Source organism: Dysgonomonas sp. 511 (genome assembly GCF_010501105.1).
Lineage (GTDB): Bacteria > Bacteroidota > Bacteroidia > Bacteroidales > Dysgonomonadaceae > Dysgonomonas.
This window is the reverse complement of the sequence record NZ_QVMQ01000009.1, coordinates 1-57,671: the sequence shown is the minus strand read 5'-3', so window position 1 is coordinate 57,671 and position 57,671 is coordinate 1. Positions and strand designations below refer to the sequence as shown.

At 43.4% G+C, this 57,671-nt stretch carries 45 protein-coding genes and 2 pseudogenes (1 of these 47 running past the window's edge); 17 read left to right on the top strand and 30 right to left on the bottom strand.

Annotated features, from left to right (window positions below; translation table 11 throughout):
* Window positions 1-948, top strand: a pseudogene (locus D0T57_RS05265) (DNA polymerase III subunit gamma/tau) (it extends 796 nt beyond the left edge of the window).
* A gap of 287 nt (window positions 949-1,235) precedes the next feature.
* Here the strand turns inward: D0T57_RS05265 and D0T57_RS05260 are convergent.
* From D0T57_RS05260 to D0T57_RS05250, 3 genes are all read right to left on the bottom strand, one after another.
* Window positions 1,236-3,134 (bottom strand): amidophosphoribosyltransferase, encoded by a 1,899-nt coding sequence (locus D0T57_RS05260; RefSeq protein WP_163271600.1) that lies wholly within the window; start codon window positions 3,132-3,134, stop codon window positions 1,236-1,238.
* A 366-nt stretch (window positions 3,135-3,500) separates the two neighbouring features.
* The gene (locus D0T57_RS05255; RefSeq protein WP_163271598.1) at window positions 3,501-4,073 is read right to left on the bottom strand and encodes a phBC6A51 family helix-turn-helix protein; all 573 of its coding nucleotides are present in this window, start codon (window positions 4,071-4,073) and stop codon (window positions 3,501-3,503) included.
* Window positions 4,074-4,421: 348 nt separating this feature from the next.
* Complete coding sequence (locus D0T57_RS05250) at window positions 4,422-4,604, bottom strand: hypothetical protein (RefSeq protein WP_185154638.1); 183 nt, start codon at window positions 4,602-4,604, stop codon at window positions 4,422-4,424.
* Between the two features lie 266 nt (window positions 4,605-4,870).
* Here D0T57_RS05250 and D0T57_RS05245 point away from each other — a divergent pair, with 266 nt between their 5' ends.
* The 6 genes from D0T57_RS05245 to D0T57_RS05220 all read left to right on the top strand — a co-directional run bounded on the left by D0T57_RS05245 (window position 4,871) and on the right by D0T57_RS05220 (window position 9,218).
* The gene (locus D0T57_RS05245) at window positions 4,871-5,743 is read left to right on the top strand and encodes a YicC/YloC family endoribonuclease (RefSeq protein WP_163271596.1); all 873 of its coding nucleotides are present in this window, start codon (window positions 4,871-4,873) and stop codon (window positions 5,741-5,743) included.
* The gene (gene gmk / locus D0T57_RS05240; protein WP_163271594.1) at window positions 5,733-6,320 is read left to right on the top strand and encodes a guanylate kinase; all 588 of its coding nucleotides are present in this window, start codon (window positions 5,733-5,735) and stop codon (window positions 6,318-6,320) included. The genes D0T57_RS05245 and gmk overlap by 11 nt, the downstream gene beginning before the upstream one ends.
* The gene (nadD, locus tag D0T57_RS05235) at window positions 6,317-6,892 is read left to right on the top strand and encodes a nicotinate (nicotinamide) nucleotide adenylyltransferase (protein WP_163271592.1); all 576 of its coding nucleotides are present in this window, start codon (window positions 6,317-6,319) and stop codon (window positions 6,890-6,892) included. The genes gmk and nadD overlap by 4 nt, the downstream gene beginning before the upstream one ends.
* Window positions 6,893-6,902: 10 nt before the next feature.
* Window positions 6,903-8,078, top strand: coding sequence for a Xaa-Pro peptidase family protein (locus D0T57_RS05230; protein ID WP_163271590.1), 1,176 nt, complete (start codon window positions 6,903-6,905; stop codon window positions 8,076-8,078).
* Window positions 8,079-8,086: 8 nt separating this feature from the next.
* Entirely contained in the window at window positions 8,087-8,932 is an 846-nt protein-coding gene (gene folP, locus D0T57_RS05225; protein WP_163271588.1) for a dihydropteroate synthase, read from the top strand.
* A gap of 115 nt (window positions 8,933-9,047) precedes the next feature.
* Complete coding sequence (locus tag D0T57_RS05220; RefSeq protein ID WP_185154632.1) at window positions 9,048-9,218, top strand: hypothetical protein; 171 nt, start codon at window positions 9,048-9,050, stop codon at window positions 9,216-9,218.
* A 116-nt stretch (window positions 9,219-9,334) separates the two neighbouring features.
* Here the strand turns inward: D0T57_RS05220 and D0T57_RS05215 are convergent, their stop codons facing one another.
* Window positions 9,335-10,321: a tyrosine-protein phosphatase gene (locus D0T57_RS05215; protein ID WP_255490504.1), complete on the bottom strand. Its 987-nt coding sequence runs from the start codon at window positions 10,319-10,321 to the stop codon at window positions 9,335-9,337.
* A gap of 401 nt (window positions 10,322-10,722) precedes the next feature.
* Between D0T57_RS05215 and D0T57_RS05210 the strand changes: the two genes are divergently transcribed.
* Window positions 10,723-11,682, top strand: coding sequence for a tyrosine-protein phosphatase (locus D0T57_RS05210; RefSeq protein WP_163271584.1), 960 nt, complete (start codon window positions 10,723-10,725; stop codon window positions 11,680-11,682).
* Window positions 11,683-11,961: 279 nt separating this feature from the next.
* Here the strand turns inward: D0T57_RS05210 and D0T57_RS05205 are convergent, their stop codons facing one another.
* The 4 genes from D0T57_RS05205 to D0T57_RS05190 form a co-directional block, all read right to left on the bottom strand.
* A complete protein-coding gene (locus D0T57_RS05205) occupies window positions 11,962-12,816 on the bottom strand; it encodes a hypothetical protein (protein ID WP_163271582.1) in 855 nt (284 codons plus the stop codon).
* Window positions 12,817-12,941: 125 nt separating this feature from the next.
* The gene (locus D0T57_RS05200) at window positions 12,942-13,646 is read right to left on the bottom strand and encodes a 16S rRNA (uracil(1498)-N(3))-methyltransferase (protein WP_163271580.1); all 705 of its coding nucleotides are present in this window, start codon (window positions 13,644-13,646) and stop codon (window positions 12,942-12,944) included.
* Window position 13,647: 1 nt separating this feature from the next.
* Window positions 13,648-14,736: a hypothetical protein gene (locus D0T57_RS05195; protein ID WP_163271578.1), complete on the bottom strand. Its 1,089-nt coding sequence runs from the start codon at window positions 14,734-14,736 to the stop codon at window positions 13,648-13,650.
* A gap of 62 nt (window positions 14,737-14,798) precedes the next feature.
* Window positions 14,799-15,464: a DUF2625 domain-containing protein gene (locus D0T57_RS05190; protein ID WP_163271576.1), complete on the bottom strand. Its 666-nt coding sequence runs from the start codon at window positions 15,462-15,464 to the stop codon at window positions 14,799-14,801.
* Window positions 15,465-15,945: 481 nt separating this feature from the next.
* Here D0T57_RS05190 and D0T57_RS05185 point away from each other — a divergent pair, with 481 nt between their 5' ends.
* Window positions 15,946-17,037 (top strand): acyltransferase, encoded by a 1,092-nt coding sequence (locus D0T57_RS05185; protein ID WP_163271574.1) that lies wholly within the window; start codon window positions 15,946-15,948, stop codon window positions 17,035-17,037.
* A 148-nt stretch (window positions 17,038-17,185) separates the two neighbouring features.
* Here D0T57_RS05185 and D0T57_RS05180 read toward each other — a convergent pair whose 3' ends face one another.
* From D0T57_RS05180 to D0T57_RS05150, 7 genes are all read right to left on the bottom strand, one after another.
* Window positions 17,186-18,862, bottom strand: a complete 1,677-nt coding sequence (locus D0T57_RS05180; RefSeq protein WP_163271572.1) for a YfhO family protein — start codon at window positions 18,860-18,862, stop codon at window positions 17,186-17,188.
* The gene (locus D0T57_RS05175; protein WP_163271570.1) at window positions 18,852-20,540 is read right to left on the bottom strand and encodes a hypothetical protein; all 1,689 of its coding nucleotides are present in this window, start codon (window positions 20,538-20,540) and stop codon (window positions 18,852-18,854) included. The genes D0T57_RS05180 and D0T57_RS05175 overlap by 11 nt, the downstream gene beginning before the upstream one ends.
* A 3-nt stretch (window positions 20,541-20,543) precedes the next feature.
* Window positions 20,544-22,226, bottom strand: coding sequence for a YfhO family protein (locus D0T57_RS05170; protein WP_163271752.1), 1,683 nt, complete (start codon window positions 22,224-22,226; stop codon window positions 20,544-20,546).
* Window positions 22,207-23,934, bottom strand: a complete 1,728-nt coding sequence (locus D0T57_RS05165; protein WP_221412288.1) for a hypothetical protein — start codon at window positions 23,932-23,934, stop codon at window positions 22,207-22,209. Before D0T57_RS05165 ends, D0T57_RS05170 begins: the two co-directional genes overlap by 20 nt.
* 109 nt (window positions 23,935-24,043) lie before the next feature.
* Window positions 24,044-24,334 carry a hypothetical protein gene (locus D0T57_RS05160; RefSeq protein WP_163271566.1) on the bottom strand — a complete coding sequence of 97 codons (291 nt, stop codon included), beginning with the start codon at window positions 24,332-24,334 and terminating at the stop codon, window positions 24,044-24,046.
* A gap of 10 nt (window positions 24,335-24,344) precedes the next feature.
* Window positions 24,345-27,146 (bottom strand): DNA polymerase I, encoded by a 2,802-nt coding sequence (gene polA, locus D0T57_RS05155; protein ID WP_163271564.1) that lies wholly within the window; start codon window positions 27,144-27,146, stop codon window positions 24,345-24,347.
* Between the two features lie 147 nt (window positions 27,147-27,293).
* Window positions 27,294-28,190, bottom strand: coding sequence for a DUF2156 domain-containing protein (locus D0T57_RS05150; protein WP_163271562.1), 897 nt, complete (start codon window positions 28,188-28,190; stop codon window positions 27,294-27,296).
* Between the two features lie 403 nt (window positions 28,191-28,593).
* Here D0T57_RS05150 and D0T57_RS05145 point away from each other — a divergent pair, with 403 nt between their 5' ends.
* Together D0T57_RS05145 and D0T57_RS05140 are read left to right on the top strand one after the other, a co-directional pair.
* Window positions 28,594-29,202, top strand: coding sequence for a helix-turn-helix transcriptional regulator (locus D0T57_RS05145; protein ID WP_163271560.1), 609 nt, complete (start codon window positions 28,594-28,596; stop codon window positions 29,200-29,202).
* A gap of 12 nt (window positions 29,203-29,214) precedes the next feature.
* Window positions 29,215-29,919: a hemerythrin domain-containing protein gene (locus tag D0T57_RS05140; protein ID WP_163271559.1), complete on the top strand. Its 705-nt coding sequence runs from the start codon at window positions 29,215-29,217 to the stop codon at window positions 29,917-29,919.
* A gap of 17 nt (window positions 29,920-29,936) precedes the next feature.
* Here the strand turns inward: D0T57_RS05140 and D0T57_RS05135 are convergent, their stop codons facing one another.
* Window positions 29,937-31,409 carry an O-antigen translocase gene (locus tag D0T57_RS05135; RefSeq protein WP_163271557.1) on the bottom strand — a complete coding sequence of 491 codons (1,473 nt, stop codon included), beginning with the start codon at window positions 31,407-31,409 and terminating at the stop codon, window positions 29,937-29,939.
* 157 nt (window positions 31,410-31,566) lie between these two features.
* Between D0T57_RS05135 and D0T57_RS05130 the strand changes: the two genes are divergently transcribed.
* The gene (locus D0T57_RS05130; protein ID WP_163271556.1) at window positions 31,567-32,172 is read left to right on the top strand and encodes an SIS domain-containing protein; all 606 of its coding nucleotides are present in this window, start codon (window positions 31,567-31,569) and stop codon (window positions 32,170-32,172) included.
* Between the two features lies 1 nt (window position 32,173).
* Here D0T57_RS05130 and D0T57_RS05125 read toward each other — a convergent pair whose 3' ends face one another.
* The 3 genes from D0T57_RS05125 to D0T57_RS05115 all read right to left on the bottom strand — a co-directional run bounded on the left by D0T57_RS05125 (window position 32,174) and on the right by D0T57_RS05115 (window position 38,296).
* Window positions 32,174-33,304, bottom strand: a complete 1,131-nt coding sequence (locus D0T57_RS05125; RefSeq protein ID WP_163271554.1) for an acyltransferase — start codon at window positions 33,302-33,304, stop codon at window positions 32,174-32,176.
* A gap of 66 nt (window positions 33,305-33,370) precedes the next feature.
* Entirely contained in the window at window positions 33,371-37,924 is a 4,554-nt protein-coding gene (locus tag D0T57_RS05120; RefSeq protein WP_163271552.1) for a translocation/assembly module TamB domain-containing protein, read from the bottom strand.
* 12 nt (window positions 37,925-37,936) lie between these two features.
* The gene (locus tag D0T57_RS05115; RefSeq protein ID WP_163271550.1) at window positions 37,937-38,296 is read right to left on the bottom strand and encodes an arsenate reductase family protein; all 360 of its coding nucleotides are present in this window, start codon (window positions 38,294-38,296) and stop codon (window positions 37,937-37,939) included.
* 413 nt (window positions 38,297-38,709) lie between these two features.
* On the opposite strand from D0T57_RS05115, the gene D0T57_RS05110 reads away from it, so the two are divergent.
* Both D0T57_RS05110 and D0T57_RS05105 read left to right on the top strand, forming a co-directional pair.
* On the top strand, window positions 38,710-39,747 hold the full coding sequence (locus D0T57_RS05110; protein WP_255490503.1) for a DUF4831 family protein: 1,038 nt from the start codon (window positions 38,710-38,712) through the stop codon (window positions 39,745-39,747).
* Between the two features lie 80 nt (window positions 39,748-39,827).
* Complete coding sequence (locus tag D0T57_RS05105; protein ID WP_163271548.1) at window positions 39,828-40,295, top strand: CYTH domain-containing protein; 468 nt, start codon at window positions 39,828-39,830, stop codon at window positions 40,293-40,295.
* An 8-nt stretch (window positions 40,296-40,303) separates the two neighbouring features.
* On the opposite strand, the gene D0T57_RS05100 is transcribed toward D0T57_RS05105, so the two are convergent.
* The 8 genes from D0T57_RS05100 to rsfS all read right to left on the bottom strand — a co-directional run bounded on the left by D0T57_RS05100 (window position 40,304) and on the right by rsfS (window position 52,958).
* Window positions 40,304-41,641, bottom strand: coding sequence for a dihydroorotase (locus tag D0T57_RS05100; RefSeq protein ID WP_163271546.1), 1,338 nt, complete (start codon window positions 41,639-41,641; stop codon window positions 40,304-40,306).
* Window positions 41,642-41,769: 128 nt separating this feature from the next.
* A complete protein-coding gene (locus D0T57_RS05095) occupies window positions 41,770-42,285 on the bottom strand; it encodes a DUF1573 domain-containing protein (RefSeq protein WP_221412287.1) in 516 nt (171 codons plus the stop codon).
* 11 nt (window positions 42,286-42,296) lie between these two features.
* Window positions 42,297-44,408, bottom strand: a complete 2,112-nt coding sequence (locus D0T57_RS05090) for a DUF4838 domain-containing protein (protein ID WP_221412286.1) — start codon at window positions 44,406-44,408, stop codon at window positions 42,297-42,299.
* A gap of 7 nt (window positions 44,409-44,415) precedes the next feature.
* Window positions 44,416-47,250, bottom strand: coding sequence for a tetratricopeptide repeat protein (locus D0T57_RS05085; RefSeq protein WP_163271542.1), 2,835 nt, complete (start codon window positions 47,248-47,250; stop codon window positions 44,416-44,418).
* A gap of 87 nt (window positions 47,251-47,337) precedes the next feature.
* Window positions 47,338-48,801 (bottom strand): glycosyltransferase, encoded by a 1,464-nt coding sequence (locus D0T57_RS05080; protein WP_185154631.1) that lies wholly within the window; start codon window positions 48,799-48,801, stop codon window positions 47,338-47,340.
* A gap of 64 nt (window positions 48,802-48,865) precedes the next feature.
* Window positions 48,866-50,017 carry a HEAT repeat domain-containing protein gene (locus tag D0T57_RS05075; RefSeq protein ID WP_221412285.1) on the bottom strand — a complete coding sequence of 384 codons (1,152 nt, stop codon included), beginning with the start codon at window positions 50,015-50,017 and terminating at the stop codon, window positions 48,866-48,868.
* A gap of 482 nt (window positions 50,018-50,499) precedes the next feature.
* Window positions 50,500-52,527 (bottom strand): ATP-dependent zinc metalloprotease FtsH, encoded by a 2,028-nt coding sequence (gene ftsH / locus D0T57_RS05070; RefSeq protein WP_163271538.1) that lies wholly within the window; start codon window positions 52,525-52,527, stop codon window positions 50,500-50,502.
* A gap of 74 nt (window positions 52,528-52,601) precedes the next feature.
* Window positions 52,602-52,958, bottom strand: a complete 357-nt coding sequence (rsfS, locus tag D0T57_RS05065; protein ID WP_163271536.1) for a ribosome silencing factor — start codon at window positions 52,956-52,958, stop codon at window positions 52,602-52,604.
* A gap of 164 nt (window positions 52,959-53,122) precedes the next feature.
* Between rsfS and D0T57_RS05060 the strand changes: the two genes are divergently transcribed.
* From D0T57_RS05060 to D0T57_RS05050, 3 genes are all read left to right on the top strand, one after another.
* On the top strand, window positions 53,123-53,995 hold the full coding sequence (locus tag D0T57_RS05060; RefSeq protein ID WP_163271534.1) for a hypothetical protein: 873 nt from the start codon (window positions 53,123-53,125) through the stop codon (window positions 53,993-53,995).
* 8 nt (window positions 53,996-54,003) lie between these two features.
* Window positions 54,004-54,918 (top strand): tRNA (adenosine(37)-N6)-dimethylallyltransferase MiaA, encoded by a 915-nt coding sequence (miaA, locus tag D0T57_RS05055; protein ID WP_163271532.1) that lies wholly within the window; start codon window positions 54,004-54,006, stop codon window positions 54,916-54,918.
* A gap of 228 nt (window positions 54,919-55,146) precedes the next feature.
* A complete protein-coding gene (locus tag D0T57_RS05050; RefSeq protein WP_163271530.1) occupies window positions 55,147-55,548 on the top strand; it encodes a DUF5856 family protein in 402 nt (133 codons plus the stop codon).
* Window positions 55,549-55,649: 101 nt separating this feature from the next.
* Here the strand turns inward: D0T57_RS05050 and D0T57_RS05045 are convergent, their stop codons facing one another.
* The 3 genes and pseudogenes from D0T57_RS05045 to D0T57_RS05040 all read right to left on the bottom strand — a co-directional run bounded on the left by D0T57_RS05045 (window position 55,650) and on the right by D0T57_RS05040 (window position 57,420).
* A complete protein-coding gene (locus tag D0T57_RS05045) occupies window positions 55,650-56,072 on the bottom strand; it encodes an HAD family hydrolase (protein ID WP_163271528.1) in 423 nt (140 codons plus the stop codon).
* A 153-nt stretch (window positions 56,073-56,225) separates the two neighbouring features.
* Window positions 56,226-56,312 (bottom strand): annotated as a pseudogene (locus D0T57_RS15795) (Arm DNA-binding domain-containing protein); the annotation flags it as partial.
* Between the two features lie 598 nt (window positions 56,313-56,910).
* On the bottom strand, window positions 56,911-57,420 hold the full coding sequence (locus tag D0T57_RS05040) for an RteC domain-containing protein (RefSeq protein ID WP_163271526.1): 510 nt from the start codon (window positions 57,418-57,420) through the stop codon (window positions 56,911-56,913).
* Between the last annotated feature and the right edge of the window lie 251 nt (window positions 57,421-57,671).

The following is a 57,671-nucleotide window of genomic DNA, read 5'->3' as shown; positions in this document are numbered from 1 at the left end:
CTTTACTTATACTGAATGAGATACTAAGCAAAGGCTTCGACGGAAACAATATCATTACCGGCATTGCATCCCATTTCAGAGACTTGCTGCTTTGTAAAGACCCGCGAACAGCTGAACTGTTTGAGGTAGGGGCATCTATCCGCGACAGGTATATAGCAACAGCCCAGAAATGCAGCAACGAGTTCCTCTATAAAGCCATCGAGCTGATAAACGAAAGCGACCTCAATTACCGCTATAGCCGGAATAAGCGGCTGCTCTCGGATCTCACCATTATCAGGCTGTGCCAGTTATCGTCTCCGCAAGGATTAGACGATCAAAAAAAAAAAGCCGGTAATTGATCCCATATTCACCAATACTCAAGGTGATAAGACTGCTGCTCCGCAACAACAGAGCCCTTCCTCTACAGTGGTAAATAATACGCAGCCTACAGAAGCAAGGAGGCCTGCTCCTCCGGCTTCGCAAAAACCGGCTGGCGGTTCGTCTTCCATTCCTGCCAGTATGGGCAAGATGGGAATCTCCATTTCATCCCTCAGTCAAAAGAAGGAAGAAGAGATAGCTCAGGCCAGTGTAAATACCGTAGTGCTCAAAGAAAGCTTCACCCCGTTGCAACTGATAAACGAGTGGAAGGCTTATGCCGAAACTTTGGTTGAGGAACACCATCTCAAAAATACGATGCTTAGCTGCCTGCCCGATCTTATCGACAGTACTACCTTCGAGATCGTAGTGAACAATGCGATTCAGGCACAGAGGCTTTTGGAGTACAAAATGGACATCCTTAATTCACTGAGAGGCAAACTGCGTAACACTGCTATCGAAATGCAACTTCGCATCAATCAGGACAATGAAAAGAAACAAGCCTTTACCCCTGCCGAAAAGTTCAACCTGATGATGGAGGAGAACGAAAGCCTGCGCAAGCTCAAAGACGAGTTTGGGCTGGAATTATCGTAAAGAAGACCTCCTCCGACTTCCCCAAAGGGTAGGGCTGTTAAGTTCTAATTTCTTATTACACTGAGAAACATTGAGCATAACATTGAGGTTCACTGAGATTTTTTTTCCCTCAGTGTTTCTCAGTGGCTTCTTCGTGTATCTCAGTGTCATATTTTATTCTTTTAAGTATTATTTCGTTTAGAACTTAACAGTCTTGCCCCAAAGGGAGGCTTTTGCAAAGCCGCGTAAATATCCATTTATATACTCTCTCTGTAAGTCCTCCCTAGGAGGATTGAGGGGGCTCGGCACTACCTATACGACCTGTTATCCACTCCTTCGATATAATTGATAAACGCCCTGTTCACCATGCGGTTTCCGCCCGGAGTAGGGTAGTCGCCCGAAAAGTACCAGTCGCCCCTGTGGTTTGGGGTAGCCCTATGCAGGTTTTCTATGCTTTGGAATACCAGTTCTATTTTGGCCTCAGTTCCCTTTGGTGTTAGCATCTGCGCCATCTTGGCCGAAATTTCATCGTCGGTAAATGGCGCGTATATTTCCTTCACATAGTTTACTATCTCTTCTTTCGGTTTGTCTTGCTGTGTCACCGACTTCTGATATACTTCGTCGATAACAGACTGCATGCCCCGTTCTTTGAGCAACTCTATTGCTGCCCTGAAAGCTGCAAATTCACTCATCCGCGACATATCTATACCGTAACAATCGGGGTAACGGATTTGCGGCGAAGACGAAACCACCACTATCTTTTTAGGGTGAAGTTTATCCAGCATCTTTATAATGCTTTGCTTAAGGGTTGTACCCCGTACAATGCTGTCGTCTATAACCACAAGGTTGTCGGTATAGGGGCGAACCGAGTCGTAAGTGATATCGTAAACGTGTGCTGCAAGGTCGTCGCGGTTATTATCCTGTGCAATAAATGTGCGGAGTTTTATATCTTTGATAACTACTTTTTCGGTACGGATGCGCATCGACAACACTTTATCGAGCTCTTCCTCTGTTATAGATAAACCTTTCCCGGAAATCTTGCGGAGTTTAACATTATTCAGATACCTGTTCAACTCTTCCGACATGCCGAAGAAGGCCACTTCTGCCGTATTGGGGATAAATGAGAACACAGTGTTCTCTACATCGTTGTCTATGGCTTTTAGTATCTGGGGAATCAGTAGTTCGCCCAAAGCTTTACGCTCCTTGTAGATATCGGCGTCGGAACCACGCGAAAAGTAAATGCGTTCGAAAGAACAAGGCTTTACGTTCTTTGGTTCTTGTATTTGCGAGAACATCACCGAACCATCCTTTTTCACAATGATAGCTTGCCCCGGATTCAGTTCTTTTACGGCATCCACATCCAGTCCGAGTGCAGTTTGTATTACAGGGCGTTCCGAAGCCACTACCACTATCTCGTCGTCGTTGTAGTAGAATGCCGGGCGTATGCCCCACGGGTCGCGGAAGACAAACCCATCGCCGCAGCCGATGATGCCGCCAATGGCGAATCCCCCGTCCCAGTTCTTACTGGCTGCGTTGAGCATGAAGTGCAGGTCGAGGTTCTTCTCTATCAGGTCGTTCAGTTCTTCGCCCTTCGCTCCTTGTTCTTTTCCAAATTTGTCGAATTGGAACTGGATTTCCCTGTCGAGGTGATGCCCCAGGGTTTCGAGCAATACGAATGTATCGGCATAGTCGCGCGGGTGTTGTCCTTGTTCTACCAGGTTGTTAAACAATTCATCTACATTTGTCATATTGAAATTGCCGGCAAGGGCAAGGTTGCGCGAGCGCCAGTTGTTGCGCCTGAGGAACGGGTGTACGTACGAAATGCCGCTTTTGCCTGTTGTGCTGTATCTCAGGTGTCCCAGAAACAATTCTCCGGCAAATGGCAGGTATTGGCTTGCATACGCAGGGTCGTTGAACATATGGGCAGGTACTTTCTCATAGTTGCGGTACACATTGCCGAATATCTCGGATATTGCGCCCGAACCTGTTGCCCGTTCGCGGAAAATAAATTCACTTCCGGGAGGAGAGTCCAGTTTTACGACAGCCAGTCCGGCTCCTTCCTGTCCGCGGTTGTGCTGTTTTTCCATCAGCAGGTAGAGTTTATTCAACCCATACTGCCATGTCCCGTACTTTTGTTGATAGTATTCCAATGGCTTAAGCAAGCGTATCATCACAATACCGCATTCGTGCTTCAAAGGCTCTGTCATAGAATTGTTCCTTTATTGACAATAAGAATTTATTTGTGGCTACAAAGATAGCATGAATTTGGTAGAAAAGATACATATAGTGGCAAAAGGATAGCTGCTTTAACCATAGGTAACAATATGTATTTTCAGTTAACAGTATCTTTAGATACAAGTAGACAAGATACAACCTACAACACTACTGAGACAAGAGATCCTTCCTAACGTCAGGATGACAGAGAGAATATTCGTTACCTTTTCCCTCTCTTGTCGTGGCTTGCGGCTCTCTCTCCCTTTGGAGAGAGCGGGGAGTGAGGTGACAAAAAGTAACACATGTAACACCTTTTCATCACTTTTCCATTGTTACTTTCCACTGTCTTTCAGCCTCATTTAATAGTGGCTTTGCTCTAAGCCTCCCTTTGGGGCGGTTGGAGGGGCTTGGGAATCGAGAGGACTTTTCCCTCTCGAAACCACCCTGTATGTACTCACAGCCTTTTCTCCCAGAAAATCTTCCAACATAACTTTTGTCTCATCATCCACCACGCCTATCTCTATCAGTTTGTTCTCCACAGGGCTTTCTTCAACCTGCTTCCTGCCATCCCTCTCCAATACCATCTTTATGGCGCGGTGGTCGGGTGCAACCTCCTTTTTCTTCACCACTTTCTTTTTGAGCACCATCTCCTGCGGATTGCCTTTGGCCGGTTCGTAGTAATATTTTTCTTCGGTGATGGTATAGCCTTCCAGTTTCTTCTTTAGCGACATGCGCGCCAGCATCACCAACGCTTCGTTGCGCCGCTCGATGGCTTCCTCTATAGCATCGCAAAATTCGGGTTTGGTATTTTTCCATTCGTAAAAGGTCTTGCGGTTGATACCCACAGCGCGGCATATTTCGGCTACGGTGTACATATCGTGTTCTATCATTTGAAGGATGCGTGTTGCCAGTTCGGTTGTAAATTTTGCCATAATCGTTTTCTTATATAGATAAAGAAAAAAGAAATTGATTGGGGATTGTAAAATATTCTTTTTAATACTGCGCGCAATCAACGATCGGCTCCGCTTCGCTCTGCCGAACGGTGTTTGCTTGCGTTCCTTTTGGCCTAAGCCCCAAAAGGAACCAAAAACTCTTTTGCGCCTCGCTTCGCCGTACGACCCACTTTGCGCTTTGCCGGCTGAATGAAGTGAACTAACAGCAATCCTTTTGTTGGCTTAGCAAAGTTGCATAACAGCACCCCCACTTCATTCTACGCCGCCTGCATCGCGTGGGTACCCCGTACGCAAAGCTAATGGCGCGGGCTGACGCCAGACAAGAGTTTACGACAATTCTAGTCGTGCGTCAGCTTTCCGTGCATCAGTTCCGAAGGCGGGAACCTGTCCGGTGAAGGCGGCGGAGAAAGGGATGGGGCGTAGCCCGTTTATCCCTTTCAGCCGGCAAACCGTTGACAGGTCGCCGAGGGACGAAGCACTAGCCTTTTGCTTCCTTTTGGGCAATGCCAAAAGGGAGGACAAGCCCGGGAGGGCGCGGCAGCATGAGCTAAAGATTAAATGTTTAACACAAGATTGCTTTTATGCAGTATAAAAATGAACATACAATTTAACTACAGATTGGTATTATTTCTGTAAATTGTTCATTATATGCAAAAAACGCCTGTCAAAGTATCATTTTATCATAAGCTTGACTATTAACTACATATAAGATGCCATATATAAAAAATTAACAAATAAATTGCGTACTTTTGCAGCCAATATAAAAAAACAAAGATATGATTCAATCAATGACGGGTTTCGGTAAAGCTACCGCCGAACTGCAAAAGAGGAAGATAACGGTGGAGGTGAAATCCCTGAACAGTAAACAACTTGACCTCACCGTGCGTGTAGCCAATCTGTACAAGGAGCACGAAATGGAGATACGCAACCAGCTTTCGCGGCAGGTAGAAAGGGGCAAGGTCGATTTCCTTATCTATGTAGAAAACATCGGTAACGAGACATCGTCGCAGATAAATCATAATCAGATAGAAGGGTATTATAAGCAGATAAAAGATTCGGCAATGAAGCTTGGTGTAGACGAGCCGTCCGACTGGTTTCAGGTTCTCCTGCGCCTACCCGATGTGCTGAAATACGAAGTGCAGGAAGTAGACGAAGCCGAATGGAAATTGCTGCACGAGACTGTAGACAAGGCTATACATCAGTTGCAGGCATTCCGCAAACAGGAAGGCGAAATGCTGGAAAAACTTTTCGAAGAAAAAATAGCCAATATATCGGCATTGCTATCGGAAATAAGCCTTTACGAAGCCGAACGCGTAGAGAAAGTAAAAACGCGCATAAGCGAGGCACTGCAAAAGATAGAAGACTTCGACTACGATAAAAACCGTTTCGAACAAGAGATGATATACTACATCGAAAAACTCGATATAAATGAAGAAAAGACAAGGCTGTCGAACCATCTCAGCTATTTCCTCGAAACCATGAAAGCCGGTTCGGGACAAGGCAAGAAATTAGGCTTCATCGCTCAGGAAATGGGCAGGGAGATCAATACTATGGGTTCTAAATCGAACCATGCAGATATGCAGCAGATAGTAGTGCGTATGAAAGATGAACTGGAACAAATAAAGGAGCAAGTGCTTAATGTGCTGTGATAAAGATAAAAAAGGAAAGGTCATAATTTTCTCAGCCCCTTCGGGCTCAGGAAAGACTACATTGGTCAACTACCTGCTGGAATACAAAGCACTGAATCTGGAATTTTCCGTTTCGGCTACCAGCCGTGCCCCACGCGGAACAGAGCAGCATGGAGTCGAATATTATTTCTTTACGCCCGATGAATTCAGGCAAAAAATTGCCGAAGACGGATTCCTCGAATACGAAGAAGTTTATGAAGACCGTTTTTACGGTACTTTGAAAACGGAAGTAGACCGCATCTTAAATAGCGGGGCAAACGCCATATTCGATGTAGATGTAGTCGGAGGGTGCAATATCAAGCAATTTTATGGCGATAAGGCATTGGCCGTTTTTATAATGCCTCCGTCGATAGAAGAACTTCGCCGCAGGCTTGTAGGGCGCAATACCGATTCGCCGGAAGTGATAGAGAGCAGGATAGCCAAAGCAGAATATGAACTGACCTTTGCGCCCCGGTTCGATGTAGTCATTGTCAACGATGATCTGGATAAGGCATTCGGCGAATTATTGGAAGTAGTAAGCGATTTTGTATCAAAATGAATATAGGCATCTTTTCGGGTTCGTTCAATCCTATCCATATAGGACATATTATTTTGGGCAACTATATCACCGAGTTTACCGATGTAGACGAAGTGTGGTTCCTGGTAACTCCTCAAAGCCCGTTCAAAAAAAACGCTGAACTTCTGGACGAACAGGTACGGCTGGAAATGGTGCAGCTGGCTTTGCAGAAATACGATAAACTGAAGGCCTCCGATTTCGAATTTTCCATGCCGCGCCCTTCCTACACTGTCGATACCCTAGACCGGCTGCAAGAGGAATACCCCCAGCATTGTTTCACGCTGATAATAGGGGGCGACAATTGGGAGGTATTTGAAAAATGGTTCGAGTACGAACGTATATTGCACAATTACAAGCTCAAGGTATATCCACGGCTGGGCTACCGCATAACCATTCCGGCAAAGCAGAGAGGCAAAGTGGAAGCATTGGATTCGCCTATCGTAGAGATATCCTCCACCTTTGTCAGGGATGGGATAAAGGCGGGGAAGAATATGCATCCGTTCCTGAGCGAGGCTGTATCTGAATATATTATAGAGAAAGGATTGTATAAATAACGAGATTGAAATGAACTACCAGAACGCATTATCGGAAGACCTGAAACTGCGCAGGCAACGCCTTCAGAAAGAAATGGCGGCGATGAATATAGAAGCATGTATATTAACTACTGCCGTAAACGTATTTTATATGACGGGAAAAGTCTACAACGGCTACTATTACCTGCCCGCAGAAGGCGATCCGGTTCACTTCGTCAAGCGTCCCGAAGGAATTGCCTTCGACAATACGATTTATATCCGCAAACCCGAGCAAATAGCAGAAGAACTGCAATCGCGCGGTATTGCTTTGCCCAAAACCGTATTGCTCGAAACAGATGTGATGTCTTATACCGAATGTTCGCGACTGATGAGCACCTTCGGTATATCGAATGCCGCTAATGCCTCCGTATTATTGCGCAGGATACGCAGCGTGAAAAGCTCCTTCGAAATAGAGCAGGTAAGGATTTGTGCCCGCCGGCACGAAGCTGTATATAAGCTGATACCGGATATCTATAAGCCGGGAATGACAGACATTGAGCTGCAAATAGAAATAGAAAAGCTTATGCGCCAGCATGGCTCTATGGGTATATTCCGCAGCTATGGCGAAAACATGGATATCTATATGGGGAGCCTTCTGGTTGGCGAAAACGCCGAAGCCCCTTCTCCTTTCGACTTTGCCCTCGGCGGAGCAGGTGCAACACCGACATTGCCCATTGGCGCATCGGGCGAAAAGATAAAAAGCGGGCAAACCATCATGGTAGACATGGCAGGAAACTATACTCCGTGGATGACCGATATGACAAGGGTTTTCTCTGCCGGCCGCACCTTAGATATCGCCTATCGTGCCCATCAGGTTTCCATCGATATACACAATCGTGTAATGGATATGACCAAACCGGGAACGGGTTGTGCCGATGTATATAATGTTGCGATGGAGATGGTGAAGCAAAACAACCTTGAGCCATACTTTATGGGAACCAGGCAGCAGGCCAAATTTGTCGGCCACGGCGTAGGGCTCGAAATAAACGAACCTCCTGTAATGACTCCACGTTCGCGCGAAGTATTCGAACCGAATGTGATTTTTGCGCTAGAGCCTAAATTCGTTATACCCGAAGTGGGTGCGGTAGGTATTGAAAATACGTATCTGGTAACGGAAGACGGCATCGAAAAACTAACTGTACTGGACGAAGGAATAATAGAATTGTAAACCGCCATATGTCATCAAAAGCAATCAATATAAAAGGCGACCTGCTCGACCTGTCCACGCCCCTTGTAATGGGGATATTGAATATAACACCCGATTCGTTCTATGCCGGTAGCCGCAAGGCATCCGAGCATCAGATAATAGAAAGGGTAGGGGAGATACTGTCGCAGGGAGGGACTATTGTCGATATCGGCGCACAGTCTACACGTCCTACTTCTACATTGCTCTCGGCAAAGGAAGAGGTCGAACGCCTCCAGTTTGCCTTGCCTGTTATCAACAGGGAGTTTCCCGGAGTCATCATGTCTGTCGATACTTTTTATGGCGATGTTGCCCGTTTTTGTGTCGAAGAGCATGGAGTGGCTATTATCAATGATATTTCGGGCGGGGAGATGGACAAAACAATGTTTACGGTAGCTGCCGGCCTCAATGTGCCGTATATACTGATGCACATGAGGGGAACTCCTCAGACAATGACTGCACTGACCGATTACAACGACTTGATACAAGATATCTTTTTATATTTCTCGCGGAAGGTGGAAGAGCTGCATATGCTGGGGATAAACGATGTTATTCTCGATCCAGGCTTCGGGTTCAGCAAGACATTGGACCAGAACTATGAGTTGATGGCTGCATTACGCGGATTCTCCGTATTCAATCTTCCCTTGCTTGTGGGTATCTCCCGCAAGAGAATGATAGCCAACCTGCTGAGCACTACTCCCGAAGAAAGCCTCAATGGTACGACTGTATTAAATACCTTCGCCCTGCAAAACGGTGCTGATATCTTGCGCGTACACGATGTAAAAGAAGCTGTGGAAGCGGTGAAGATAGTAGGGAAATTGCGGGAGTTTGAATTTTAGCTACCAATCGGTAGTAGAATTATACATTCTTCTATATACTACATAAAAGCCATCTTGAGTTAAATGTCTTATCTTTAACTCATCCTGCCGCGCCCTCCCGGGCTTGGCCTCCCTTTTGGCATTGCCCAAAAGGAAGCAAAAGGCTAGTGCTTCGTCCCTCGGCGACCTGTCAACGGTTTGCCGGCAGAAAGGGATAAACGGGCTATGCCCCATCCCTTTCTACGCCGTCTTCACCGGACAGGTTCCCGCCTGCGGAACTAATGCACGTCCGCTGACGCACGACTAGAATTGTAGCAAACTCTTGTTGGGCAGAGCGAAGCGGAGCCAATCTGTGATTGCGCGCAGTATATAAAGGATTGTTTTGTAGCTAGATTCTAACTGCTATAAAATTTAAACAGACTCTTAATACAATAGTATCTTTTTCAGCTTGTTCCGTTTCTCAGGAGTCAGCCCAAGCTCGTTGACAAGGTAATTCTCTATCGAACCGCTTTTTTCCCTGATGCACGATATGCCATATTTGAGGTAGGCAAGGTCTGTCTTGGTCAGCATGGTGAAAGCCTCCTGCCTCGATTCCGAAAGGCTGTCGGCGTTCTTTACCAGTTTGGTGCGGTCTATCCCTATTGCCGACCCCATATAATCCATCTCGATATCATCCATAGGTACATCGAGGGCTTTCAGCAGGAAATACGCCGCCATCCCCGACTGGTCTTTTCCCAGATAGCAATGGAGCATTACAGGGTAATTTTTTTCGTTGCACAAGTAGTCGAAAAGCTTTGTATATTGCTGTGTATAGTTGTAAACCATATCGCGGTATGTACTCTGCATATACATGATAGCATCGTCGCGCAGGAATTTCCCCTCCAGCACCTTTTTTGTTATCGAATTATATCCGTCTATTGCAATAGGCAGCCGTACGTAGTTCACATTGTGGTAGCGGTCTATGCTTTGTATCTTTGCATCTTCCGACCTTAAATCTATCACCGTTTTTATATCAAGGCTGTTTAGTTCGAGGCTGTCGCCTGTGGTCATATGCCTTATGCTGCCCGAACGGAATACCTTGCCCCATTTTACCCGCCGGTTGTCGTTTGTGATGTAGCCACCTATATCCCTGAAGTTCTGTACGCTGTCCAGTTCGAAGAACCGGTTGCTTATTATGTCGGATACTATGCCGGCTATTTTCACCTTGAAGAATTTGCGATGCCTCAGGGGCCTGTTTTGCAGCGAATCTTTGATAATCGCTATATAATCGTTCGAACTTGCAACCAGAGTCGGGGTAGATGGGAATACGCTGTCGTTGTCCGATTCGAATATTTCTACGCTCGCATTGTCTATTTCCGGATAAGTTTCCCATTTCAGTATATAGTTACCTTTATAGTCTTTTTCGCACAAAACGGTTATTATTGGTCTTGTGGAACAACTGTAAAGCGCAAGTAAAAAAGCCAGGGGAATAATACTGTTAAGCCTCATGCAGATTCTTTAATGTTCAGATATTACAATTGTCTTGATTTTTTAATTTACCGGTTACCGGAATTGATAGTCAGATTTTTGTGAATAGGGTAAAAACCCCCATTACCGTTTGTAACAAAGATAAACAAGTCGGTAAATAATAACAATATATCCGCCTTTTTTTGCGAAGTTTTACCTTTTTTTTGCAGTTGGCTACTATTTAGGTGTTTAACACCGGATATACAAACTAATTCTATATCTTTGCTATCTAAATTAAAAAGCCTTTTAAATCAATACCAGCGTGTACCGGCAATAAAACTTCGTGTGTAAGATAATCTATCTATATGGATAAACAGATCCGCAAAGCTCAGATAATAAGAAACAAACTCAGCAAAGAAGCCAGCCTTGAGATTGATGCTCAGGGAGAATGGGCTTTGTATGCGGGGCATACTGTGGAATCTATCAACCGTTTGATACCTGTCTTGCGCGGCACGGGCAGCGGTACTTTCCATCTTGCCGTCAGCACGTCTTGCCGCATTTACTTCGAGCTGGTTGCGGGCGATGATGAGCGGTTCGTATTGTCGGAGCGTCACTTGCCGATGGCAGGTGGTTACAACTTTCGCGATCTGGGTGGCTTTGTTACCAAAGAAGGACGCAGGGTGAAATGGGGGAAACTATTCAGGGGCGATGAATTGTCGAACCTTACGAACGAAGATATTAAATACCTGTCGAGCCTGCCCCTCACTTCTGTTATTGATTTCAGGGCACAAGGCGAAACCCGCCGTTCGCCCGATAGGCTGCCTTCTACAGTGCACTTTACATACCCCATAGCCATCACTCCGGGCAACCTTAGTACTGAGGGTATCCAGGCTAATCTGCTCAAGACAAATATAGATGCCCACATGAAGCATATGAACCGCCTGTTGGTTAGCGACCCTGCTTGTGTAAGGGCTTTCCGTATATTTTTTGCCATTGTGCAAAACCATCTGAGTGCGCCTATCCTATTTCATTGTTCGGCAGGAAAAGACCGTGCAGGCATGGCGGCGGCTTTAGTGCTTTTCTCGCTGGGTGTCGACGAAGAGACGGTAATGGAAGATTACCTGTCGTCGAAAATATACCTGAGCGACAAGTATGATGCTTTCATTGCCAAATATCCGCGTGCGGAGTCTATATTCACTGTAAAGCGAATGTTCCTGCAAGCGGGAATAAACCAGATAAAGAGGGATCACGGCACTATTATGAATTTCCTGACCAATACGCTCAAGGTAGATATTGTAAGGATGAGGCGGCTTTATCTCGAATAAAATATTCCACCCTCTTGGTCTCTATAAAAGAAGGAATATTATGCTTTGTCTTTATATCCGGCTTTTTTGCTATCCTGACGATTTCCTATTCTGTTGTCGGCTAATTTTTTCATTCACTCAGCTCAAGTAGCCCGCTACTATCGCTTCGCGGATGAAAAAATTATCTCTAAAACAATTCTGAAAATGGGAACGAGATATTTCCTAACAGTTACTAAGAGCCTGTTTAAATTTTAGCGAAATTTAAACAGGCTCTTAGTGAAAATGTTGGTGGTGCTGAACCTATTTGGCTTTTTTTATATCATAAACTACTTTTCCATTGTAAATTTTTATATTATCAGGTGCATCATTTTTCTCCATTTTCAATTCAAATTCGTAAGGAAAATTTTCCGAATCATACTTATAAGCAATTGTTATGGTAGTAGTTTGGATAGTTCCATCCGGCATTTTTTCATTTCTTACTGCCTTAGTTACATTATTTACAAGTGTACCTCGGTTAAGTACGGCAATAGGGAGACAGTCTACATTATCAGAAAAAAAGAAAGGAGCAACCCATTTCTGGAATTTTATATCACTAAAGATTCCACTCTTATCATCGTATTCGAATTTGAACTCTTCCTTCGACCATTCAAATGAAACGAGATTGCCTTTGGCATCGTATTTAAGGTTAGAGAAGTTGTCGAAACGGATTTTCGATGATAATAACTCGCTATTTTCGTTTATCTTCATATCCCCTTCAAAATTATCTTTCTGGTATTTCAGCGATATAAGTACCTTGTCGGCATCGTAAGTAAATTTATAGTTTGAGAGAATATGGTCGAGTTTAACAGATTCTCCTACAAAAGTGCAAGTCGTCTCCAAAATGTTACCTTCTATAATAGCATCGCTGTTTTTTTCATATTTCAAATTGACATCTCTTGATACAGGTGCATATACGAGAGCGTCTTTGCATTCATAACTGCTGGATTGGAAACGAAACATTTTGTCAAATTTATACTTTTCTCTAGGGCTATCTTCAGCGTCTTCGGGATTGGCCAATATTATTGATTTCGGAACATGCACTTTTCTTTTTTGTGAAAATACGGAGACGGAGAAAAGTAATAAAAGGATTGGAAGTAAATACTTTAAGGTTTTCATTTTTCTTGGTTATTAAGTTTTATCTTACTAAGGATATAAATTTATATATTCCGCTCAAAATACGAAAGTAATGTTTGTATCGGAGGATTCCTATTTTCTTTCGCTATATTGTTCGGTCTGGCTGCCTATTGGTTGAGTACATGTATCGTATGGCAGGCTACCAACGCCGCTGTTTCGGTGCGCAGGCGGCTTTCGCCCAACGAAACCGGCCGGAACCCGTTTGCTATTGCTTCTGCTACTTCCTGTTCCGAAAAATCGCCTTCGGGACCTATCAGTATCAGTGCATCTTCACCTTTGCTATATACTTCTTTCAGCAGTTTCTTCTCGCCCGGATGGCAGTGGGCTATATACTTTTTCCCATCGAAGCCTTGTTTTACGAACTCAGAGAACGGGGTCATATCATCCAAGCGGGGAAGAAGTGCTTTCTGCGATTGTTTCATTGCCGATACGAGGATTTTTTCTATCCGCTGGGGCTTTATCTCTTTGCGTTCGGAATAGCGGCAGAGGAGCGGCGAAATGCGGTCGATGCCGATTTCGGCAGCTTTTTCGGCAAACCATTCTGTCCTGTCCATATTTTTGGTAGGGGCAAAGGCTATTTGCAGGCCGAAATCCCAGTTTTTGGGTTGGGCTATGGTTTTGGTAATATTTACAATGCAATGCTTTGCATTGGCTTGTATTATCTCTGCGTCGTAGAAGTTCCCTTTGCCGTCGGCAATAAGTATTTCGTCTCCTTCCTTCTTGCGCAATACTTTTATGCAGTGTTGTGCTTCCTCGGCAGGCAGTTCGGTATTGGCCAATATGTCGGGGGCGAAGAATATTGTTTTTTCCATATCAGATTGTATTATTGAGCCATTTGCCGATTTCTTCAGGCGACAATGGTTTTATTACTTCTATACCGGCTTTCAGGTTGCGGAAAGCTCGTTGTACACGGCTACTTCTGCTATATGCCGGCTTGCCGAGGAGGATGACACGATAGCCGTCGTAGAAAGAAATATCGGCCGGAGCGCCTTCGCTCCATATCCAGCAGTTGCGGTATTCGATAGATGATGCCGGATTCGCCTGGTTTTTTACTTTTACATCCCAACCGGGCTGGCTGCACAGCTCCAGGTTGTACATATTCCATTTGCTTTCTATCGAGCGGTCGGTCGATTGTTCACCCGAACCGTTTACCACAGCAAAGTCTTCTTCGCTTATAGCGCTCTTTCCATCGTTGAGTATCGGTAAGCTCATTAGTAGATGTTGTAGCTGATAGTTATCGACTATGCCATTTATTCTTCCTTCGAATCCCACTTCGCGGTCAATATCTATCATAATGACAGGTTCGTCGAAAAGAACGGCAAACAATGTATTGAGCCAGTAAGCCCCCTGGTTGTACCGCGATATGTATGCGGCTTTCTCGGCTAGCCTTTCTCTCGCTTCGTAAAAATTCTCCTTGTCGATGGAGAATACAGATATGGCACACGGATAGAATTTCTCTATCGCAGTCACAGCCCTGTACATTTCGGGAGTTACAACTTCTTTATCCTGAATAAGATTGGAGAATACAGCCTGTATTTTCTCATCCCTGTTCTCGTCATTTTCTTCTATGCTCCTTACTTCTGCATAAAACATATCGTAGAATGGTTTTGCCTGGGTGAGTAGCGTATCGAACAGGTCGATCGTATCCTTCAGTATATATTCACTCGGAAAACCCCTCTCTACGAGGTAGCCGCAGACGGTGGTCGCCAATGATGCTTTTTCTATATCTGTCAGCGAATTTAAAGCGAATATATTGCTCATGAAATATTTTATATCCTCTTCGCTCGAATCTGATATCAATTTGAAACATTGTTGCAATGCTGCGTTTACATCGTCTATCGACGACATTACGTCTTTCATCACCCCGATAAGGCTGTCTGTGGTGTTGTGTAGTGTTTGCATATTTCAGTATTTAGTTTTTTTAATCTTTCCTGAGTCTCTTACCCCTTTGGGGATTGAGGGGCTTACAATACATTTTTCATTTCCATATTAAAATCATAAACCTCTTGTGCCGGCATTACTTTCCGCGAAACAGATTCTATGTCCTTTCCCTCCTTCGTCCAAAGGAAAGGGGCAAAGTTGTAGGCATAGTCGCCGCCGAGATTCTTAATTTCGTCGCGCCACCCTTTCCAGCGCATACCGGCATAGAAATCGTCCATATCGGATTCGAAGCAGAACAGGAGGAACTGGCTGTAGCCCATTTCCAATGACATCCATTCAAGCGATTCGGGTGCAAAGTAATAGATATTCCCCGCATCTTTGCCTAAGAAACCGCCATTGATGGCATATAATCCGCCAAGTATATCGTCGGCCACAAGCAGGTAGGGTGCGGGTTCGCCATATTCCTGAAAGGTTTTGCCTTTGTTCCACGATGGCAGGGAACGCTTCATCCTGTCGCTGCCTGCTCCCAGAACACGTATCCAGCCGTCGTCTATGAGCAGCCCTCCTGTTTCGTACACAATGGCTCCCATCATCGAACGGGTAGTGACTTGTGTGTAGACCAGTGCCTCTTCGGCCTGATGGCGTTCGCAGGGAAGTATTTCTACCTTGTTTTTGGCGGCAGCTATCCATTCTTTGACTACCGGCCATCCGGGGTCTTCGGTATTTATGAGTTCTTGTAATGTGCGCATCTGTTTTTGGTTTGGTAAAGTACAAATTTGCGAAATAATTTTAAGGTAAGGGTAGAGGAATATGGTAAATTATTGCCGAATGGTGAATATTTTGACGAAAAAAATGCCTGTTCGCTTCGTGGGGTATTCAATATTATTTAACTGTTATATCGGCAGATAGCTCAACGGGTAAGCGCATGAAATTTATTTGGACTCAATTCTGAGCTTTGTAGGGGCGAATTATCATTCGCCCGCAGATTTTCCCTATTCCGGGCGAATGATAATTCGCCCCTACAAGTAGCTTAAACTGGAATATCATTTTTCATGCGTTTGCCTTGCAGATAGCTCAACGGGAAAAGAATTTGTGGAAAAACTTTTATATCTTTGCGCATTGATAGATAAAATATACGTTCTGTCATTGAATACGTTGCACTCTGTCGAACGTTGTTCCTGATAGCAGGAAGGATTCCTTATCTCAAGCGTGCATTTACACAAGAGGCCAGTGGGTACATTAAGATTCATTTTAGCAATATCGGTAGTCATTTCGCATTCGGGAGCCATATTCGGTTTCGGATTTGTGGGAGGACAGCTTGCCGTGCAGGCCTTTTATATTATTTCGGGATTTTATATGACCATGATCCTGAAAGAAAAGTATATTGGGACAAACGGCTCATACAAACTGTTTATCACCAACCGTTTCCTCCGGCTTTACCCCATCTATTGGGTGGTGTTGGCTATGGCGGTGGTTATGGCAGCTTCGGGCTATTATCTGGCAGATAAGAGTTATATCTGGCAGCGGTATGTGGAGTATTTCGATACGATGGAGATAGGCACATTCTTATACCTTGTATTCACCAACCTTGTAATCTTCTTTCAGGATGCGGCATTGTTTTTAGGCCTCGATACTACGACAGGTAGCCTGTTCTTTGCAAAAGACTTTATGCAGACCGACCCGCAGGTATATACTTTCCTTTTCATCCCTCAGGCATGGACTATCGGGCTCGAACTGATGTTTTACCTTATCGCCCCTTTTATAGTACGGCGCAAGATGCGTTATATACTGATATTGATTGCCTGTTCGCTGGCTTTACGGTTTGTACTTATGTTTGGCTACGAGTTGAATTACGATCCGTGGACACACCGTTTCTTCCCTACCGAACTCGTATTCTTCCTATTGGGGGCAATCGCCTTTCATGCTTATAAGAAAATAAGTACGATGGACATCAAGGCTTTTTACCTGAAAGCGATATGGCTGGTGATGTTGTTGTTTACTCTCATATTCAGTTTCCTGCCTTTCGAGTATTATGATAAGTACTTCGTCTATTTATCCCTGTTTTTCGTGTCCGTTCCGTTTGTCTTTGCCCTCTCTAAGCGGTGGAAGTTCGACAGGGAGATAGGAGAACTTTCTTACCCTATCTATATATCGCATATGTTCCTGCTGGTAATAATAAAGGCTCTCAACCTTCCGCAAATAGAAGGTATGGGCGGATTGTACCTGGTCGTTGCCACCGTTGTATTCTCTATATTACTGAATGAATTGGTAGCTAAAAAGGTAGAGAAGATAAGGCAGAGCAGGGTGAGAAAGGCGGCTTAACACATGAAATTTATTTGGACTCAATTCTGAGCTTTGTAGGGGCGAATTATCATTCGCCCGGAATAGGGAAAGTCTGCGGGCGAATGATAATTCGCCCCTACAGTAGTCAAAATTGGAACATCATTCTTTCATGCGTTTGCCCTGTGGCTTAACACCCTCTCCGCTTTTGCCTGTAGATATAGATACAAAGAATAATTAAGCAGACAAAATTGAAGAGAAGGCTAAGTTCCTGAATGGGCGTTCCTGAATAATAAACATCTACCTCGCCACTTTCTTCCACAGGTATTTGCACCAATCCGTTTTTACTTTGCGATATAGCGACCGGCTTCCTGTTCGCGAAAGCCATATATCCCTTGTAGTAGAAAAGAGGGAGTTCGAGCGAATCGGGCTGTTGCACCTTGGCTTCGAATGCCAGAGCACCTTTATCCCTTTGGGGCGAATAGATTTCCGTTTCTCCTTTTAGCGGTTTTATGCTGTCTCTGCGTTCTGATATATAGTAAGCCGATGGTACTCTTGCGGGTACATATTCAGCACCGTTGAGGTAGAAGAAATTTCCCGGCAGAGGCTTCTCGTTAGTCTCTTTTATATGTCCGGTATAGACCGCCCTGCAATAATCGTTGTGGCAGAAGAATGTTGCGATAAGGCAGGCGATAAGTATTATGGCAGTAATGAGTTGCTGCTTCTCTTTCAGGAATATCTTCGACAGGTAATATGCTCCGGCTACCGAAAAGAACAGCGTAACGAACAAGAACAGCCGCGACGGGTATTGTATAAACGAAAACAGTGTAAACGGAAACCTCCCCCACGGGAAGATGCTGGAAACTGCCACAAGGAATATCACTCCTACAATAAGCCCTGTATCTACACTTCGCAAGGCTTCCGATTTCTCTCTGACAAAGATTCTCAGGAAAACGACAGCCGTGGATAGAATGCCGATGCCCACTATAATAATATCTTTAGGATAAGCAAATCCGCAAAGCAATGCCCATAGCATATATTCGGGCGATAACTTTGTGCGCGAAGGCAGCGACCAATCGTTGTACTGGTAGCGGAAATCGTTCGATGCCAATTGTTCTGCCAAAGGAAGAGTATAGGAAGAGGTGATGGCTATGGTGGTTAATGCAGCTACAACAAGGAATAATATGCGCTTCGGCTCTTTTGCCAACGGCTTGTAATAGACCGCCAAAAGTATAATTACAGTAAAGAATGTAAGCACGGAAGAGATAACGTGCGAGAAGATCGTCAGGGTAAACCCGAAGGCAATAATATACCATTTGCGGCAATCTCCCTTTATGATATGGTACAACCCCCAGAAAACAAGTGGCAGGAAGGTAAAGGCAAGCACTTCGCCAAATGCAGCGCGGCTATATACATCGAACAGGCGGTAGACCGAAAATGTGTATAGCAAGCCCGAAACGAATGCTATATACGGGTTTTTATATATTGTTTTTACAGCTCCGTACATAATAATGCCGCAAAGGATGGTCATCGTAAAAACCATTATCTCGAAGGCTACAGGTGCACCCGTAACCATCCCGATGAGGGCAAAGGGAACCATCAGCATATCCGAATAGAATACGCGGCTGAGGTAGCCGTAGCCCAGTGCAGCCGAATGGTCGATATAGAGCGGGAAAGTACCTTCCGTTAGCGCAGTGACCAGTGCATCGAACCGTGTAAGGTGGAAATAGTAATCCCATCCCGGATGAGCCGCGACAGGCCCATATATCATATATGATAGGGCGGCGAGGACGACGAGAACGGCAAAGTAGAAGCCTGACGAATATCGCCCGTTGCCCATTATATGTTTCCACCCTTTAGTTTGCATCTTTTCGTCTTTTGTATAAAACATATATAGCTAACAATACCATCGACAGCAGGGAGACATACCAACTGATTCTCTGCACTATTGTTCCGTTGTAATATACCTGTAAGGTGGACGATTGGATAACCTCTACCTGTATCAGCCCATTGTCGCTTTCCTTTATCGGGATATCGTATTTTACTATCTGGAGCGTGGCTATGTACCCTTTGTAGTAGATTAATGGCAATTCGAGGATATCGGGAGATATGATGGACAGGTCGACTGATATGTGCCCATTCTTGTTGACAAAGTTGTGCAGCCTTGTATGATCTTGTTGTGTACTTACCGAATCTTTTCCCCGCTGATGTATGTAGCGGAAAGATGATACCTTTTGCGGCAGGTATTCAAATCCTCCCTGATAGTAATCGTTTTCGACAGATGGGATGCCGGTCAGCCATTGCGGTTCGTAGTCCTTCAGTGCAAGCTGGCGGTTTTTATAGTTGTGGTCGGCAATAACGATGGAGATGATAGTAAAGCTAACAATGACAGCACTCGCAATTATAAGCTGCTTCCTGCTTTTTAACAATACAAAAAGATAATAAGCCCCTGCAATGGCAAAAAAGAAGACTACAAACTCATACAGCCGCCACGGGAACTGCACAAAGCCGAAAGGAAGCCTTCCCCAAGGTATCAGGGAAGATAAGGCAAGAAGGCAGATAATGCCCATAGCGAGGCAAAAATCGGCGATCCGTATATATTCCGGTTTCTTCCTGATAAGGAAAAAGCGGAGCAGGAGCAATAGGATCAACAATGGCCCTGTCCCTGTCAGGTTCTCATCCTTTGGATAAAGCAATCCACTGAGGAATCCCCAACCTATTTGCACAAGGTTTTGCTTGGTTTGTCCGGTTATGTTTTCCTGTAGGGAATAGTGGTAACTGTTTGCCATCATCTGTTCCATCATGGGGAAAATGTAGCTTGCTACAACGGGGATAGTCACGAGTGTGGCAACCAGCAAATAAGCTATCCTTACAGGCTGCTTAATCATCTTTTTGCCGCATAAAAGCAGGCAGATAACCATTACCAGAAGGGTGAGGAAAGACGAGAGCAGGTGTGTGTATATCAACAGGCTATAACCTATTGTCAGCAAATACCATTTCTTGTAATTCCCTGCTATTATATGATATAATCCCAGAAAGATGACAGGCAGGAAAGTGAATGAAATAGCTTCGCCCAAAGCACCACGGTTGTACCAGTCGAAAAAATGATAGACCGAAAAGGTATATAATATACTGCTGAATGCTGCTGCTATCCTGTTTCTGAATATGGATTTTACAGCCAGGTACATAAACCATCCGCAGAGGAATGTCATGGTAAATATCATAAAGCTGTAGGCAAATCCGGCTTCCGTATATAATCCGATAAAGGCAAAGGGAACGAGGGTGAGGTCGGGGTAAAAGGCTTTTACGAAATAGCCATACCCATCGAGTATATTATAGTCTATATAATACGGATAGTTGCCTTCTTTCAGTGCTGACATCAATGTCTCGAAGCGCATGAAGTTGAAATAATAATCGTGTCCGGCATAAGTCGGCAACGGGCCCGGCCAACAAGTCATAAACAGGGATAGAACCAATAGTATAGCGAGAAATATACAGCTGTCATATTTCTTGTCTTTGAGGCTTATCCGTGGTTGAAGAGTCATTCTTTATTCCTTTGTCAAATTAGAGGTTCTCCGCTTGGAAATGTAAATATAGATACACAATCCTAAAATGCCAAATAAGGAAACGATAAGGCTTATCCGTTGTGCGATAGTGCCTGCATAATAGACCTGTATTTCTCCTTGTTTTTGAGGCTCAATATTTATCAATCCGTTTTCACTTTGGCCTACAGGTATATCCTGTCCGTCGAGGGTGGCTTTGTAGCCTTTATAATAGATTAGAGGAAGTTCGAGTTGTTCGGGTTTGGAGGAAGATAGCTTAAATGTGCCGATTCCTTTTTCGCGGAGGAATGCAGTGGCTTTGGTATCAGGATGTATATAGCCGATAGAATCTTTTCGGGAAAAAATATATTCGGCAGAAGGTACACGTTCCGGCAGATATTCCATGCCTCCCATATGATAATCATTTTTCACTGTAGCAGGCACTTCATCTATGGCTGCATAGCATCGTATGTCTTTGTATAATTTACTGTCGTTTGCAATAACTATGGCTATTGCGGCAACAATCATTGTCAAGGCTACTATCCTCCGCTTGTTGCTTTCCAGTAGCAATGCCAGATAATACGCTCCGGCAATAGCAAAAAATAGGCTCGAAAATTCATACAACCGCCAGGGTAGCTGGATAAAGTTGAGCAACCTGAACGGGAAAACAGACCAGGGGATTACCGGAGAGGTAGCTAATATATATATAAACCCGATAATTGTAAATGTATCCGCCAGTTTAAGCTTATCGGATTTACCCCGTACGAAGATCCGTAAAGCTATAACACACGTGAGCAATAGGCCTGTGCCCGGAACAAAGATTTGCTTAGGATGGATAATCCCGCTAAACATACCCCAGATAATCCAGTGAAGGCCAAGAGTACTATCTTCGGCTTTTGCCATTACACTTTTTCCTTCGTAATAGAACGTGTTAGATAGCATCTGTTCAGCCATCGGGAATAAATAATATGCTGTAAGCAGGAGAGTGACAGCCCCGGCAATCAGCAAGCAGTATATACGGTCAGGTTCTCTTAGCAAAGGCCTGATATGGAATACCAGTAAAACCAAAACTGTGACAAACACCAGCACCGAGGAAATGACGTGGGTAAATATCATCAGGCTGAATCCAATAGCCAGAATATACCATTTCTTACGGTTTCCATATATTATTTCATACAACCCCCAGATAACGAGCGGAACGAATGTAAACGACAATGCTTCGCCCAACGCTGCACGGTGATATATATCAAGCAGCCGGTAGATACAGAATGTATAAAGCAATGCTCCCGCCATAGCGGCATATGGGTTCTCTAAAAGCCTGTATGATGCTTTGTAAGTGAAAATTCCGCATAAGACAGTCATGGTAAATATCATCGACTGCCAACCGAATTCTGCACTGGTAAGATTGCCTATAAAAGCAAAAGGAATGAGGATAACATCGGGATAGAAGGCTTTCGTGAAATAGCCATACCCATCGAATGCCTGATAATCGAGATATATGAGGAAAGGCGATGATTGAAGCCCCTCCATCAATGCCTGAAAACGTTGGTAATGAAAAAAGAAATCCTGCCCGGGACAAAGCGGGTAATAAGAAATCATCATTGCCGCAGTGAGCAGGACAATCATTGCAAGAAAAAACCAGAAGGTGTTTTCCTTTTTATCGAATAATTTATTCAGGATAATATTCATCAACTTTCCGGTTTTGTTTCCTTTGAGAGTATATTGCAAATATAATCAACAAAATAATGACAGATATAGAAACATAGAAACTTAACTTTCGTATGGCAGTAGTTGCATACCATGCTTCGATTTCTCCCGACTCGTTTACCGGCACGGCGACGAGCCCTATATCACTTTCCGAAACTTCAACAGGCTTTCCGTTGAGGGTAGCTTGATAACCATAGTAATAGAAAAGTGGCAGGGCTATGGTATCCGGCTTATTTACAACAACTTTTACCCGTGTTTTATTTTCATATCTCTTTAAGCTTTTTATCGAAGTTGACGGGTCTTTTGCATTAATAATTATTCCGGTATGGCTTATATGTTCCAGATAAGGTATCTTTGCCGGAAGATACTCGCCTCCGATAATGTTATAGTTGTTGCACAGCGATGGAAATTCGTTTCTCACCCTGTCCCATTTATCTCTCTTGGGGTACATTTCCTTAAAGTTGAGGCTATGAATATAAATGGTTCCCATAGTAATGAAGACGATAAGTACGAGCCATAGCATCCTTTGTTTCTTCTTTACCAGAAGTAGGGATAGGTAATATCCTCCGGCAATGGCTAGGAAATATGTCGAAAATTCATACAGCCGCCACGGATATTGTATAAATGAGATAATGTTGAGAGGGAAACTTCCCCAGGGGATTATCCTTGCTGATGCAATGATATAGCAGATTCCGATAATAACGCCTAAATCAGTCAACCTCAGTTTGTCACTCTTTTGTCCTTTGATAAAGAAACGCAGGAAGATAACACTGACCAGCACAATGCCTACACCTGTCCAGAGCTTAGTCTTGTAATAAGCCACACCGCTAAGCAGTCCCCAAAGGACATAATCGAATCCAACTTTCCCGTAGCCTGCTCCTCCACCCGGAAGCCGCTTGTTGAAATAATATCCGGCATGGCTCACCTGTTCCAAAATCGGAAGCCAGTAATAACAGACAGCTATAAAAGTTACTCCTGCTGCCAAGAGGAGATAATAAATCCGTTTCGGCTCGTTTTTGAACGACTTGTAATATACTGCGATGAATACAAGGAATGTAATGAATGTAAGCACAGAGCTTATAGCATGTGTATAGATAAGCAATATATAGCTTAATGCTAAGACATACCATTTCTTGTAATCGCCATGAATAATATAATACAACCCTAAAAAGACAAGGGGCAGGAAGGTAAAAGAAAGGGCCTCGGCCAGCGCGCTTCTATGATATACATCGTAAAGGCGGTACATGGAGAATGTGTAGAGGATGGAACTTATTGCGGCGGCATAACGATTGTTATATACAACCCTTACAGTGTGATACATTATTAGTCCGCATAGCACGGTCATGGTGAATATCATAAAATCGTATGCGAAAAATGCGTCGGTAAATAGGCCCACTATGGCAAATGGTACAAGTATAAAGTCGGGGTAAAACCCATTGACAAAGTAGCCGTATCCTTCTACATGCTCATAGTCGAAGTAGAAAGGATATGTTCCTTCGCGCAGTGCTTGTATTACCATCTCCAAGCGATGGAGGTGAAAAAAGAAGTCATATCCTGCATAATATTTCGATGTGATACCGTTGCAGAGCATCACGAAAATAGAGAGGGCAACCAACAAGGCTACAAACAGCCAGTATTGGGTTTTGTTATTTGTTGATGTGTTGTTAAATAAACTCTTAAGAATATTCATTCTGATGAAAAAATTCATAGTATATGACAGAAATTAAAATTATTGTAATATTCGCCCCTACAGGCTTTCGAGAGAATATCATTTTTTTTGTCATATACTGTGGAAAAAATTATACTTCTTTATTTGTTAATGATAAGCCATCCAAATCTTTGGTCAGGCAAATATCTGTTATCGAATCTTTATTGTCTTGTTTGTTTCTTCTTCTCTGACTCACCTCCACCATATTCCCGTCTTCGTCTTGTATAGAGTCTGTAAATTCTCCGGTTGGCGAGTGTTCCTTCAATGTATCTATCTGGCAGATTGTGTACCATCGAAGCGGATAATCTTCAGGCTCGGAAAATGTAAAAGACGATGTTATAATCAGTATAAATATGGATCCCGTTGTCAGTATTCTTTTCATAAATTGCTTATTAATGCGCTTCAAGCCAGTTGTTCCCTTGTCCGCAATCGGCTCTTAGCGGAACGGCAAGCTTATAGGCACTTTCCATTTCTTCTATCACGATTTTCTTCACGGTATCCAGTTCGCCCTCGGCTACATTGAAGTTCAATTCGTCGTGAACCTGCAATATCATTTTCGATTTCAGCTTCTCTTGCTGAAACCTGTCGAATATCCTGTTCATCGCTACTTTTATAATGTCGGCGGCACTTCCCTGTATCGGTGCGTTTATGGCATTGCGTTCGGCATAGCCGCGTACGGTAGTGTTGCGCGAATTGATATCCGGCAGATAGCGTTTGCGTCCGAATACGGTTTCCACATAATTGTGCTCGCGCGCAAGTGCTATGCTCTTATCCATATACTCCTTCACCTTAGGATAAGTTTCGAAGTAGCCGTCTATCAGTTCTTTTGCTTCTCCGCGCGGGATGGTAAGCCTTTCGGCTAATCCAAATACAGAGATGCCGTAGATGATGCCGAAGTTGGCAGTCTTGGCTTTGCGGCGCATATCGCCTGTTACTTCGCCGATTGGTATTTTGTATATCTTGGCAGCAGTTGCGGCATGGATATCTTCTCCGCTATTGAAGGCCTCGACCATATTCGGGTCTTGGCTGAGGTGTGCCATAATGCGAAGCTCTATTTGCGAATAGTCGGCAGAGAAAAACGTGCACCCTTCGTCGGCTATAAAGGCTTTGCGTATCTCGCGCCCCTGATCTTCGCGTATCGGTATGTTTTGCAGGTTGGGATTGCTCGAACTCAGGCGTCCCGTGGCAGTTACCGTTTGGTTATACGATGTATGCACCTTGTTGTCTTTCGGGCTTACCAATTGGGGTAGGGCATCCACATATGTGCTAAGCAGTTTCTTCAATCCGCGGTACTCCAATATCTTACCCACTATCGGGTGGTTTTCGCGCAGGCTTTCCAGCGTTTCTTCGCTTGTTACATATTGCCCGGTCTTGGTCTTCTTTGGTTTATCTACAATCTTCAACTTGTCGAAGAGAATTTCGCCCACCTGTTTAGCCGAATTGATATTAAATTCGGTTTCGGCATCTTTGAAGATATCGGCTTCTATGATTTGCAGTTGCCCGGACAGTTTCTTCGAGTATTCACCCAAAGCTTCTATATCCAGCCGTACTCCTGTATATTCCATATCTGCAAGGACATACACCAGCGGCAATTCTATTTCGTACAGAAGTTCCTGCAACCCTTGCTTTTCTATAGCCTTTTCCAGAATGGCTTTCAGCTTCAATACTATATCGGCATCTTCGCAGGCATAGTCCTTTATCTGCTCCGGTTTTAGCTGGCGCATATTCAGTTGGTTCTTACCCTTTGCCCCTATAAGTTCGTCGATATGGATGGTCTGGTATTTGAGATAAGTCTCTGCCATATAGTCCATATTGTGCCTCAGTTCGGGGTTTAGCAGGTAGTGGGCGATCATCGTATCAAAAAGCTGTCCTCTTACGGTTATACCATAGTTTTTCAGTATGATAATGTCGTATTTAATGTTCTGCCCTATCTTTTCTATCTTCTCGTTCTCGAAGAACGGGCGGAAAAGTTCTACTACCTCCTGTGCCTTTTCCTTGTCGGCGGGCACGGGTACATAGTATGCTTCACCTTCTTTGTAGGCGAATGACATACCTACCAGTTCGCTTACGGTAGGGTCTAATCCTGTTGTTTCGGTATCGAAGCTACAGGCAGTTTGTTTCAGCAGGTCGGCAACGAGGTTTGCCATTTCCTCTTCCTTGTCTACTAGCAGGTAGCTGTGTTCTATGTCTTTTAAGGTTTGCAGGCCGGAATATCCTGAAAAATCTTCGGGCGAATTTGTGTTGCCCGGAGGTAGCAGTTCTGCAAAGAGATCGCCTTGAATAGCTTCGTGGGTGGTGGTTACCCTGACCGGATTAGCCGGCGAACCATCCTTTTTCAGCACCCTGTTGATAAGTGTCCTGAATTCCAGTTCTTCGAACAGTGTATGTATCTTCTCTGCGTTTATCTCCTTGCGCTTGTATTCGTCCTTGTTAAATTCTATAGGGACATTTGTCTCTATCGTAGCCAGGAATTTGGAGAAGATAATCTGCTCCTTGTTTTCTTCGAGCCGCAGCTTTAGTGTCCCCTTTATTTTACCGGTATTTTCCAGAAGGTTTTCTATTGTTTCATATTCTGCCAGCAACTTCTGTGCCGTCTTAGGCCCTACACCCGGACAGCCCGGTATGTTGTCGGACGAATCGCCCATCAGCCCGAGAAGGTCTATCATTTGAGTGGGCGACGACAGTTCGTACTTCTCCATTACCGCTTTGGCGTCTAATACATCGAAGCCATTGCCTGCAAATTTGGGCTTGTACATAAAGATATGTTCGCTGGTCAACTGCCCGTAATCCTTGTCGGGAGTCATCATATATACATCGAAGTTCTCCTTTTCGGCTTTCTTTGCTATTGTGCCTATTACATCGTCGGCTTCGTAGCGTGGCACTTCGATCATCTTTATATTGTAGGCATCTATAATCTCCTTTATAATAGGTATGGCAGCCCGTATATCTTCGGGAGTTTCCTGCCGCTGTGCTTTATAATGTTCGTAGGCCTCGTGGCGGAATGTCCCGCCGGGAGGGTCGAAGGCTACGGCAATATGCGTAGGGTTCTCTTTGCGGAGCAACTCTTCCAATGTATTGACAAAGCCAAAGATGGCGGAGGTGTTTTGCCCTTTCGAACTTACCCTCGGGCTTTTGATAAAAGCATAGTACGAACGGTATATCAATGCGTAAGCATCTAATAGAAATAGTTTCATTGTATGTGGTTGAAAATTGCCGGCAAGTTACGCAAAAACGAGGGAATTACAAAAGAGAGGTCTTTTCAAAACATCAAGCCGCTTATTGTCAGTGTATTATTGGTGCTTATTCCTGATCTTGTCATGTGCTGTGAAATATCCTACACTTTACAAAGGTAACAATATACCCTCTTCCAGTAATATATCGGGATAATAAGACATCTTAGCTTTGCGAAGGTTCTCCACGCCCATATCTTCCTCCCTGTTGATATAGGTAAATTCGGAAGCCTCGTGCTCTATAAATTGCTGGTTGATGATGGTATAAGCCCCATTCATATCACCAAAAGCCTTTTCTACATGCACCACAAACGAATCGGTAGTAAGCGGTTCGCCAAGTGTAAATGCTACAATCTTACCATTTACCCTTATAGCCCCACCCCTAAGACCCAGATAATCGAAATGCTCAAGCATCAGGCGGGTGGCTATATAATCGTATCGAAGCGATTTGTCGACTCTCGATTCCACGCTTTCTTCCCATTCGTCTAGCATCCTTACGCATTCGTCCAGTTCTTCCTTCTCGGTCAGCGGAAAATATTGCCAGTCGGGGTTATCGGCTTTGAAGCGGTTGATATGATTACGTTTACTTTGCAGTTTTTTTCCGGACAGCTTAATCAGTTTCTCCGAAAGGTAGATGTATTCGTCGTTGTTCCTGTCGTGTATATACCTGAAACGGCCGGGCATTTCCTTTTCTATAGCCTCCCACATACGAAGCGAAATACCTTTCATCTGGAATGGGATGTTATTTTCTTCGGCATCTTTAACAATAAGGTCGAAAGCTTCTTTGAGAGGCATATGTCCTATAGGCATCATATAGTAAACCTTTCCGGGCGACTCCTGAAACCTTAAGAACAGGGTGCGGTGTTCGATGGCAAAAACCGTCTTAAATCTGGCGTTCCACGCAAAAAGGTTTGTAAAGCAAAAATCGCAGGCGCGATATGTATTACCAGAGAAACAGCTATCAAAGTCTTTCTTGTCTGCAAGTGTTATTTGTTTGAAGTTTAGCATAAGTGATTCTTATCAAATATATTATGTATATAATTCAAAAATTAATTTAGTTATGTCAATCAGTTAACAATATCTTTAGATACAAGTAAACGAGATACGAGTTCATGTTCTATCAGCACTCAACTCGTTTACTCGTCTACTGGTGTCTTGTATCTCCCTAAAAAGTAACACATGTAACACATTTTTCAGCCTTTTTTTCTGTTACTTTTTCCTCTCTCGGAATTGGTATCTTTAAATCCTATAGATAAAGTTTCCGCGTCTTCATTTATCCAATTGTTAAACAAAGCTAGTATAAATATTGTTTCGGCAGAATCAAATAGAAACAGATTATAGATCATATCATTTGTTTATAAAAAGATTTATAACGACATTTGTTCTTATAAAGAATGATTCTATATAATATATGCCAAATTCGAAAAAGGTACTTGCTGTTGCAGAAACATCTTATATCATCCGTAAAGGATTGGTTTATGCTCTCTCGCAATTAGACAGTGTAGGCAAAGTGATAGAACTGAAAGAGATGGAAGATATTGCCTACCAGCTCGACATACTTCACCCCGACGCTGTTCTTATCAATCCCATGCTATTGGGACATTCTGCACGGCACGACATAAGGCAACAGCTCAACATACAAAAAGATGTTGCCATCATTGCACTGGTTTACAATCTGATAGACGAACAGTTTTACAAATCGTACGATGCTGTAATACGCATAAACGATTCCGAATCGAAAATAGAAGAAACACTTCTCGCTTGCCTCAACAAAGAGGCTGCCACCCAGACAGACCAGGAGGAGCTAAGCGACAGGGAAAAAGAAATCCTGATAAGTGTGGTAAAGGGTATGAGCAACAAGGAGATAGCCGACCATCATAACATTTCGATACATACGGCTATTACACACCGGCGCAACATCACCCGCAAACTAAAGGTACACAGCATATCGGGGCTTACCATTTATGCTATCATCAACAAACTGATAGACATCTCGGAAATTAAGTATCAGGACGAATAACAAAACATCATCATGCAAAATATAACCATAATATTCAAAAAAACGATGAAGATGTCGGATCTCATAGATGCCGACTACCGTTTGCTATTGTTGCTCAACCGTATAGGTATAACACTTGGGTTTGGAGAAAAAACCGTTGATAATGTTTGCAAGGAAAGCGGTTTCGATACCGATTGTTTTTTGTTTCTCGCCAATTTCCAATCCAACAAATCGATAATAAATGTGCAGGAAGTGTTTGACTCCCTACCCCTCGAACCATTTCTTCAATATCTGAAAAATTCGCACAGCTACTTCCTCGACAGGAGGCTGCCTAATATACGCCGCAAACTGGAACTGGTGTTTTCCGACAGCGAAAAGAGACTGAAAGAGATGGTACTCGATTTTTTCGATAATTATACTAACGAAGTATTCGAACATATGGAATACGAAGACGAGGTGGTATTCCCCTATGTACGTGCCCTGATAAACGAATCGGCAAAAGAGCAGTATTCTATCAATATATTCGAAGAACGGCACAACGATATAGAAGGTAAGATGAACGACCTGAAACAGATATTGATGAAATATGTACCGGGGTCGACCGACCAGATGCTAATGGTAAATATACTGACCGAACTGTATATGTCGGAAGAAGAGCTGGAAGCCCACACCTTTATAGAAGACGGACTTGTGATACCTAAAGTGAAACGAATAGAGAAAAGCAGGAATGCTAATTAGCCAAAAGCACCCTGATATTATTTCTTTCTAAACCATGCTTTCAAGTCGCTAATATCAAATACTTTCCTTAGCTTGACATACGCATATAGCAAAGAGAGAGCAAATATAATTATACCTATCCAGAATGGAGATTGCGCAGAAAGCATCAGATAGGAACAAGTGCCTATGAGCAGGGTGTTTATCGTTGCCATTACGGAAATCTCCCGGCTCCAAATGAAATTGCTGAGCCTTTGCCCTACAATAAGTACGGCAATAAGATATACAATATAAGCCAGCAGGTAGGAAATACCCCACGCATCCAATCCGTAGTGAGCAGACAAAAAATATCCCGCAACCAGGTAAACCAGATAAAACAATCCTTCCATTATAAAAAACAGAACCCCTTTGTTCTTTGCCAGCATAATGAATGCTACGGGCCAGCTCAAAAGTTTGAAGAACGTTCCGGCTACCTGCCAGTTGAGCAACGTTGTGGCATTAGTAAAGTCGGACGAATATAACATGGTTATTATCCATTTCGAAAACAGGAGCATCCCTATTATTACAGGTGCAGCAATAATCAGGACTATATATGTCTGTTCGTTCACCAACTTGCGTACCTCCGGCTTGTCGCCGGCAATAGCAGACAACCGAGGGAAGAAATCGGATCCCATGGAGCGCAGTATAAGAGCCAGATAAACATTTGTTATAGCCCACGCCGACTGAAACAATCCGGCAGTGCCCATATCTATAGTCCGGGTAATATATGCCCTGACAATAAACATACACAATGTGCCCATAAAAGCGGCCGCAACAACAAAAAGCCCCAGCCTGAGCGGTTCCAATCCCTGTTGGTAAGCCTCTCTCAGCGGGAGAGCGATTTTTTTCACGCCCTGCCTCCGGTAATAATACTCCACACACAGAAAAGAAACAAGGGCGGATACGATAAAGGCGGGTACGATTCCATCCAAGCCGAAGAAATAATAGAAAGGTACAGTAAACACCAGCCCGCCCAGGCTGCCCCATACAGCCGACTTTGCCATTTCGGGAATGCGCCGCATACCCTGCAATATAGTAGAACGCCCCGTAGTAAGTATGGCAAGGAAAATACAGGCCGAAAGCACGGCTATATATGGCGTATACGATGCGTCGTCTAATATATACTTACTCAGCGGATAGCTTGCAAGCAACGAAACTATAAGTCCTGATATGGCACAGGCTGTAAACCATTTATTGTATCGGGCTATTGCTTTGGAAGAAACCGATTCATCGTTTTGCTCCTGCTTTTCGGCTATTTCGCGGACTCCTGCGGTATCGAGCCCTAAAGTGAATGCCGAACGGAAGGTGTCTATTACCGACTGGTAGATGCCGATAAGCCCCACGCCGACAGTGCCCAGAAGCAGGGCGACAATCTTGGTGCGGATGATGCCGGCAATTATCACAACCACTTGCGAACCGCCGAATATGGCAGTCGATTTTAATATCTGGCTGTATGAGGTATTATCTTTTTTCATTTATATTTTGGCAAAAGCCATAAAACAAAGTTATATAAAAAACTGCATTATGTTTTTATCGCTATTTATATTTAGAGCCTGTTTTTGTTTTATACAGGATATTCTAATAAACAAGAAATATTGTATCTTTGGTTCATCAAAAATCAGAAAGAACCTTATGCAGAAAGACGAAATCCGCTCATTACTAGAGCACGAAGCCAACTCGATACTCAGCATCCCTGTTACAGATGCTTACTCCGAAGCCATCGACCTTATTGTAGAACAGGTAAACCTGAAAAAAGGTAAACTCGTTACCAGCGGGATGGGCAAGGCCGGACAAATAGCACAAAATATAGCTACCACATTCAGTTCTACAGGCACGCCTGCCGTATTTCTTCACCCCAGCGAAGCACAGCATGGCGACTTAGGTATTTTGCAGGAAAATGATATCGTACTTGCTATATCCAATTCGGGAAAGACTAGGGAAATAGTAGAACTCATAGATTTAGCTAAGCAATTGATTCCGCATATCAAGTTCATAGTCATCACCAGCGATGCTGAAAGTGAGTTGGCCAAGGAAGCCGATGTGTGCATCCTCACAGGAAAACCTGCCGAAGTATGCTGCCTGGGGCTTACTCCTACTACATCGACTACTGTGATGACAGTAATTGGCGACATATTGGTAGTGGGCACGATGAATAAGATCAAATTTACCCCTGCCGATTATGCAAAAAGGCATCATGGCGGATATCTGGGCGACAAATCGCGTAAGATGAGCAAGTAATTTACTTTTTGGTCAAATACCGTTTGCGCAGCCATTCTCTTACAGGCAGGTCGTAAAACCTCATAGAAATGTAAGCCACAAGGATAGCTGCTGCCAATGCCAGTATGCCGTAAGGCCATGCTTCTTCCAGTGTATAATTATTATTCGTTGCCCATGCCATATATACATATGCTATCGGGAAATGCGTAATATAGATAGGGTAAGATATATCGCCCAGAAATTTACATAGTTTAGACGCCTTTTCGCCTTTCACCTTGCCTCCGGCTCCCAGCCAGACGATAAACGGAAACATAACCATCAGGCAGAAACACTCATACAAGCCATTCATCCACGGGTGCTCCGCGCCTCCGAGGCGCGGCACAGAGAATAATACCACAAGCAAGAGGCTTGCGACGAGGAATGCGTGTTTTGTGTAACGCAGTTTTGCCGTCCGTGCCAGCAATAAACCTGCAAGGAAAGGAAAAGCCAGGCGTGTAAATCCTATTCTCATCTGGGTAGCGTCGATAGACCACCCTCCTATGATATCGCCGTTAGGATTTGTCAAAGCATAATGTATTGTCACTCCGGCAGCTGTTAGTGTTATGGCAGCCAGAACTATTTTAGACAGATGGCGCAATACGAGGGCATAAACTATATTGGCAATATATTCGAAGAAGAGAGACCATGCAGGCCCGTTCAACGGGTGCATCTCGCTCCATCCCCTTATATCCATCCCCTTACTTACAGGTATCAATGTACACCCTATCAGCATTACCAGCAGCATCTTCCACACCGGCACATCGTGTATTTCCGGCCATAAGCCAGGAGAATCCTGAAAATAAAACAATGCCGCGCCAATCAGGGAGCCTATGATAATCATTGGCTGGAGACGTATCAGGCGTCGTTTGAAAAAATCTTTCAATGTCATTTTGTCCCAACGGTCGTCGTATGCGTAGCCGATCACAAAACCGGAAAGGAGGAAGAAAAAGTCGACAGCCAGATAGCCGTGATTGATAATCTGCTTTGCATGGTCGCCGCCGGAATGGATTTCCAGGATATGGAAGAATACGACTAATATAGCAGCTACTCCGCGCAGCCCGTCCAATATTTCATAATGCGGTTTCGATTCGGCCAAGCTTAATGGTTGTTTCATATTTGTATTGATAAAAGGGTTGTCGTAGTTGAAAATAAAAAGGGGATTCAAAAGCAATTTCCATATTTATCTACCCCCCTCGGTCGTCTCCTTATTATTAGCCCCTGCCGGTTGCTGTGCCGGTGGAACTTGGGCAGGAAACTTATCCTGCGGGGCACTATCTTGATTTTGCGTTGTATTATTCCTGTTGCGCCTCCTTGGCTTGAACGAGCTGAACAGGCGTTTCAATGTTGCAGCTTCCTTGGTGTAAACGATACCGATACCCTGCGTATATGGAGCCGTACGGTAATACCTGTCGTTGGTATGGTTATATCCCCTCAATGTCCATAACGAATTAAGCTGGTATTCTACATCGAAGTCGCTGATAATATTATCCTGATTGGTCTGGTCGGTACGGTAGCCCAGGTTGGTTTTTACCTTCAGTTTACCGTCCATAAACCCACGCGATACATTCACACTCATATCCATACTTTCCAGAGTGCCGTCATTAGATTCTATATTCGTTCCCACTTCCCAGCTATCGCCCAGAATATTGCCCACGATAGAGCTTAATCCTTTCGACAGGGTAGAAGAGGCTACACTGGTCCACAATCCTTGTCCCAGATTTGTATTACCTCCTGTTTCGGGATAAAACGAACCTGTTGCTATAAGGTATGCAAATTGCTTGATCTTTTGTTCGCTGGTAGCAATCAGGCTCCTGATTTTACTCTGCACATCTTCTTCGGCCTCAGGCACATTGATATCGTAGGTAAGGTCCATCTTATTCATATTGCCTTTTATACCCAATACACAATCGACATTTACACGCGGCGAAGACAACTCGTCGAATGCAAAACTATTGTCGAGCGTGGTAAGGGTAGCCCTCACCCTGTGGTAAGCTGTGATGTCGAACCGGGTGCGCATAGGGTCGCCTATGAAATTGAGTTTGCTCCCGTTTTGTATCTGGAATCCTATCCTTTTCACTCCTTGCAGGTTAAGGCTGACATTTCCGCCTGTAAGCGTATAGTCGCCGAAGGTAGACATATTTTCGGTATCCATATCGTAGCCGAAATTGATAGTCCCGTTTCCGTTGGCTTGCATTGCATCGCCCGTAAGCGGGTCTATTACCACGCCCAGAGTAAGGTCTTTGGTGACATCGAGGCGTATTTTCATATTCATCGAGAACGAAGTAGAAGGGGTGGTATTGTCTTTTTCTTTTTCCAGCTTATCTTCGGGCACATTTATATAAACCACACTGCGATAGTCGGTAGCCTCGGAACTTTGGGGCAATAATATATTCAACACAGAATTTTTATCATTCCTTATCTGCATATTCATATTCACACCATCGTCGTCGCCTTCTATCTTCACGGTTCCCGAAGCAAATACACGCCCGTAGAAAAGGCTGTCGGTGCGGTGCATCGTATTGAGTACCATAAGATTGGTCATCTGCATATCGAGTTTATACTTCATATCCCCGAAATTTTTATGGGTCAGCGAGGCGTTTACGCTTGCGCTGTTTCCATGACTGTCTTTCAGCGTCAGGTTGTTGAGCCCTACATTGCCGGGAGTTATCTGTATGGTGTCAGATATGGTATAAACCACATTTGTATAGTCTATCCCTATCTGCGTATCATTGAACCCTACAAACCCTCTCAATAGCGGAGCTTTGGTGCTTCCTTCTATTATGAGGTTTGTACTGATGCTTCCGGAAACTTTATTCGCCATGTCGGCAACAAAGGGTTGTATCCAGCCTACTTGCATCTCATCGAGACGGAGTTGCAGGTCGAGGGAGTCGGGGCTGGTATATACCGTTCCATCCAGTTCGGCTTTTTCTTCGTCTCCTTTTTTCAACAATGCGTTTACGCGTGCACCACCAAAATAGTCGCTCCATTGGCTTTCCAGGTTCATAGTCCCCAGTGTATCGCCGAATATAATGATATCGGCAACCTGAAAGCCTTCGGTATATAGTTCGGGCATATCGAGCAGGTTGGTCAGCATGACATCTCCGTGGATACATCCTCGTATGTTTTTTATATCGAAAGCTTCGAGCAAATCGCCAATTTCGGCATGGTTGAAGTAAGCTTTGAGGCTGTCGGTTTTCTGTTTCGAGATTACACCTTCTACCCCGAAGTATTTCCTGTTGTTGACCCCTAACCCGAAATTCTGAATCTCGGTACGGTCGCCTACATTCGATATTTCGGCAGGAAGTATGTTGATAGCCAGATTGCCAACATATATGTTCGACGATTTTATATCCAGTTTCGAGACCAGTTCGTTGCTGGCATTGCGGCTGAAAGAAGCCGTAGATTCCACGCCTCCTGCTATGTTGATATCCGTATTTTCACTGCTGAGGGAAATAAGGCTGTGAGCCAAATCTTCTTTGCCGTTGAACAGCAATCCGAGTTTGTAAATGCCTTCGTCCATCAATATATTACTGTTGGCGACTCCGTTAAATATACTGTCTGTATTTTCTATCCCTATATGCGTATTCTTTATGTCGTATGCTCCATAGCGTAGGTATGGGATATCTCCCCTTAGTTTTATCTCCCTGCCGATGGTATTGATATTCCCGTTTATCCGGGCAGGCAGGATAACATCGACCGGAAGTTCCAGTATTTTCCCCAGTTCTTCGGTATTATTAGCCGAGATGTTGAATGCGAAATTATTCTTATAATAATTATTCTTTGTTTTCAGCTTCTTGGTTTCGGGGAAAACGGCAGGCAGGTAACTGTGCATAAGGTCGGAAATCTCGTCGGGGAGGGTAGCGAAGGCATACTGCCCCGAAATATTTGCAGTAAGCAACGAAGAAGTCAGGCTGATATATTTCTCATTGCTTTCTTTTTTGCCCGATTCCAACGTGAATTTCCCCGGTTGGAAGTGATAATTGGCATCATGGAAATCAAGACTATCTATAGTAACAATTCCGGCTATATTATCTATATCAATTCCTTTTATTTTCCCATCGAGCACAAGCGACAACCGTGGATTTACCCAATAATCATTTTTGTAGAAATGGTCGATATGCAAATTGTCTGCATTCAGATATACATTAATATCGGGCGTATTATCCTGTGTCATACTGGCTTCTGCCACCACTTTGCCGACAGGAAGGTCGGCATTGGCACTGATTCCCATATCGTGAGGGTTATAGTATCCTTCGAATGGGATATTGTTATATACATTCTGTTCATACCCCAAAGCGATGAGGTTGCCTTTTGCTTCTGCCGTCAATCCACTGGCTTCATGTTGCAGTGCCGTGATGTCTACATTAGCCGATAATGTGCCCAAGCCTGTAGTGCCGCCAAGCAGGTTGCCCAGATTGAAGTTCTTAGTATTTAGCCCTGCTAATACATCGAAATTGGAGAAAGTTGTATCCACCCTTCCCGACGCTACCATTGTGATAGCACCCTGACGGCACCATGCTTCGGCATCGAGCCTGAATTTTTTCAACTGTCCGGTTACCTGCCCTTTCAGGAAGATATCACCCATCTGGTTTAGTATATCGGGGGCTACGAAAGTAGAATCTCCCAGCCGTGCCAATGATGTGACAGCGGCAGGCGAGGCCTTGAAGCGGTCGATAAAAAGATTGATATCCGACTCCCCATACCGTTCGTAGCTTGCCAACCCTGCATTTCCTTCGAGATAAAGGTCGTTGCCATAAGTCAGGTTGATGTGTTCGATATTTACCGAAGGAAGTGTTCCGTTCAATGCAGTATTTAATGAGATCTTATTTTTCAGGAATTTTAAGTTCGGAAGAAAAGCTGCCAAGTCTATAGGCTCTATTTCGGTATCTTCTGTATTAACTTCAAATTCGTCGGTAGAAAGGTTGTATCTGGCTCTTTGTGTTATCAGATGCGAACCGGGCAGGTATAGTGCCAGCCCATCTATCCACAACTGCGATTTGTCGGAGAAAAAATGTCCTTTAAGTGATTTGATTTCTACTCCCGATGTTTCTTTTGCCGAAAGCTCGTTGAGGGCTATATCGAATTTATCCGGATCAATCGAGTTTAGGTCGAGATTAGCATTCAAATCGTTGATTGCAATATGCGAAGCATTGAAAATGCCGGGTGTAACCGTATCGGATAGCACATCGTACCTGAGCCGGCCTCTTTTCAGGCTGATATCTTCTATAACTATTACCAGCGAACTTTTGGTTGTATCTGCCGGGATGGTATCCGTACCCGAAAAGGCATCGACTATAAACTGGAAATTGAAGTCGCTGATACTGTCTTTACGGTTTACATTGATTACGAAATCTTCTGCTGTCACACTGGTAATAGCCAGCGTGCTGTTCTTTATAAATTTCCACGGGCTGAGAGTTGCCGACAGGTTGTTGGCATATAGTAAGGTATCAGCAGCCTGATCTTCTATATAGACGCCTTTCAGCGATACTTTATTGAACAGGCTCAGCCGGACTTCCTCAATAGAAACCTCTGTATTGAGTGTCTTTTTTAGTTCCTCGACTGCAAAGCCGGCCGCTTTTTGTTGTACATAAGGTATGGAAAACAGGGTGTATAAAAGTGCATTCAACCCGATGAATCCGATAAACACATACAACAGTGTTTTCAGTATCCGCCGTGGCAGGCTCTTCTTTGCAGGTTGCTGAGGGGTGGCTTTTACGTCTTCTGCCTGTTCCATTTATTCTATTTGTTATTTCAGTTTTTCACTCCATTGCTCTTCGTTGAATCCTACCAGGACGAGGTCGTCTGTTACCAAGACCGGCCGTTTGACCACCATGCCGTTCGAAGCCAGAATACCCAGCAGTTCTTCTTCTGAGGCAGTCTTTACCTTTTCTTTCAGGTTGTTTTCCTTGTAAATGTTACCCGATGTATTGAAGAACCTGGCTATGGGAAGGCCGCTTTTTTCTATCCATACAGACAATTCTTTTTCATCCGGATTGTCGGTCGCTATATTGCGGGAGGCAACCTCTATGTTATTCTCTTCGAGCCATTTGGCTGCTTTGCGGCAAGTGCTGCATTTGGGATAGCATAAAAATAGTGCAGGTCTCATATTTCAGTTTTTATATTTTAACTGTTGCAAAATTATGTATTTACTATTCAATAACGCCGCCCAAACCACTAAAGTTCAAAATAAGCGCGGTAAATAATAAAGATGTTTAACATTTAAACGATATTTATCCCGACTTGTTGTAAGAGAATGGGAGAGCCTTAACAAGGTTTTCGCAAAAAATACTTAGATTTGCATCAATAATGTTCTAAGAGCCTTTTTAAATTTTAGCGAAGATATTTCTTATAGGTTCTTTAGTTAGTATAGTTCTTAGCAACTTTTTTATGCTCTTTTTAGCGTATTTTACACATTTTACTCTCGGTTTAGCCCGCTAAACCAGCGAGCAAAACACATAAAATCCATCTAAAAACAGCTATAAAAAAGATTTGCTATAAAATTTAAACAGACTAATAGGATTGAATGTTGCTACGGCTCAAACTACAGTGAAGATGAGTGCCGTGAAAAGCAACAACTATGGCGTTGCCTATTCGTTGCCCAAAACGATGATTGAGGTAAATGCCCATTATACTAAAACTACCCGCAAAGTAGGCGAGTTTTACCAGTATGCCGAGCGTTACCTGAGCATATCGAACCCTATTACAGAAGATGCGGTTATATATACGCTCACCGGCATAGATGCAACAACTCAGGGGATAATAGATAAAGATAAATCTTATCTGGTGGAGTTCAAGGCTAATTCCCTGTCGCCATTTGTAACATTGACAAATGACGGGTTGCTGTGCGCCATAAATGAGGATTATGCTTTTCCGAAAGTGGAAATGGCAGAACTGACCCCGGCCGAGGCTGTAAAGACTGTCGACCCGCGTAGCTATTTGTCGGAAGAAATATTACGGGCAGGTTCGACAGCCAAGCAAGCCGAACTGATAGCCAAGCAGATTTACCGCCTTCGCGAGAGCCGCAACAATATACTGACAGGCGATGCCGATAATATGCCGCCCGACGGACAGGCTTATAAGTTGGTAATGTCGCAACTGGATGAGCAGGAAAAAGCACTTACAGCAATGTTTATCGGCACAGAAAGCTCGGAATCGGGGTCTGAACGGTTTACTGTTGTACCAAACGAGAAAGACATTAAAGACAAGGTACTGTTCCGCTTTTCGGCTAAGCTTGGGATCGTAAGTGCCGACGATTTGTCGGGAGCACCTGTTTACCTGTCGCTGAAAAACAAAGAACCTCGTACCGAACAGGTATTGACCGAAAAGGAGGCCAAGGAAATGGAGAAGAAATTCTCTTCGGGCATTATCTACAATGTGCCAAACAAAGCTGTACTTACTATTACCTACAACAGCAAGGACTATGTAAATACAGAATGCGATGTAGTACAATACGGTGTGCAGGATGTATTGGCCAAACAGATGTTCGACAATAATAAGCGTCCTATAAAGGTGACCTTCTATCCTGAGCTGGGTGCTGTTAAGCAGATTATACAATAGCCCCGAAAAAGGAGGATAAGAAAAATTGTTCCGCTTGTAACTTGTAACTGCCCGAAGGACGAAGTAACTCTGTAACTATTATGCCACAAGAGATAGAACGCAAATTCCTTGTAAAAGGAGATTTCAAGCAGTATGCCTATGCACATGAGCAGATTGTGCAGGGATACCTGTCATCAGTTTCGGAGCGTACTGTGCGTATCCGCATCAAAGGGGATAAGGCCTTCATTACCATCAAAGGAATTAGCAACTCATCGGGTGTTTCGCGTTACGAATGGGAGAAAGAGATCGCTATAGACGAAGCCCGCGAACTGATGATGCTGTGCGAGCCGGGAGTGATAGACAAAGTGCGCTACCTGATAAAATCCGGCAAACATACATACGAAGTAGACGAGTTTCGCGGCGACAACGAAGGCTTGACCGTAGCCGAAATAGAACTCGCCTCGGAAGATGAATCTTTCGACTGTCCCGGTTGGCTTGGCGAGGAAGTTACGGGCGACCTGCGCTATTATAATTCTGCACTCAGCAAGAAGCCATATAAGGACTGGTAAGGACGCCCCTACCTGTCGAATTGCAGAGCCTCGCCCCTCACATCGTTTACTATACCATTCTCGAAAGCAATCTTTCCGTTCAGGAAAGTCTTCTCTATGGTAGCCGACATGGTTTCGCCCTCTAGTGGCGACCATTTGCATTTGTAAAGAATGTTATCCTGCGAAATAGTATAAGGTTTGCCCGGATTCACCAACACGAGGTCGGCAAAATAGCCCTTGCGTATAAATCCGCGCTTGTGTATATTGAACATCTTGGCAGGGGCATGGCACATCTTATTTACTACCTGTTCTTTGGTGATCTTACCCTTATGCGCCAATTCGAGCATCATTTGCAACGAATGCTGTACCAAAGGACCTCCCGAAGCAGCTTTCAAAGCTCCTCCCTGTTTTTCTTCAAGCAAGTGCGGTGCATGGTCGGTGGCTATCACATCCAGTTTGCCTTTGAGCAATCCTTGCATCAATGCTCCTCGGTCTTGCCTTGTCTTTACTGCCGGATTCCATTTGATGCGCGCGCCATAACGCGAATAATCTTCATCGGAGAACCACAGGTGATGGACGCATACCTCTCCTGTTATTTTCTTCTCACAGAGCGGTTTTATGTCGAACAAGCTAATTTCCTTTTCGGTGGAAAGGTGAAGTATGTGCAGGCGTGTCTGGTATTTGTCAGCCAGCTCCACCGCTTCGGCCGACGAGCGGTAGCAGGCTTCGGTGCTTCGGATCAGCGGATGATACTGGATAGGCACATCGTCGCCAAATTCGGCACGGTAGCGTGCAACATTTGCCCGTATTATCTCTTCCTTTTCGCAATGTACGGCAATCAGCATATCCACTTCGGCAAATATGGCTTGCAGTACTTTCTTATCGTCGACAAGCATATTACCAGTCGATGAACCCATAAAGACTTTTATGCCGGGTATCAACTTCGGGTCGGCCTTTTTTAGTTCGGCAATGTTGTCGTTGGTAGCACCCAGATAGAACGAATAGTTGGCAAACGACTTCTCTGCTCCCAGTTCAAACTTCTGGTCGAGCAGGTCGATGGTCGTAGTTTGCGGGTTGGTATTCGGCATCTCCATAAAGGAAGTTACTCCCCCGGCAATGGCGGCGCGGCTCTCGCTGGCAATATCGCCTTTGTGGGTCAGTCCCGGTTCGCGGAAGTGCACCTGATCGTCGATAACGCCCGGCAGGAGCCATAGTCCGTTAGCGTCAACTATCTTTGCCTTGTTTAGTATATGTTCAGGGACTTCTTCGTTGTGGTAGACTTCCGATATCAGGTCTTTTTCTATCAGTACCGAACCGGTGAAGGATATGCCTTCGTTGATAATGGTCGCTTTATGGATTAGTATCATAATGAGTAAATTATTAATCTGGCTTTCGAGAAAGCAAATGTAATAATTTTTAGTAACTGTTGGGAAATAAGAGTTTGTTTAAATTTTACAGCAAATCTTTTTATAGCTACTTTTTACTCCCTCTTCGTCTATGGTTCATTGGTATAATACCCCAGATTAAACTCTTCGCCATCAACCAAATCCTTTTCATTCAGTCCTTTTTCTTTGCGTTCCTCATACAGCTCTTCGTAGTCTCTGGTATATAAGGCATTAGGCACAACATTCAGGTCGAAAGTAAGTTCTTTCTTTTCTTCCGCCTCCAGGTTTGCATAGATGGTCACATAGTGCTTTACATAACCAATATTTTTGCTGCTGTCGTACTTTATCTTTATAAAGCCCTTTCCTCCGGCCGGCAATACTTTAAAGGAAGACTCGTCGACCAACATACAACCGCACGAAACATGTATATCGGTTATAAAGAGGGGATGCTCCCCTGTATTTTGCAGATGATAGACTACATCGAGTTCCTGTCCGCGCAGGATAGGATAATAACACCGCTCCGGGTCGATAATTTCTATTGTCGTTTTCTTATCTTTCAGATTGCAGGAAGACAACACCGAAAGGGCTGAGATAAGGGCTATTGCTTTTGTAATATTTAAGTTCATACTGTTTTATTTTAGTTGAAAAAAATCTCATCGCAGGCAATACTTCTAGCATCCTTGTTGCGAATCATTTTCACAGCGATTGTAGTTGCATCCCTTAGGTCGACACCTGTAACAAAGCCTTTTATACCCGGGCTGTCGCTGTCGATATTTTTCATCTCTGTTATTTCTTTATAAATCATTCCATCTTTGTATATGACTACCTTGCCGGGAGGCAATATATGGTGCTTCCTATCCAGCAAAAAACGGATTGTCATCTTTTTGGCATTCTTTATATTACGGGTACTGAAGCCGATATGGAGCTCGCCGGCGCTGTTGAGCAGCCATCCTTGATGGTAATCGCCTTCGAACCCGACAACGCCGTCGTTCAGCATATCAATCCGGCTGTACTCCCTGTCCAGCTTCGATAAGGCTTCTAATTGCTCTCCTTGCAATTTGTTTCCTTTGGGGACAATTTTAAGTACTCTTTCCCAGCTTTTTATATATGAATCTATTTCTCCTCCAACTTCTTTGTAAGAGGTTAAATCTTCAAATCTTTTATACTCTGCCAAGCGGTTTATATATGTTTTTATTTCGGGATTGATAGCCAAATACCCATCTTGCATTGCCGTAAACCCATCCCCCCCGGATCGCTGGTGGTAAGCTATTTGCAGGCGGGTAAAAGTAAGGGCAGTATAAAGCTTTTGCAGCTTTTGCTTTTCTTCGCCTTTTGCGTTGCTTATCAAAGGAGCAAACGTGTCGTAGAATGATATAAAACCGGGTATATCGAGATAAGAGGCTATAGCCTCTTCAAAACCGCCATATATATTATAAGGCTTGTTTAGCGTCTCCATTTTCTCTTCCAGCGAGAGGTAATAATTGCATAACGCTTTTCCCGATGAAGGATAGTATTTATCGAAAAACTTAGTACACAAACTATCTACCGATAAGTCTGCATCTATCATCAGGTTGGCAGCGACATATGTCTTCACATCATCGAACGGCGCATAATCATACCCATTGGCATTGAGAAAAACCCCGGTCACTCCATTTGCCTTATAGAACTGAAGCTGTTTCTTCAAGCCATGCAAAACAGGTATGGGCGTAAGATAATCGTCGAAATTGGCGGCATAGTCCCAGATATAAATATTATTGGTGTATTCTTTCCATGCATTTAGGGTGCTTAAAAAAGCTTTTACCTCTTTTTGCTGGTTCAAATGAACTCCCTTCGGAATATCTATTGTGCTTATCATAACCCCCATATTGGAGGGAAGCTTTACTTTGGGAGGCTGCGCCGTAGTCAGGTAAGCCGTAGTGAAAAACATATGGTGGGGAAACCGTGAGGCAAGGCGTCCGATAAGCAACGATACCGCAGGAGTGGCATTCGTTGGGCTATTTCCGTTTTGTTTGCACTTGTTGCAATCGCATACAATGAGGTTGTCGTTTGGCATAATCATAAAGCGTTGCCTGTATTTTTCCGAATCACCGTAATTATCGGATATATATGCTTCGATATGGTTGTAGGTTTCATCACTCGAAAAGCAATATTGCTCTCCCATTATCCGTCCATTCTTACGGGCATATATAGCACCGGATGCATTTCTGGCAAACACTTTTTTCAGGTTATGCCCCCATATGCCCCAACTATTGTCTACATTGTGCGCCCCTATAATAGCTGTATATTCTTCGTTTTCGGTATTGCCCCTGAAATGAGGTTCCCGGTATTCGAAATCGAAATTTGCCTGCCGGTCGTGGAAATCGAGGATAGCCGGAGGCAAGTCTTCGGCGGTAAAATATTCGTTGTATCGAGGAATAACATCAAGCAGTTGGTAAATAAGCCATAACATAGCCTCTCCATTTTTGGCTTTCAGGTCAAAGTGTTCCTGTTCGCAGCCGATATAATAATCATATTCCAGTTTGCTGTTTACTTCGATATGTATATTTATAAAACCAGCCTTTTTTTTCTGCAAGAGAACTATATTTTTCTCCTTGCTTCTTTTCGAAAGATGCCTATATAGATAATTTCCCCATTTCTCGCTTTTAGCGTTATCGCTCCAGAAGATGCTGAATCCCGGGGCTTTCAGATAGGGGGGCGTTTTTTTTTCGGAACATCCGAGGGTGAGAAACAAAAGCAGTGAGAGTAGCATATATAGTTTAAAATCGTGCATGTATCTGTATATAAATATGTTGGAAGTTACGGTATTTTCCATCGCCTTCGGCAAAATTATAGCTCTGGTTTTCATAATTATAGATATTGCCGAGCAAACCTACCGACAACCGTTCGTTTATCATATGGTACAATCCCGCTCCCACCATCGTATTAGTCACAGAAAAGCCGTCGTACATCTGCGTATCAATGATTTCTATGTCGGGAGCCGAACCCACGCTACCCATCAGGGTCAGATAACTTCGGGGAGTCAGTATATTGAACCTTGCCTGCCCCAGCAGGTTGTAATAGAACTTGCTGTCGAGGAATACTGCGTTGAATTTCATATTGAGCCACCACGGTTCGATCTCTTTCGAAATGCCGGCAACGATATTTATCATATTCTCATCCATATCGTACAGGTCGCGGTATCCTATTCCCAACTGCGCCTCCCAGTCGTTACGGAATCTTTTGAAAGCGGATGCATTAGCCATGATGGATGCGAAAAATTTGTTCGATGCCGCAATATCGAAACGGGTAGAAATATCGTGTGTCCAACTCCGGTTCCACTCTGCCTGTCCCTGTATGCCTTTGCCGCCTTGCCGCCCTGCATAGTTTATACGCCCGATGTATGTATCCTTTTTTTCGAAGCGGGAGTATTCGATGGTCGATACCGAACTTATCACATCCAATTCGCTAAACCGCCCCCTGAGATGGAAAACACCTATTTCGTTTTTATAAGTCTTGCTCTTCAATGCGCTCAGGTGTTTCTCGAAATTTTTCACTTCCATAAGCGAGGGGTCGTAAAACATCTGGTAATAATAGGCCGAATCGGCAATTTTCAGCTTTTCGAAAGTAACGCCTTTCCAATATTTGAGCGATCTGTTGTCGGGGTCGTATTTCAAGGCCTCGTTCAATACTGCAAGGCTTTCCTCATACTTCGTTTCCTTGATTAGCTGCCGGGCGAGGTCTTCGTTCGCTTGAGAGTGAGCATTGACCATTCCCTTATGATACGGGTTTTTGGCAACTTCTGCCGATAGTATAGATACCGACGGTTCGTGCTGTTTCCGGTAGTTGTATGCTTCTGCCAGTTTCATCTGGCAATAGGCATCGTCAGGATTATTCTCAAGCCCCAGTTTTGCATATTTCACCATCTTGTCATAATCTTTCATCTGAGCCGAAATATTTATTGCATACTGGATACATTGCTCGCTACGGGGATTGACATCCAGCCAGCGATCGGCAATCTGCATAGCATCTTCGAGCCTGTATTCGTCTATCAACTGTTTTGTGTATTCTGTAGCCAGTTCTTCATACCCATTCTTTACGCGCTGAATATCAAACGGGTCGGCAAGGCCTATCACTGCATAGTATTCGTCAAGGGCAAGCATATAGTTCCCTTGCTTGCCATAGATGACAGCCCTCTTGATCTTCCAGTCGAGTTCGTCGGGATATTTTTCTATCAACGAGTTTAGTGTATTTAAGGCCTCGTTGTATTTGCCAAGCTGATAAGAACAATTGTACATCGACGACAAGGCTATTTTCTTCTGTTCGTCGTCGCCATATTCAGCTATAAACATCCAGTGATTGGAAGCCTGATCGAACAATCCGTCATTCATACAGCCCTTTGCCTGCCTGTAACGGTATGCAACATATTCGGCCAATACATCGGTATCTTCGGGATAGCCCTGAAACAGCTTTATTGTAATCTGGTCTGCTTTGCCTTGCGAGCCCATCAGCTCATATACTTGTTTTTCTTTTGCCAGCAGATCTTTTGTTTCGCCTCTTATGCTTTTGGCTTTTGCCAATACGGCCAGTGCATCGTCGTAGAATCTTTTGGATATGGCATTGCTTATCACATAATTGAATGCTTCTTCATTGCGCGGGTTGCGCTCATACAGTTGAAGGTACAATATGTATGGATCAGAGTTTTTCTGGTATTTTGCCGCCTTTTCGAGGAAATAATCATATCTCCTCGAAAAATGCGAGCTATTGCCTCCTCCTTCGGTTGATTTCATTTTAAGGAAAGCCAGTACATCGTCGTACCGGTGCATTTCGCCCAATATATCGGCTTTTTTGTCTATCAGCTTCACGCTATTGGGAAGGTGCAGCAATCCTTTTTCTGCATTCGACAGAGCCTTTTCAAAATCTCCTGCCTTCAGAAAATTGTTTATCAGTTGGATATAATATTCTTCATTTTTGGGATCGCCTTCTACAAGATTGGTAGAGAGATCTATAGCTTCTTCTATTTTCCCTTCTTCTTTTTTGTTTATAGCCTCTTGTTCTATGTAATGCAAATATGCGTTTTTGATACTGATATCGTCGGGATACACCTGGCTTATACGTTTCAGCAGGCGGTTGGCTTCCATATGGTTTCCTTGCAGGCGGTACACATCTATTTTTTTGCGCCACAACCCTTTCCAATACGGATTTACCTCCAGCAATTCGTTAATATAGCAGATAGCACTGGAATATCGCTCGGTAATGATTTCCACATTCACCAGTATTTGCTTGGCCTCCAGGTTCTTTTTGTTGTGCTTAAGCGACTCCATCAGTTCGAAGCGGGCCTTGTCGTACATCTTCTTCTCGTAATAATAGCGTCCGAGAAACATCCGCAGGTCGGAATCGTCAGGATATTTTTCCAATCCCTCATCCACTATTTTTTTCCCTTCTTCCCATTCGCCTTTTTGAAAATGACTGCTTATTCTTTCTGTGTAATTCTCCCTGTTGTCTAGCCTGGCAATACCTTGTCCTTGCATAGTGTGGATAGTAGAAAGAAACAGAACGGAAACAATGATGCCTTTCAACAGGATTGTCTTTATCTCGGAAATCTGGTTATTCATATTAAGTTATTGGTGATAATTGTCTGGGTTTTCCTCAAAATTGTGTTTCTAATCAATATCTGTATCTTCTTCAAGATGACAGAAGGCCTATAGTGCCACCTTTTCGGGCACTACATTTCCGGGAGGATTGTTGCGGCTCTGGTCGAAACCCTGCCTTTTCATCGCACCCCATTCCAGTCTCCGGCTCAACAAGAAATTCACATAACCCTTGAGGCTGAAAAAGACGATAAACGGATGGTATAAGACCACCTCTACAAGAGAGAATAGAACCAGCTTTATGTATTCCCTGAATTTGTTGTAAAGCTTATCGACCGACAGGTCGATCGCTATGGCAATGCTGGATATGGTAACTCCTATCAGATATATATAACCAAATATAACATATGCCGTTTCGAAATTTATCCGCCCTGTCAGCAACAGAAAGATGAAGACGATGAAGCCTGTAACTTCGATGACAGGAGCCAAAAATTCGAAAAGAAATACATACGGCAAGGTTATCAGGCCTGTACGCCCGTATTTAGGGTTGAACAAGAATTTGCGGTGGACAACAAACATCTGCATAAGCCCTTGCCCCCATCTTGTCCGTTGCTTGTTCAATACCGATAGGTTGGGGGGGCCTTCTGTCCAGCAAGTGGTGACAGGGATGTAGGCGACCTTATATTTCTTCTTATAGTCTCTCATATAAGCCATCATACGGAGAAGCATATCCATATCTTCGGCATGCGAAACGGGGTCGTACCCTCCGGCCTCGACAGCCACCGATTTGTCGAACAGCCCCAATCCTCCCGATACATTGGGCACGGCATTGATAAAAGACCATCCCATCTTACTCACCAGATACGAACGCAGGTATTCTATCTCCTGAAAACAAGGAACGATACGCAACGGGGGGCGCACGCGTGTAATAACACCATTTTCGTTTATCTCGCAACTATTAGCCATCCGCATGGTTGCGCCTACGGCAATTACCTGCGTGGAAGAGTTTAGTACGGGCTGAATCATTTTGGTAAGAGCGTCGCGCGACAAGATGCAATCGACATCAGTACACAGGAAGTAGGGGAAAACTGAGGCATTGATTCCCGCATTGGTGGCATCGGCCTTAGTTCCTCCATTTTCTTTATCTACGATGGTCAACTTCTGATAACGGGGGTCGGTCGATTTCAAAACCCGCCTGAAAGGCCGGGTTTTTATTTTTTCGATATATGCAAAAGACGTTTCTACCAACTGGTATTCGTCGATGAGCAAATCCAGTGTTTTGTCGGTACTCCCATCGTTTACGATGACTACTTCAAACAGCGGATAGTCGAGGGTCAACATGGAACGTACGTTTGCTATGATTGTTTTTTCTTCGTTGTATGCCGGGGCTATTACCGATACACCGGGCACAAAAGGCGACTCTTTGAGTATCTTATCCTCTTTTTTCGTAAACCTCCACTTGTATCTCCTTATGCCAATGTAGCTCATAACGGTAAGTGTGACAGTACCTACGATGATAAGTGTTGCGTAGAAAAACACATAATACTGGAAAAAATATATAATATCTTCTATCATAAAAATGGGGGATTTGATTAGTATGTGGGTTCGTCTCCTCTTTCTTCACACACTGTATATGTATTTATATTGCCAGGTTATAGCTTAGCAAAGGATTGCTGACGTGCTCGAACATTTGCCGCGAAAAGCCTTCTGCTTCTTTTTGCATCGTATCGAACAGTTTACGTCCGGCTGTTCCATAGTTGTAAATTGCATGAAGAATGATAATCTTACTCTCGCTGTCGTGTGCATCGAAATAGGCTTCTTCGAGAAAAGACAATGCCTCGCCTGAATTTAATTTCTGTATAGCCTTTATTATGCTTTGCTGTACGGTTACAGGTTGTTGCTGGTAATTTTCCATCAGCCGTTTTTCGGCGAGGTGGCATTTTAGTTCTCCTAGTGCTTCGATGCAATGCCGGCGGAGTTTCATGTCCTGCGTATCCAGTATTTCCAACAGGTAATAGCAACTTTCTTTTTGGTTCAGTAGCTTTATTTCATCTACGAGGAAACACCTGAAAGCCGAGTTCTTCGAATTTTTGATCCATTGGGTAAGGCTCGGAAGCTTTTCATCTTCTGCTTTCTTGCTCAGGATACGGTGAATTTCTATTTTATCCCACTGGTTGAAGGTGTTGTCGAAGTTTTCGTCGAGAAACTTAAAAGGGCTGTTCTGGCTCAGGTGCATGTAATACGAGCGTGCCCTTTTTCTCAGGAATTGGTTCTTGTTGTTGGTCAGCGATGCGATAACAGCTCCGGGAATCTCAATATTAAAGTCGTCGAGTTTGCGCAATGCCCTCTGGCGCGAAGCCATGCTTCCGTACTTGAGTTTCTTCTCCCAGAATTGCTGGAGGTTGAAGTAAATGATTACACTTCTGTAATTTTCTTCATTTATATTCTTCTCTTTCGAGCGGAAAAAGAGAAGGATGTTGGTAATAATCCGTTTCTTCCGGCCGGAAAGTTTCTTGACATTACAATTCAGCCTACTGGCAATGTCCTCCGGATAATACATATCCGGGGATGTTATAATATGCTTGATTTCATCGGCGTATTTGTTCTTAAGCACTTTTTGCAGCTTTCTTTTCTCGTCGTACTTTTTCTTTTCTTTTGCAAAACTCAGGAACACAAAACAATAGAAGGGCGCAAATATGGTCAAAGCTACGACTGCTACCCGTATGATAAAGGGGAAGCCCAGAAATGTGTAATACAGATAATATAAATAATACTCTATAAGCATAGGCATTCTTTAGGTGAGAAACTGTTATTAAACAGCATCAAAGTAGGATTTGGGCATTTTTTAATCTTAGTAACTGTTAAGGGAATATCTCAAATTGGTTTTTATCTAAAAAAAAACAGAAGTTTTTCGTTTATCTCCTAACAGTTACTTGGAAGCAAAAATATATAAAACAGAAGAGTAATACCGGACAAATTCTGACATTCTGGGCAGGCGTATTTTCTAATTCAGAAAATATTGCATACCGTTTTTCGGAAATAGTGTATGTTTTGCATTCTAATGAATGCTTTCATTTCATTCAATGAAAATATATAGTATCGGCAACCCTGATTTTGTAGATCGTGAATATTTGGCAACAATACATGGGTAAGACAATGCTGAGATGATGTTTTATTGCATGAGCTGTGTGCAGGATTTTCACAACACAAAGAAGGTGTCCTTTATTACTTTCGGGACACCTTCTTTCTTTATCAATTCGTTTCCTTAATATTCTATTCCTCTTCCGATTGTCCGCCTTCGGCTAAGATACCCGGCGCATCATCACCTTTATTGATATCTATTTCAATCTTTTCGGGCAGCTCTTCGGTTTCTTTTATCAGTTCTTCGGAACGCGATATCCATTGACGTTCGCCAAATATTTTTTTCAGGTCGTCGGCATATATCACTTCTTCTTTTACCAATAGGTCGGCAAGCTGGTTATGCCCTTCGGTATGTTCGCGAAGCAAAGCTTTTGCCCGTTCGTACTGCTCATTTATCATGGCTTGTACTTCGTTGTCGATAAGCAAAGCAGTCTGTTCGCTATATGGCTTGGTGAAACCATAACTATCGCCTGTAGAATCGTAGTAGCTGATATTAGACAGCTTTTCGCTCATCCCCAGATAAGATATCATAGCATAAGCCTGCTTGGTTACACGTTCGAGGTCGTTGGCTGCTCCCGAAGAAATATGTCCTACGAACACTTCCTCAGCAGCACGTCCGCCAAGCAATGCGCACATTTCGTCGAGCATTTGCTCTTTGGTGGTTATCTGCCTTTCTTCCGGCAAGTACCATGCAGCGCCAAGTGCTTTGCCTCGTGGTACGATGGTAACTTTCACCAGTGGGTTGGCATATCTCAAGAACCAGCTCAATGTAGCGTGTCCAGCTTCGTGTATGGCAATAGTCTTACGTTCTTCTACGGTGGTAACCTTATTCTTTTTCTCCAGTCCGCCTATAATGCGGTCTACAGCATTGGTGAAATCGTCTTTTTGAACCACCTTTTTGCCTTTTCGGGCAGCTATCAGGGCAGCCTCGTTACATACATTGGCTATGTCGGCACCCGAGAATCCCGGTGTCTGTCGCGCAAGGAAATCGGCATCTACCGAATCGTCTATTTTTACAGGGCGTAGGTGCACCTTGAATATTTCTTTCCGGTCGCTGAGGTCGGGCAAGTCTACCATTATCTGACGGTCGAACCGTCCGGCACGCAGCAAGGCTTTATCCAAAATGTCGGCACGGTTGGTAGCAGCCAGTATAATGATACCGCTGTTTGTCCCGAAACCGTCCATCTCTGTCAATAATTGGTTGAGGGTATTTTCGCGCTCGTCGTTCGAACCCATATTCGGGTTGCGCCCGCGGGCACGCCCTATGGCATCTATTTCGTCGATAAAGATAATGCAAGGCGATTTTTCTTTTGCTTGCTTAAACAGGTCGCGCACACGCGATGCTCCTACGCCGACAAACATTTCTACAAAGTCGGAACCCGACATGGAGAAAAACGGCACATTAGCCTCTCCTGCCACAGCCTTGGCAAGCAATGTCTTACCTGTTCCCGGAGGACCTACAAGCAAGGCTCCTTTCGGAATTTTACCTCCTATTTCGGTATAGCGTGAAGGGTTTTTAAGAAACTCTACTATTTCCTCTATTTCTTCTTTGGCTTCCGATAGTCCGGCTACGTCTTTGAATGTGACACGCAAGTCTGCCCCTTTGTCATACAACTGGGCTTTCGATTTGCCTACGCTGAACACTCCGCCTCCGCCACCTGAGCCTCCGCCCGACATACGGCGCATCATATAGATGAAGAGGGCAAATATGAGGATGATAGGCAAGAATCCGATAAGGATATCTACAAAATTAGTTCCTGTTTCGTAGCTTACGTCGATGTCGTAGTTGTACTCAGTCCGTATTTTGTCGTAGAAATCGGAAAACTTGTCAGCCGACGGTATGCGAACGATTATCGAAGGGTCGTTTCCGGCGCGTTCGGCTTCTTTCTTGAATACATGGTCGACCGAATCTTTGCGCACAAATGCTTTCAAGGCATTGGCCTTGTTGTCTACAACTATCTTCCTTATGCTGTTATCTTTGACATAACCCTGGAAATCCGACCACGGCACTTCTTTGGTTACACTGTTTTCGGAAAAGAAATACATCCCGACGATTGCCCCGAATACCAACAGGTATATCCAGTAAAGGTTGAACGGCATTTTAGGCCCCCTTACAGGCATCTTGGGCTTGTTGCTTTCGCCATTGTTATTATTGTCCATATATATTTTGTTGATTATATACTAAGTTTATCCCTATCGGAGAAGTATTAACAACTGACATAAGGTGTTTGTTGTCACTCTATATCGGGAATACTTTCGAGTTTTGCATCAGCCCATAAATTTTCGATATTATAAAATTCACGCAATTCGGGCAAGAATACATGAACAATAACCGTACCATAATCTATACCTACCCAACGGGCTTCGCGCAAGCCGTCGATAGTAATAGGGCGTTCTTTTTTCTTTTTCAACGAATCGACTACTTCGTCGGAAATTGCTGATACTTGTGTAGGTGTGTTTCCTTCGCAGATAACAAAATACTGGCAGATAGAACCAGGCAATTCTGTCATATCTACTATGACTATGTTTTTAGCTTTTTTCTCCTGGCAAGCGCCGACAATACTATTTACTAAATTTTTTACTTCTTTCATTCTTAATTTTAGAGTATATAAAGTCTGTTTGAACCTACAAATATAATCCGTTTTTTTAAACATTTAGTCTTTATCGGCTGCAAGAACAAAGTTTTGATGCAATAAAAATCAAATAAAGAGCAAATTTATTGTATTTTCGGCTTTTGGATGTATTTATTACGTTTATGAAAGTGAAGTTATGCTCTTTATTGCTCTGTTTCTTTCTCTTATCGTGTGCCAGCCGGAAAATAGAGAAAGAAGAGTTTTATGTTCCACAATATTCTTATCCCGATTTTTCGGGAGGAGACGATGAGCTTAGAAAATATCTGACAAAGGTGATACAATACCCTATCTCAAGACTGGAAGACGAAGAGTATGTTGTAGCCAATTGCCTGATAGGTAAAGATGGAGCAGTAAAACAAGTGGTTACTGCATCCGTATTAGAGAATGAATTTGGCATAGAGGTAAAAAAGGTATTGCAACACATACCTAAGTTTATACCGGGTAGAGTCAGCAGAAAACCATCTGAACTACTTTGCGTGATTCCCGTATATTTTAGGATTGCCGGAGAAAATGAGCAAAGGCCATTTATCTTTGTCGAACAACTCGCCCAATTTCCCGGAGGCAATAAAGAATTGGAGAAATTTATCTGCAAGAATGTGAAATACTCTTTCGAAGACCATTTCAGGAATAAAAAAAGGAAACTCCAAGCACATTTCGAACTCGACAAGACAGGTGCTTTAAAATATAGCAAAATAGTAAAAGGCATCTCGCCCAAGTATGACAAAAGACTTTTGGACGCTTTAAACAAAATGCCTAAATGGGTTCCGGGCAGTGCCCGTAGTTTCCCTCCACGTCTATTATATAGGCTGACAATATCATATGACACGAAGTGGGTATTGTGCTATCCCAAGCCTGTAATTACAGTCGACCTCGATAGTTATAGCCTAAGGGGTATAGATACGGATTCATTACCGGAAGATTATCTGGACGATATTTTTGAAAATAAAGAAAAAATAAAGTTTTACGAACCTATTTATATTATAGGACATAAGTAATAAAAGACATGAGCAAATACGAACTAATCACCATAACAGGCCCTACTGCATCGGGCAAAACCTCTTTTGCCTGCCATCTGGCTCGCCATCTCGATACCGAGATTATAAGCGGCGATTCGCGGCAGGTCTACCGTTCGATGGATATAGGGACGGGCAAAGACCTTTCGGACTATATCGTAAACGGCAGGCAAATCCCCTATCACCTGATAGATATACGCGAAGCCGGCGACAAGTATAATATCTTCGAATACCAGCACGATTTTCACGAAGCATTTACCGGCATCAGCAAACGGGGAAAACTACCAATTTTATGTGGCGGGTCGGGTCTTTATATCGAATCGGTCTTGCGCGGCTACTCATTAGTCAATGTGCCGGAGAATAAAGAGCTGAGGGCAAGATATGAAGATTGTCCCCTCGAAGAATTGACCAAAATACTTGCAAGCTATAAGCCGCTGCACAACACCACCGATGTAGATACCGCACAGCGGGCAATCCGTGCGATAGAAATAGAGGAATACAAAAAACAGCATCCATTGGAGCAAAACGAGTTCCCTCCATTAAGCAGCCTTGTGATAGGGGTAAATATAGACCGCGAACTACGCCGCAAAAAAATATCCGAACGGTTGAAAGCGCGTCTCGACGAAGGCATGATAGACGAAGTGCAAGCCATACTCGACAAAGGCGTATCGCCTGAAGACCTTATCTACTATGGGCTGGAATATAAATTCGTCACCCTATACCTGCAAAAAGAACTTACCTATCAGGAGATGTATTCGCAACTCGAAATTGCCATACACCAGTTTGCCAAACGCCAGATGACGTGGTTCAGGGGCATGGAAAAACGCGGGGTACATATCCATTGGTTAGATGCGCTGTTGCCGGTAGAAGAAAAAATAAGCAGGGTAGAAGAATTGTTAAAGTAAAGTTTACCAGAATACAAGCCGGAGAATATTCAGAGAAGGTGTCCTTTATTACGTTTGGGACACCTTCTTTGGTGTGGAGCATAGTCGACATTTCAAAAAGTTGTAATGAACAAAATAGAGGTTACAGTGTTTATTAGATGTATCTCCTCCGAAAAAGGAGTGTAAAGATAGAGCCAAACTGTTGGGTTCGGTCTAAAGGAAATTAATAACAATAAAAAATATATAATTATGAGCACTTCAACTATGCAAAAGAAATCCACATCCGTAAATACGGAAGTAGGTACATTTATCGGAAAGATATTCTCGTTCAACAGCAGTCTGAAACTTTATCACTGGCATATCTCAGGCAAGGGTAGCTATGCTCAACACATAGCTATCGACCAGGCTCTCGAAGATTTGCTGGATGTGATTGACCGTTTGACCGAGACTTCTTATGCAGTGAAAGGGGATTTGGAAATTACAATTCCCGAAACAAGACTTCCTAACGATCTGATCAATCATGCGGAAGAATTCTACAAATACTCAGAAAGCCAGAGGGAACTATTTGCCGAAGCCTTCACGCAGGCCATCATCGACGACTTGCAAGAGGCTATCCAACAAATGTTGTACCGTCTGAAGCGACTACAATAAATAATAGTAAGAATAGTGATTAGATGCCCAAAGAGCAGCCCTTGGCAACAGGGGTTGCTTTTTCATTTTCTGCAATCCTTTTTTCTGATAGTTACTTACTCCTACAAAATACCCTGCTCGACCAACATTTCCCTTATCTTTTTCCAATTGGCATAGGGTCTTTCCGATTCGGGATCGTCTACCACCAGCGGACAACCCAATGCAGCATCGTCGATATACAAATGCCCATAGGCCTTTGGCGAAGAAGTCCAGAAACGTTGCTTCGGGTTCTTCTGGATGCCATACAAGGGGATGCCCTGACGGCTAAACCACTCTACGGCTTCCGTCAGCACATTTTCTTCCACTACAGTCTCTTGCCCGTCTATTTTTTTCTTTTTTTTGCGGTCGCTCCGCATGGTGAAAAGGATGAGCTTATGCCCTTTTTCCACAAGTTCTTTCAACACGGGCACAGCCCCTATGTCTTTCCCTATCGTGGGGTATTCGTGGGCAACACATGTGCCGTCGAAGTCAATACATATATCCATAATATTTATATAACAGGATGATGGCAGGTTTTGTTTTAGGAGCAACTCCCTTAACCTTTCCTGAAGGCAAGGTTGCTAAGTTCTGATTGTACTCTTTCTGCTGAGCTTTTAGATGGAGTGGATTGTTTTCTCCGAAATAATTGTTTGGATATTGTCTTTGCAGATTCTTATCATTAATGGGTGTGAACCATCTGCAAGTGTTTTTGATTTGAATAACACTACATTAACTGTTGCATTCATGTGAGTTTTTGGTTTAACTCTTGGTTTAACTGAATGTAGAAAACCCGTACTCAAACCAAAGCAAAACAGGTAGTATTTAAAACAAAAAAGAGCCACACTTCTGCGTAACTCTCTGATTTTTAAGTGGTCCCACCTGGTTCCACTTTATATTTTCTAAATGTTATTATTTCAACTGTTTATAACATTACTCTATTTCAATAGTAATGGTTTAGTAATGTATTCGAATGTCTCTTAAATACCACTTTTGGCTTGAAGTTGACCTCATTCTTTTATGTGATTCAAATATATAAAATAAGGGTGAGATATCCAATTGTGAAGTCTTATTTCTATCTCATACGAAGTGAGATATTTTATAAAGTATGATTTAAAGTGCAGATTAAAGGAATTCTTTGTAGAATGGGCAAATAGGAAAAAGTGTGGAGTCATTTTTCCCGGAACAGAGGCACTGGTATACCTTTACAAACAGGAAAAATAATCCACACTTTATAAGCATGAATGGTATTTCCTATTTTCTCGTTTGTAAATTCAAAAATTACCAGTTTTCTATTCATAGAGAAAATGAAGAATATGCAGTTTAAAGTTCAGTCATATTAACGTATCAATCATTTATTTTTCTTCGGATCTTCTTTTTCTTAAAAATACCGTTATCCATATTATCCATTCTTTCGTTTAACTTTTCAATCATTTCATCAAGAAAGAGAGTACGGCTTCCGACTCTTCGTCGAATAGCACGGAAAGTATCGTAACAATCTTTTACTTCAAAAGAGAATAGTTGACAGAGGATTTCAATCAATAGATTAATATCTATTTCCCCATTCTCAAATTTCTTAGTTTCCAGAGCACCATATGCAAATTCTACCAAATCGGCAGCCGTTCCGGTCCAATGAAGGTCTTGTTCAGATTTTTTTTCTTTTTGATTTCCTTTATTGCTATTATTCTGTAATTGCCATTGCAAAATCCTCAGTTCTATATCAATAAGAGAGATTGCCTTGATTGTATATTTTAAGGCATTTTTTTTCCTCCTTATCGGATAACCCGTCTCGTATTCCAACAAGTTCCAAACGAACAAAGCCAAGGTGATAATACAGCTTTGCGATGTTTGATTCAATCTGTAGTTTGTCTAATAACTTTAGTGCAAATTCGTCATAGGCTTTTGTTAACTCCGTTAATACATCTTTCTCTTTTGAGGCTTTCGTTAATAGTAGAAATAATCTCGAATTCATTAATTGTTTCATAATCTTGAATATTTATATTAGTAAATGAGGGTGTGTCAAAAGCCCCAAAATATGAAAGACCGAAGTTTTTAATAGCTTCGGTCTTTTTCGTTCACTCTAAAATATGTATCTTAGAGTTGCAATG

Excerpts from the sequence above, each read along its gene's own strand:
- D0T57_RS05260 (WP_163271600.1), bottom strand. The coding sequence starts at position 3,134 with ATGACAGAGCCTTTGAAGCACGAATGCGGTATTGTGATGATACGCTTG.
- D0T57_RS05255 (WP_163271598.1), bottom strand. The coding sequence starts at position 4,073 with ATGGCAAAATTTACAACCGAACTGGCAACACGCATCCTTCAAATGATA.
- D0T57_RS05245 (WP_163271596.1), top strand. The coding sequence starts at position 4,871 with ATGATTCAATCAATGACGGGTTTCGGTAAAGCTACCGCCGAACTGCAA.
- gmk (WP_163271594.1), top strand. The coding sequence starts at position 5,733 with ATGTGCTGTGATAAAGATAAAAAAGGAAAGGTCATAATTTTCTCAGCC.
- nadD (WP_163271592.1), top strand. The coding sequence starts at position 6,317 with ATGAATATAGGCATCTTTTCGGGTTCGTTCAATCCTATCCATATAGGA.
- D0T57_RS05230 (WP_163271590.1), top strand. The coding sequence starts at position 6,903 with ATGAACTACCAGAACGCATTATCGGAAGACCTGAAACTGCGCAGGCAA.
- folP (WP_163271588.1), top strand. The coding sequence starts at position 8,087 with ATGTCATCAAAAGCAATCAATATAAAAGGCGACCTGCTCGACCTGTCC.
- D0T57_RS05210 (WP_163271584.1), top strand. The coding sequence starts at position 10,723 with ATGGATAAACAGATCCGCAAAGCTCAGATAATAAGAAACAAACTCAGC.
- D0T57_RS05205 (WP_163271582.1), bottom strand. The coding sequence starts at position 12,816 with ATGAAAACCTTAAAGTATTTACTTCCAATCCTTTTATTACTTTTCTCC.
- D0T57_RS05200 (WP_163271580.1), bottom strand. The coding sequence starts at position 13,646 with ATGGAAAAAACAATATTCTTCGCCCCCGACATATTGGCCAATACCGAA.
- D0T57_RS05195 (WP_163271578.1), bottom strand. The coding sequence starts at position 14,736 with ATGCAAACACTACACAACACCACAGACAGCCTTATCGGGGTGATGAAA.
- D0T57_RS05190 (WP_163271576.1), bottom strand. The coding sequence starts at position 15,464 with ATGCGCACATTACAAGAACTCATAAATACCGAAGACCCCGGATGGCCG.
- D0T57_RS05180 (WP_163271572.1), bottom strand. The coding sequence starts at position 18,862 with ATGCAAACTAAAGGGTGGAAACATATAATGGGCAACGGGCGATATTCG.
- D0T57_RS05175 (WP_163271570.1), bottom strand. The coding sequence starts at position 20,540 with ATGACTCTTCAACCACGGATAAGCCTCAAAGACAAGAAATATGACAGC.
- D0T57_RS05170 (WP_163271752.1), bottom strand. The coding sequence starts at position 22,226 with ATGAATATTATCCTGAATAAATTATTCGATAAAAAGGAAAACACCTTC.
- D0T57_RS05165 (WP_221412288.1), bottom strand. The coding sequence starts at position 23,934 with ATGAATATTCTTAAGAGTTTATTTAACAACACATCAACAAATAACAAA.
- D0T57_RS05160 (WP_163271566.1), bottom strand. The coding sequence starts at position 24,334 with ATGAAAAGAATACTGACAACGGGATCCATATTTATACTGATTATAACA.
- polA (WP_163271564.1), bottom strand. The coding sequence starts at position 27,146 with ATGAAACTATTTCTATTAGATGCTTACGCATTGATATACCGTTCGTAC.
- D0T57_RS05150 (WP_163271562.1), bottom strand. The coding sequence starts at position 28,190 with ATGCTAAACTTCAAACAAATAACACTTGCAGACAAGAAAGACTTTGAT.
- D0T57_RS05145 (WP_163271560.1), top strand. The coding sequence starts at position 28,594 with ATGCCAAATTCGAAAAAGGTACTTGCTGTTGCAGAAACATCTTATATC.
- D0T57_RS05140 (WP_163271559.1), top strand. The coding sequence starts at position 29,215 with ATGCAAAATATAACCATAATATTCAAAAAAACGATGAAGATGTCGGAT.
- D0T57_RS05135 (WP_163271557.1), bottom strand. The coding sequence starts at position 31,409 with ATGAAAAAAGATAATACCTCATACAGCCAGATATTAAAATCGACTGCC.
- D0T57_RS05130 (WP_163271556.1), top strand. The coding sequence starts at position 31,567 with ATGCAGAAAGACGAAATCCGCTCATTACTAGAGCACGAAGCCAACTCG.
- D0T57_RS05125 (WP_163271554.1), bottom strand. The coding sequence starts at position 33,304 with ATGAAACAACCATTAAGCTTGGCCGAATCGAAACCGCATTATGAAATA.
- D0T57_RS05120 (WP_163271552.1), bottom strand. The coding sequence starts at position 37,924 with ATGGAACAGGCAGAAGACGTAAAAGCCACCCCTCAGCAACCTGCAAAG.
- D0T57_RS05115 (WP_163271550.1), bottom strand. The coding sequence starts at position 38,296 with ATGAGACCTGCACTATTTTTATGCTATCCCAAATGCAGCACTTGCCGC.
- D0T57_RS05105 (WP_163271548.1), top strand. The coding sequence starts at position 39,828 with ATGCCACAAGAGATAGAACGCAAATTCCTTGTAAAAGGAGATTTCAAG.
- D0T57_RS05100 (WP_163271546.1), bottom strand. The coding sequence starts at position 41,641 with ATGATACTAATCCATAAAGCGACCATTATCAACGAAGGCATATCCTTC.
- D0T57_RS05095 (WP_221412287.1), bottom strand. The coding sequence starts at position 42,285 with ATGAACTTAAATATTACAAAAGCAATAGCCCTTATCTCAGCCCTTTCG.
- D0T57_RS05090 (WP_221412286.1), bottom strand. The coding sequence starts at position 44,408 with ATGCTACTCTCACTGCTTTTGTTTCTCACCCTCGGATGTTCCGAAAAA.
- D0T57_RS05085 (WP_163271542.1), bottom strand. The coding sequence starts at position 47,250 with ATGAATAACCAGATTTCCGAGATAAAGACAATCCTGTTGAAAGGCATC.
- D0T57_RS05080 (WP_185154631.1), bottom strand. The coding sequence starts at position 48,801 with ATGATAGAAGATATTATATATTTTTTCCAGTATTATGTGTTTTTCTAC.
- D0T57_RS05075 (WP_221412285.1), bottom strand. The coding sequence starts at position 50,017 with ATGCCTATGCTTATAGAGTATTATTTATATTATCTGTATTACACATTT.
- ftsH (WP_163271538.1), bottom strand. The coding sequence starts at position 52,527 with ATGGACAATAATAACAATGGCGAAAGCAACAAGCCCAAGATGCCTGTA.
- rsfS (WP_163271536.1), bottom strand. The coding sequence starts at position 52,958 with ATGAAAGAAGTAAAAAATTTAGTAAATAGTATTGTCGGCGCTTGCCAG.
- D0T57_RS05060 (WP_163271534.1), top strand. The coding sequence starts at position 53,123 with ATGAAAGTGAAGTTATGCTCTTTATTGCTCTGTTTCTTTCTCTTATCG.
- miaA (WP_163271532.1), top strand. The coding sequence starts at position 54,004 with ATGAGCAAATACGAACTAATCACCATAACAGGCCCTACTGCATCGGGC.
- D0T57_RS05050 (WP_163271530.1), top strand. The coding sequence starts at position 55,147 with ATGAGCACTTCAACTATGCAAAAGAAATCCACATCCGTAAATACGGAA.
- D0T57_RS05045 (WP_163271528.1), bottom strand. The coding sequence starts at position 56,072 with ATGGATATATGTATTGACTTCGACGGCACATGTGTTGCCCACGAATAC.